Annotated in this window: 52 protein-coding genes, 1 tRNA gene, 1 other RNA gene and 1 pseudogene; 45 read left to right on the top strand and 10 right to left on the bottom strand. The window is 43.8% G+C overall.

Features of this window, described 5'->3' with window-relative positions; all coding sequences use genetic code 11:
• Positions 1-126 precede the first annotated feature (126 nt).
• The 12 genes from KDK67_RS05550 to mtrH all read left to right on the top strand — a co-directional run bounded on the left by KDK67_RS05550 (position 127) and on the right by mtrH (position 6,659).
• Positions 127-324, top strand: coding sequence for a hypothetical protein (locus KDK67_RS05550; RefSeq protein ID WP_250867840.1), 198 nt, complete (start codon positions 127-129; stop codon positions 322-324).
• A gap of 2 nt (positions 325-326) precedes the next feature.
• Positions 327-1,169 (top strand): peptidase U32 family protein, encoded by an 843-nt coding sequence (locus tag KDK67_RS05545; protein ID WP_250867845.1) that lies wholly within the window; start codon positions 327-329, stop codon positions 1,167-1,169.
• On the top strand, positions 1,166-1,435 hold the full coding sequence (locus KDK67_RS05540) for a DUF5402 family protein (RefSeq protein ID WP_250867839.1): 270 nt from the start codon (positions 1,166-1,168) through the stop codon (positions 1,433-1,435). Before KDK67_RS05545 ends, KDK67_RS05540 begins: the two co-directional genes overlap by 4 nt.
• Entirely contained in the window at positions 1,323-1,553 is a 231-nt protein-coding gene (locus tag KDK67_RS05535) for a DUF5402 family protein (protein WP_250867838.1), read from the top strand. Before KDK67_RS05540 ends, KDK67_RS05535 begins: the two co-directional genes overlap by 113 nt.
• A gap of 186 nt (positions 1,554-1,739) precedes the next feature.
• Entirely contained in the window at positions 1,740-2,645 is a 906-nt protein-coding gene (gene mtrE, locus KDK67_RS05530) for a tetrahydromethanopterin S-methyltransferase subunit E (RefSeq protein WP_250867837.1), read from the top strand.
• Complete coding sequence (gene mtrD / locus KDK67_RS05525; RefSeq protein WP_250867836.1) at positions 2,642-3,361, top strand: tetrahydromethanopterin S-methyltransferase subunit D; 720 nt, start codon at positions 2,642-2,644, stop codon at positions 3,359-3,361. Before mtrE ends, mtrD begins: the two co-directional genes overlap by 4 nt.
• Before the next feature lies 1 nt (position 3,362).
• A complete protein-coding gene (gene mtrC, locus KDK67_RS05520) occupies positions 3,363-4,172 on the top strand; it encodes a tetrahydromethanopterin S-methyltransferase subunit MtrC (protein WP_250867835.1) in 810 nt (269 codons plus the stop codon).
• Complete coding sequence (locus tag KDK67_RS05515; RefSeq protein ID WP_250867834.1) at positions 4,169-4,492, top strand: tetrahydromethanopterin S-methyltransferase subunit B; 324 nt, start codon at positions 4,169-4,171, stop codon at positions 4,490-4,492. Before mtrC ends, KDK67_RS05515 begins: the two co-directional genes overlap by 4 nt.
• Position 4,493: 1 nt before the next feature.
• A complete protein-coding gene (gene mtrA / locus KDK67_RS05510; protein ID WP_250867833.1) occupies positions 4,494-5,219 on the top strand; it encodes a tetrahydromethanopterin S-methyltransferase subunit A in 726 nt (241 codons plus the stop codon).
• A 5-nt stretch (positions 5,220-5,224) separates the two neighbouring features.
• On the top strand, positions 5,225-5,464 hold the full coding sequence (locus KDK67_RS05505) for a tetrahydromethanopterin S-methyltransferase subunit F (protein WP_172362725.1): 240 nt from the start codon (positions 5,225-5,227) through the stop codon (positions 5,462-5,464).
• Complete coding sequence (mtrG, locus tag KDK67_RS05500) at positions 5,461-5,688, top strand: tetrahydromethanopterin S-methyltransferase subunit MtrG (RefSeq protein ID WP_250867832.1); 228 nt, start codon at positions 5,461-5,463, stop codon at positions 5,686-5,688. Before KDK67_RS05505 ends, mtrG begins: the two co-directional genes overlap by 4 nt.
• Positions 5,689-5,702: 14 nt before the next feature.
• Positions 5,703-6,659 carry a tetrahydromethanopterin S-methyltransferase subunit H gene (gene mtrH / locus KDK67_RS05495; RefSeq protein WP_250867831.1) on the top strand — a complete coding sequence of 319 codons (957 nt, stop codon included), beginning with the start codon at positions 5,703-5,705 and terminating at the stop codon, positions 6,657-6,659.
• A gap of 463 nt (positions 6,660-7,122) precedes the next feature.
• Here mtrH and hdrB read toward each other — a convergent pair whose 3' ends face one another.
• Entirely contained in the window at positions 7,123-8,013 is an 891-nt protein-coding gene (gene hdrB, locus KDK67_RS05490) for a CoB--CoM heterodisulfide reductase subunit B (RefSeq protein WP_250867844.1), read from the bottom strand.
• A 22-nt stretch (positions 8,014-8,035) separates the two neighbouring features.
• The gene (gene hdrC / locus KDK67_RS05485; RefSeq protein WP_250867830.1) at positions 8,036-8,530 is read right to left on the bottom strand and encodes a CoB--CoM heterodisulfide reductase subunit C; all 495 of its coding nucleotides are present in this window, start codon (positions 8,528-8,530) and stop codon (positions 8,036-8,038) included.
• A 185-nt stretch (positions 8,531-8,715) separates the two neighbouring features.
• On the opposite strand from hdrC, the gene xseA reads away from it, so the two are divergent.
• From xseA to KDK67_RS05470, 3 genes are all read left to right on the top strand, one after another.
• Positions 8,716-9,939 (top strand): exodeoxyribonuclease VII large subunit, encoded by a 1,224-nt coding sequence (gene xseA, locus KDK67_RS05480; RefSeq protein WP_250867829.1) that lies wholly within the window; start codon positions 8,716-8,718, stop codon positions 9,937-9,939.
• A 4-nt stretch (positions 9,940-9,943) separates the two neighbouring features.
• Positions 9,944-10,213 (top strand): exodeoxyribonuclease VII small subunit, encoded by a 270-nt coding sequence (locus KDK67_RS05475; protein WP_250867828.1) that lies wholly within the window; start codon positions 9,944-9,946, stop codon positions 10,211-10,213.
• Between the two features lie 102 nt (positions 10,214-10,315).
• Positions 10,316-11,695, top strand: a complete 1,380-nt coding sequence (locus KDK67_RS05470; protein ID WP_250867827.1) for an ATPase domain-containing protein — start codon at positions 10,316-10,318, stop codon at positions 11,693-11,695.
• A gap of 55 nt (positions 11,696-11,750) precedes the next feature.
• Here the strand turns inward: KDK67_RS05470 and KDK67_RS05465 are convergent, their stop codons facing one another.
• Positions 11,751-11,990, bottom strand: a complete 240-nt coding sequence (locus KDK67_RS05465) for a transcriptional regulator (protein WP_250867826.1) — start codon at positions 11,988-11,990, stop codon at positions 11,751-11,753.
• A 116-nt stretch (positions 11,991-12,106) separates the two neighbouring features.
• On the opposite strand from KDK67_RS05465, the gene ffs reads away from it, so the two are divergent.
• The 3 genes from ffs to KDK67_RS05450 all read left to right on the top strand — a co-directional run bounded on the left by ffs (position 12,107) and on the right by KDK67_RS05450 (position 12,899).
• Positions 12,107-12,421, top strand: an RNA gene (ffs, locus tag KDK67_RS05460) — signal recognition particle sRNA.
• A gap of 78 nt (positions 12,422-12,499) precedes the next feature.
• A tRNA-Ser gene (locus tag KDK67_RS05455) sits at positions 12,500-12,584 on the top strand.
• 72 nt (positions 12,585-12,656) lie between these two features.
• Complete coding sequence (locus tag KDK67_RS05450) at positions 12,657-12,899, top strand: hypothetical protein (RefSeq protein ID WP_250867825.1); 243 nt, start codon at positions 12,657-12,659, stop codon at positions 12,897-12,899.
• Positions 12,900-12,904: 5 nt separating this feature from the next.
• Here the strand turns inward: KDK67_RS05450 and KDK67_RS05445 are convergent, their stop codons facing one another.
• On the bottom strand, positions 12,905-13,225 hold the full coding sequence (locus KDK67_RS05445) for a ribonuclease P protein component 4 (RefSeq protein WP_250867824.1): 321 nt from the start codon (positions 13,223-13,225) through the stop codon (positions 12,905-12,907).
• 35 nt (positions 13,226-13,260) lie between these two features.
• Positions 13,261-13,917 carry an MBL fold metallo-hydrolase gene (locus tag KDK67_RS05440; protein WP_250867823.1) on the bottom strand — a complete coding sequence of 219 codons (657 nt, stop codon included), beginning with the start codon at positions 13,915-13,917 and terminating at the stop codon, positions 13,261-13,263.
• A 257-nt stretch (positions 13,918-14,174) separates the two neighbouring features.
• On the opposite strand from KDK67_RS05440, the gene KDK67_RS05435 reads away from it, so the two are divergent.
• Positions 14,175-14,570 (top strand): DUF1699 family protein, encoded by a 396-nt coding sequence (locus KDK67_RS05435; RefSeq protein ID WP_250867822.1) that lies wholly within the window; start codon positions 14,175-14,177, stop codon positions 14,568-14,570.
• A 246-nt stretch (positions 14,571-14,816) separates the two neighbouring features.
• Here KDK67_RS05435 and KDK67_RS05430 read toward each other — a convergent pair whose 3' ends face one another.
• On the bottom strand, positions 14,817-14,996 hold the full coding sequence (locus tag KDK67_RS05430; protein WP_250867821.1) for a hypothetical protein: 180 nt from the start codon (positions 14,994-14,996) through the stop codon (positions 14,817-14,819).
• A 102-nt stretch (positions 14,997-15,098) separates the two neighbouring features.
• On the opposite strand from KDK67_RS05430, the gene KDK67_RS05425 reads away from it, so the two are divergent.
• Entirely contained in the window at positions 15,099-15,599 is a 501-nt protein-coding gene (locus KDK67_RS05425) for a hypothetical protein (protein ID WP_250867820.1), read from the top strand.
• 20 nt (positions 15,600-15,619) lie between these two features.
• The gene (recJ, locus tag KDK67_RS05420; RefSeq protein WP_250867819.1) at positions 15,620-17,005 is read left to right on the top strand and encodes a RecJ family nuclease; all 1,386 of its coding nucleotides are present in this window, start codon (positions 15,620-15,622) and stop codon (positions 17,003-17,005) included.
• 3 nt (positions 17,006-17,008) lie between these two features.
• Here recJ and KDK67_RS05415 read toward each other — a convergent pair whose 3' ends face one another.
• Positions 17,009-17,767, bottom strand: coding sequence for a DUF128 domain-containing protein (locus KDK67_RS05415; RefSeq protein WP_250867818.1), 759 nt, complete (start codon positions 17,765-17,767; stop codon positions 17,009-17,011).
• A gap of 86 nt (positions 17,768-17,853) precedes the next feature.
• Positions 17,854-18,717, bottom strand: coding sequence for a glucose-6-phosphate isomerase family protein (locus KDK67_RS05410; RefSeq protein ID WP_420846921.1), 864 nt, complete (start codon positions 18,715-18,717; stop codon positions 17,854-17,856).
• A 185-nt stretch (positions 18,718-18,902) separates the two neighbouring features.
• On the opposite strand from KDK67_RS05410, the gene KDK67_RS05405 reads away from it, so the two are divergent.
• The 11 genes from KDK67_RS05405 (at position 18,903) to thiC (ending at position 34,315) form a co-directional block, all read left to right on the top strand.
• Positions 18,903-20,360 carry a metallophosphoesterase family protein gene (locus KDK67_RS05405; RefSeq protein ID WP_250867817.1) on the top strand — a complete coding sequence of 486 codons (1,458 nt, stop codon included), beginning with the start codon at positions 18,903-18,905 and terminating at the stop codon, positions 20,358-20,360.
• Positions 20,357-23,014 (top strand): AAA family ATPase, encoded by a 2,658-nt coding sequence (locus KDK67_RS05400; protein ID WP_250867816.1) that lies wholly within the window; start codon positions 20,357-20,359, stop codon positions 23,012-23,014. The genes KDK67_RS05405 and KDK67_RS05400 overlap by 4 nt, the downstream gene beginning before the upstream one ends.
• Before the next feature lie 746 nt (positions 23,015-23,760).
• Positions 23,761-24,072: a hypothetical protein gene (locus tag KDK67_RS05395; RefSeq protein ID WP_250867815.1), complete on the top strand. Its 312-nt coding sequence runs from the start codon at positions 23,761-23,763 to the stop codon at positions 24,070-24,072.
• Positions 24,073-24,450: a DUF2283 domain-containing protein gene (locus KDK67_RS05390; protein ID WP_250867814.1), complete on the top strand. Its 378-nt coding sequence runs from the start codon at positions 24,073-24,075 to the stop codon at positions 24,448-24,450.
• A 269-nt stretch (positions 24,451-24,719) separates the two neighbouring features.
• Positions 24,720-25,496 (top strand): hypothetical protein, encoded by a 777-nt coding sequence (locus KDK67_RS05385; RefSeq protein WP_250867813.1) that lies wholly within the window; start codon positions 24,720-24,722, stop codon positions 25,494-25,496.
• A 19-nt stretch (positions 25,497-25,515) separates the two neighbouring features.
• Positions 25,516-29,040 carry a chromosome segregation protein SMC gene (gene smc / locus KDK67_RS05380; RefSeq protein WP_250867812.1) on the top strand — a complete coding sequence of 1,175 codons (3,525 nt, stop codon included), beginning with the start codon at positions 25,516-25,518 and terminating at the stop codon, positions 29,038-29,040.
• Positions 29,037-29,879 (top strand): segregation and condensation protein A, encoded by an 843-nt coding sequence (locus KDK67_RS05375; protein ID WP_250867811.1) that lies wholly within the window; start codon positions 29,037-29,039, stop codon positions 29,877-29,879. The genes smc and KDK67_RS05375 overlap by 4 nt, the downstream gene beginning before the upstream one ends.
• A gap of 16 nt (positions 29,880-29,895) precedes the next feature.
• Entirely contained in the window at positions 29,896-30,999 is a 1,104-nt protein-coding gene (gene scpB / locus KDK67_RS05370; protein WP_250867810.1) for an SMC-Scp complex subunit ScpB, read from the top strand.
• Between the two features lie 106 nt (positions 31,000-31,105).
• Positions 31,106-31,657 carry a TATA-box-binding protein gene (locus KDK67_RS05365; protein WP_250867809.1) on the top strand — a complete coding sequence of 184 codons (552 nt, stop codon included), beginning with the start codon at positions 31,106-31,108 and terminating at the stop codon, positions 31,655-31,657.
• A complete protein-coding gene (gene aglJ, locus KDK67_RS05360; protein ID WP_250867808.1) occupies positions 31,658-32,584 on the top strand; it encodes an S-layer glycoprotein N-glycosyltransferase AglJ in 927 nt (308 codons plus the stop codon). It begins immediately after the preceding gene.
• Positions 32,585-33,031: 447 nt separating this feature from the next.
• On the top strand, positions 33,032-34,315 hold the full coding sequence (gene thiC / locus KDK67_RS05355; RefSeq protein ID WP_250867807.1) for a phosphomethylpyrimidine synthase ThiC: 1,284 nt from the start codon (positions 33,032-33,034) through the stop codon (positions 34,313-34,315).
• Positions 34,316-34,654: 339 nt separating this feature from the next.
• Here thiC and KDK67_RS05350 read toward each other — a convergent pair whose 3' ends face one another.
• Positions 34,655-34,915, bottom strand: coding sequence for a hypothetical protein (locus KDK67_RS05350; protein WP_250867806.1), 261 nt, complete (start codon positions 34,913-34,915; stop codon positions 34,655-34,657).
• A 357-nt stretch (positions 34,916-35,272) separates the two neighbouring features.
• Between KDK67_RS05350 and KDK67_RS05345 the strand changes: the two genes are divergently transcribed.
• The 5 genes from KDK67_RS05345 (at position 35,273) to KDK67_RS05325 (ending at position 38,757) form a co-directional block, all read left to right on the top strand.
• The gene (locus tag KDK67_RS05345) at positions 35,273-35,677 is read left to right on the top strand and encodes a type IV pilin domain-containing protein (protein ID WP_250867805.1); all 405 of its coding nucleotides are present in this window, start codon (positions 35,273-35,275) and stop codon (positions 35,675-35,677) included.
• A complete protein-coding gene (locus KDK67_RS05340) occupies positions 35,674-37,116 on the top strand; it encodes a hypothetical protein (protein WP_250867804.1) in 1,443 nt (480 codons plus the stop codon). The genes KDK67_RS05345 and KDK67_RS05340 overlap by 4 nt, the downstream gene beginning before the upstream one ends.
• A 92-nt stretch (positions 37,117-37,208) precedes the next feature.
• Complete coding sequence (locus tag KDK67_RS05335) at positions 37,209-37,634, top strand: peptidylprolyl isomerase (RefSeq protein WP_250867803.1); 426 nt, start codon at positions 37,209-37,211, stop codon at positions 37,632-37,634.
• Between the two features lie 151 nt (positions 37,635-37,785).
• Entirely contained in the window at positions 37,786-38,511 is a 726-nt protein-coding gene (locus KDK67_RS05330) for a hypothetical protein (protein WP_250867802.1), read from the top strand.
• 42 nt (positions 38,512-38,553) lie between these two features.
• Complete coding sequence (locus KDK67_RS05325; protein WP_250867801.1) at positions 38,554-38,757, top strand: DUF1059 domain-containing protein; 204 nt, start codon at positions 38,554-38,556, stop codon at positions 38,755-38,757.
• Between the two features lie 11 nt (positions 38,758-38,768).
• Here the strand turns inward: KDK67_RS05325 and KDK67_RS05320 are convergent, their stop codons facing one another.
• Positions 38,769-39,125 carry a winged helix-turn-helix transcriptional regulator gene (locus KDK67_RS05320; RefSeq protein WP_250867842.1) on the bottom strand — a complete coding sequence of 119 codons (357 nt, stop codon included), beginning with the start codon at positions 39,123-39,125 and terminating at the stop codon, positions 38,769-38,771.
• Positions 39,126-39,211: 86 nt separating this feature from the next.
• Between KDK67_RS05320 and KDK67_RS05315 the strand changes: the two genes are divergently transcribed.
• The 8 genes and pseudogenes from KDK67_RS05315 to KDK67_RS05280 form a co-directional block, all read left to right on the top strand.
• Entirely contained in the window at positions 39,212-39,871 is a 660-nt protein-coding gene (locus tag KDK67_RS05315; RefSeq protein WP_250867800.1) for a nitrite/sulfite reductase domain-containing protein, read from the top strand.
• Positions 39,872-39,983: 112 nt separating this feature from the next.
• The gene (locus KDK67_RS05310) at positions 39,984-40,736 is read left to right on the top strand and encodes a DUF166 domain-containing protein (RefSeq protein WP_250867799.1); all 753 of its coding nucleotides are present in this window, start codon (positions 39,984-39,986) and stop codon (positions 40,734-40,736) included.
• A gap of 25 nt (positions 40,737-40,761) precedes the next feature.
• Positions 40,762-41,103 (top strand): CGGC domain-containing protein, encoded by a 342-nt coding sequence (locus tag KDK67_RS05305; RefSeq protein ID WP_338101233.1) that lies wholly within the window; start codon positions 40,762-40,764, stop codon positions 41,101-41,103.
• Between the two features lie 14 nt (positions 41,104-41,117).
• A complete protein-coding gene (locus KDK67_RS05300) occupies positions 41,118-41,486 on the top strand; it encodes an ATP-binding protein (RefSeq protein WP_250867798.1) in 369 nt (122 codons plus the stop codon).
• 9 nt (positions 41,487-41,495) lie between these two features.
• Entirely contained in the window at positions 41,496-42,467 is a 972-nt protein-coding gene (locus KDK67_RS05295) for a formylmethanofuran dehydrogenase (RefSeq protein ID WP_250867797.1), read from the top strand.
• A 98-nt stretch (positions 42,468-42,565) separates the two neighbouring features.
• Positions 42,566-43,069 (top strand): metal-dependent transcriptional regulator, encoded by a 504-nt coding sequence (locus tag KDK67_RS05290; RefSeq protein ID WP_250867796.1) that lies wholly within the window; start codon positions 42,566-42,568, stop codon positions 43,067-43,069.
• A gap of 182 nt (positions 43,070-43,251) precedes the next feature.
• The gene (locus KDK67_RS05285) at positions 43,252-43,914 is read left to right on the top strand and encodes a FeoB small GTPase domain-containing protein (protein WP_250867795.1); all 663 of its coding nucleotides are present in this window, start codon (positions 43,252-43,254) and stop codon (positions 43,912-43,914) included.
• A 32-nt stretch (positions 43,915-43,946) separates the two neighbouring features.
• Positions 43,947-44,247 (top strand): annotated as a pseudogene (locus tag KDK67_RS05280) (IS1-like element ISMbu3 family transposase); the annotation flags it as partial.

The raw sequence follows: 44,247 nt of genomic DNA, 5'->3' as shown, positions 1-44,247 counted from the left end.
CATATGCGGGATTTAATACATGAGAAATTTATGGAGTGCTCATCAAAAATTAGCTTTGCAAAGAGATGGATTGAAAAGTTTCTTAGTGAAAAACAGAAGTCCAAAATGTTGGGTGTTTGACTATAAATGGTTTCAATGAAGCTGTATGTACCACATGTAGGTCATCTTGAAGGACTTGAAGACCTGCTTTCAGGATCTGATGACATCTATGCTGTCTATATGGCAGGGTCTCCCGATTATATTGGCACTGGCAGGACCAACCTGAGTGCGCCGAAGCTTGAGGAGATCGCTATACAGACAGAGTGCGCACATGATAAGGCGTGAAGATGGAGATAGTCCTTAACAGTTCCTGTATGGGTGGACAGCAACTTACGCCGGAAGGTTACCGAACCATCGATTGGTATTTCGATAAGTTGAACGGCATCGGGATAGATTCGATCACTGTTGCAGATCCCCTTTTTGTGGAAATGCTCGCAAAGGATTATGATATGGATGTGGTGGTCTCGGTACTCTCTTTTGTGGATTCTCCGCAGAAGGCCGAGTTCTATGAACAACTTGGAGCAACTACGATAGTCATCGATCCTGCAGTGAATCGGCAATTCGATAAACTGGAAGCGATACGGGACGCAGTATCATGCGATCTGAAGCTGCTTGTAAACGAGGCATGTTTGTATCAGTGCCCCTTCAGGTATGCTCACTTCAATTTCTTCTCACATGCCAATGGTCCGGGGCCAAAGCCGAATGTGCTTGATGATTATTACTACTTCAAGTGCCTGTCCTTGAGGATCAATGATCCGCAACAGCTCATAAAATCCCCCTGGATCAGGCCGGAGGACCTTAGGGAATATAGGCATATTACGGACACATTCAAGATCGGTGGCAGGACGCAGTTCGTCAACTGGATCCTTAATGCCGTAGATGCTTACGCTAATGAGAGCTATGAAGGCAATCTTATGGACCTTTTGGATAGCATAAAGGACCTGAAGGACCATTTCTTTATCCCGAACAGTGAGCTGAATGGGGCCATCGAGCAATGGAAAAGATGCGACAAGGTCTGCCACAAGTGTGGATATTGTAAGCGCCTTGCTGAGAAGGTCATTCGGGTATATTCCCAGGATGAGAATGGACGTTGTATGGTATCATTGGGATCATCAGGAGCTAGAACATGACTATGACACAAGATATGCTGAAAGCACGTGGAGCATTGGAGAATAAACTTCGGGAACTTTTGGGTATACCTGTCTTTCTGATCGAAATGGATGCCTTTGCCCTTCCCTGTGGATGCGGCGGTGTTACAATAAATACGCGGGGACTCCAACTGGATGATCTGGAGGTCTTCGAAGAGCATATCCTCAAATACTTTACTGAAACGGTCACATCCCTTGAGATCGACCCCCTCTTTCCTTTTTGTCCGCCTTATTCCTGGAACTGCTGAGATTGCATCTATCAATGCACGTATGCTTTGTAGCAATTGTTACATGGATTTTGGCAGAGGGAGCGGCAAGCAGCCACGTCCTGATATTTATATTCTAAGGTTCGACAGGCGAGAATGAGAATAATTCTTGCAGAACCCTTTTTTTCCAGAAAAGTTCCGAAAGGTTTATGAATGATTTTAGATAATGCTGACCATCTTACGTTAGTCTATGCCATATTTACGTAATATGTGGCTAAAATATCGAAGATAGTGTATATTATTCGCACTTATATTATTGATTTAGAACTACGAAGGAGGAAAATAAATGGAACCACTCATGGGCATGGGTGTTCTAGCACTTATGGGCGCTGCCGCAACTATTGCTGGCACAACTGAGGATCTCGAATCTGATGTCGGATCTCAGAGTAACCCAAATTCACAAGTACAGCTAGCTCCCCAGATGATGTATCCACATAGGATCTACAACAAAGCAATTTCTGGTGAACCACCATCGAATGCACTGATCTGTGCTATTGGCGGAACCGTGGCATCTGTATTGATGACCGCAAGTCTGTCTGTGATCTTTGCTATCGCTATTGGTGCACTTGTTGCTACCGCAGTACACGGAACATATTGTATTACGGCTTACATGGGCCGTACCGCAAGTCAGAAACGTTTCAGACAACCAATCTACCTTGATATTCTCAGATCACATACGCCAGTGATGATGGGATATGCATTCATTACAACATTCTGTATCCTTGTTGTATCATACATTATGGTGGCCGTTCTTGCACATCCTTTCCCACTTACGCTTCTTGCGTTCATTTGGGGAATCACTGTCGGAGCTATCGGTTCATCCACTGGTGATGTTCATTATGGTGCAGAGCGTGAATTCCAGAACGTTGAGTTCGGATCAGGTCTCAATGCTGCAAATTCCGGTAACATTGTAAGGAAAGCAGAATCTGGTCTTCGTAATGGTATCGACAATTCATGGTTCTGTGCAAAGTTCGGAGGCCCAGTAACCGGTCTTGCATTCGGTATGACCGTTTTCTTAAGCGGTTGGGTAACAGCTGTTTTTAACCCTGCTACCAGTCTCACAATGGGATGGCTTTCAGTTGCAGCAGGGGTAATTTTGGTGTTACTTATGATCATCTGGAACAGAAAGATCGAAGTAGCAGCACGTAAGGCATTTGGTCCTTACAAGGAAGAAGAGGAGGTCGCTGCATGATAGATGTAGCAGGAATTATCGCAGAGAACATTTTATACATCGCAATGGTAACCCTTGGCGGTATGCTTATTTCATGGAGTGTTCACTTCGTGCCTGTAGGTGGAGCACCTGCAGCTATGGCTCAGGCAACCGGTATTGGTACCGGTACTGTACAATTGGCTGCTGGAGCAGGTCTTACAGGGCTTGTGACCGCAGGAGCCGTTATGGCAGTATCTGATAGTCCCCTACTTGTCGTTGCATCCGGTGGAGTCGGTGCAATGATCATGATATCTGTAACAATGATCGTGGGGACATGGGTTTACGTATATGGTGTTGGTGTACCACCAGCATCCGCAAAAGTAGACTATGACCCTATCACAAAAGACAGGCAGGACATCTATGTTTCACAGGGTACTGAGGGACACGGACTTCCAACCGTCTCATACGTAAGTGGTGTTATTGGCGGAGCTCTTGGTGGGCTTGGCGGTTCAGTTATCTACTACTCACTCATGAGCACCAGCACTGGTCTCACCCAGAGTAACCTTGTAGCACTTGCCAGCATTTTCGCTGTAGGTATCTTTTTCGTGAACGCTGTTATTCCTTCATACAACATTGGAGGAACCATCGAAGGTTTCCACGACCCTAAGTTCAAGAAATGGCCAAAGGCAGTTCTTGCATCCTTTGTGGCAACATTGATGTGTGCTTTCGTTGGTATAATCACTATCGGAGGTCTCTGATATGTCCGCAGGAGGAGCTGGTGGAGAAGCCACAGGTGGCATTCCACAGAATAAGTTGATCGCTCTGGGAACTCTCGGAGGTCTCGCAGGAGCATACGGAGGTCATTTCCTTTCCGTTGCATCACCCGCATTCGCATTCATTGGTGCACTTGGCGCTATCTGTGCGATCGTTTGGGGAGGTGCAGCTGTCAGGCGTGTAGCAAGTTACGGTCTTGGTACCGGTGTTCCATCCATTGGTATGATGGCACTTGGTATGGGTGTTGTTGCATCCATGTTCGGACTTGCAGTAGGCGGCATTGCCGGACCTATCGTAGCATTTATTACAGCAGCAATTATCGGACTTGTCATTGGTGTACTCGCTAACAAGGTCCTTGGAATGGGCATTCCTATTATGGAACAGTCCATGACAGAGATCGCTGGTGCAGGTGCGCTTACCATCATCGGCCTTAGTGTCGCAATGACAGGTACCTTCATGTTCGATGCAGTACTGGAAACCGTTGTTGCAACCGGATACATTGCAGTTATCTTCATCGCTGGTGGTATGGCAATTCTCCATCCATTCAATGCGAACCTTGGCCCTGATGAAAAACAGGACAGGACATTGATGACCGGTGTTGAGAAAGGTGCGATCACAATGGTCGTTGCAGGTATCGTAGCAACCGTCGCAGATGGCGCATCCGCGATTCCATCTATACTGATCGGTGTTATCATCTGGTACATTGCATTCAGTAAGTATGTCAAACTCGTTAACAGAGACGCATATAAGGTTCTTGGAACCGGTCTTCTGCCTACTGAGGAGGAATTAGAATGAGCATGGTACACGTAGCACCAGAAGCACATCTTGTATTGGACCCACTTACATCAGTTCTGGCAGCAGAACGTGAGGACATCATCTGTTACTCAATGGACCCTGTCATGGAACAGGTAAATGAACTTGATAAGATCGCTGATGATCTGGTCAATTCACTTTCACCTGACATGAAGCTTTTGAACGCCTTCCCAGGAAGGGAAGAAACAGCATTAAAAGCAGGTTTCTACGGTAACACTTTCTATGGTGTTATAGTCGGTCTTATCTTCTCAGGTATGGTAGCATTGACACTATACATCCTCAGTTTGATTGGAGGTCTATAATATGGTAGATAAAAGAGAACCAGCAGTAGACTGGCCAACCCTAAAAGGTGAATACGAGGTAGGGGACGTAAAGAACTGCGTTGCTGTTATCACCTGTGGATCACACATACCTGGCGGCCCACAACTTGAAGCAGGAGCTGCAATTACAGGTCCATGTAAAACAGAGAACCTTGGTCTGGAGAAGGTCGTTGCACAGATCATTGGAAACCCTAACATCAGATTCGTGATCATTACCGGTTCCGAAGTCAAAGGACACATTACCGGTGAAGCGTTCATGATGGTCCACAAGAACGGTGTAAGTGATAACCGTATTGTGGGCGCGACAGGTGCTATTCCTTATGTTGAGAACCTCACTGATGAAGCGGTCGAAAGACTTCAGCAGCAGGTTGAAATGATCGACATGATCGGTACCGAAGATATGGGACAGATCGTTGCAAAGATCAAAGAATGTGTGGCAAAAGACCTTGGAGCACTTGATGTTGATCCTATGGTCCTCGAAGTCGGCGAAGCTGGCGGCGAAGGTGAGGAAGAGGCCGGCGGACTTAAGCCAATGGCAGCTGAGATCGCAACTATCAGGAACAGGATCCTTGATATTGACAGAGAAATGGTCATTGCCGGTAACTGGAACAAGTACCACGCAGGCGTACACGCAGGTAAGGTCGAAGGTATCATGATCGGTCTTGCAATTACGCTGTCACTACTTGGCCTATTGTTATTCGGGAGGTAATTGACATGGCAGAAGAAATAGAATCTGGACAGGGAGTCCCAATGGTAATCAGCCCACAGATGGGTGCCATTGAAAACGTTGTCGATAGAATTCGATACAGGGCTCAGCTTATCGCAAGGAACCAGAAGCTCGACTCCGGAGTTAATGCCACAGCTGCAACCGGCTTCATTGTCGGTTTTGGATTCGCAGTTCTGATGGTACTGATACTCCCATTGATCATCTGGCAGGTAGGTGGTGTAATATGAGCGACGCAAAGAACACAACACCAAGTGTTGTAACAGACCCTGCAGATTTCAATGAGGTTCTTGAGAAGCTCAATTTGATCGACGAGAAGATCGAATTCGTAAACAGTGAGATCGCACAGAGGATCGGAAAGAAATTAGGTAGGGATATAGGCATAATGTACGGAGCAATAGCTGGTATATTGATATTCTTGATCTACATTTCACTCTCTCCTATACTCATCTGATAAGAGGTAATAACATGTTTAAATTTGACAAGAAACAGGAAGTATTCGAGGTTGGCGGCGTCAAGTTCGGCGGTCAGCCCGGGCAGTACCCAACAATTCTGATCGGTTCAATGTTCTACAACAGACACAAGATCGTGACCGATGAAGATGAGGGAGTTTTCGACAAGGAAGCAGCAGACAATCTCTGGAACCACATGCTTGAGATGACCGATGTAACAGGTAATCCATGCGTTAACCAGATTGTCGGTGAAACACCACAGGCTATCAAGAAATACATCGATTGGTTCGTTGCAGAAGATGACAAGACACCTTTCCTTATCGACTCATCCGCAGGCGAAGTACGTGCTGCAGCAGCAGAATACGTTACAGAGATCGGTGTAGCTGACAGGGCTATCTACAACTCTATCAACGGCAGTATTCATGACGATGAGATCGAAGCTATCAGAAAGAGTGATATCAATGCTTCTATCGTCCTTGCGTTCAACGCAACAGACCCAACCGTAAAAGGTAAACTTGAGGTTCTTGAGACCGGTGGTCCAGGTCAGACCATGGGTATGCTCGACATCGCAAAGGACTGTGGCATCACAAAACCACTCATTGATGTAGCTGCAACTCCACTCGGAGCAGGCGCTGGTGCATCCATGAGGGCAGTAATCGCTGTAAAGGGTCACTTCGGTCTCCCTGTAGGTGGCGGATACCACAACCTTGCTTCTGCATGGGACTGGATGAAGGATTACAAGAAGGGCTTCGAAACAAAAGAGCAGCGTAAAGCAGTTTACATGCCAGCAGATATCGGAACGAACCTTGTTCCACAGACACTCGGTTCTAACTTCCAGCTGTTCGGTCCTATCGAGAACACTGACACAGTCTACCCTGCAACCGCAATGGTAGATATCATCCTTGCAGAGACCGCAAAAGAGCTTGGTCTTGAGATCATGGATGAGAACCACCCAATCAACAAGCTGGTCTAAACAACCAGCTTTTCATTTTCTTTTTTTTCATTAACTTATTTCTAACTTCCTGATCTGATTTTGGTTTCCTCTTCTGGTCATAAGAGTTGTAAAACTCCAAAAGTAATTATTCCTGCATATGATTTTCTTTAGAAAAATAGTGAATGAAGTGGCATTTTATTTATACGGTGGGTTCAAATTACGCCTTATGAATCACAAAAATTTTCCTACACTCATTTTTGCCATCATGATAGGTCTTGCAATTATACTGTTACTTGGCCTATTGTTATTCGGGAGATAATTGACATGGCAGAAAAATAAAATTCGGAACGAAGTCTCAATATTCATTAGCCTACAGACACCCGGTCTTGATATCATGGATGAGATCAACTCAATCAACAAGCTGATTTAAACAACCAGCTTCTCATTTTTTAAAACCCCACATGCTTTGTTCAAGAGCAGCATGCATGTAAAAAAGTGAGAATTAAGGTCGATCCTCGATCATCTCAAAAAAAGCTTTGTTCAATGTAGAATTGAGGTCAATGCCCAGTTCCTCTACGGTATATCCAAAAGCAAGGCCCAATAATTGTGTGTAATGTAGCACCGGTATTGAATGCTCTGTGCCATCTCTTTCATTAAGGTCAGTTTGTCCCACATCAAGTTGCATGTGGCAGAACGGGCATGCATTGACAATACAATCAACCCCTGCTTCTTCTATCATTGACAATTTATGCTCTGTGAGGGCAAGGGCCTCATCACTCAAAGCAGACCTGACCCCTCCGCCAGCACCGCAACATTCCATCTTATCAGGATAATCCACACTTACTGCGCCTGTGGCCTCAACAAGTTCATCAAAGAAAGAAGGCCTTTCCACACTCATGCCTACCCTTCCCTTTGAAGGTTTCAGCAGGTGACAGCCATAATGCACAGCAACCCTGATCTCCAGGGGGTTTGTGACAAGCTCACGTATATTTTCGGGCTCTATTTCCTGATACAAGAACTCCGTAATATGGCGAATATCCTGTGTACCTTTAAATTCCCTGTCTACGGCTGCAAGGTGGGAATTAACACTTTCCTTAAGGTCCTCGTCAGCTTTCAATTCATTATTTGCATCGGCAAGGGACCCATAACATCCATTACAGATAGTAAGCATGTCACGTCCAAGATCTTCGGTTAATGAAATATTCCTGCTGGACAGGGCAAGCCATGTGGTCTTATCGAACGACCGAAGAATTCCCGGTGCCGGACAACATGAAGCCCCTTCAAGATCGACACAATCGATATCCAATTTCTCAAGGCATAGCTTTGTGCTTTTTTCAATACCTGGGTATCGATTAGGGATCACACACCCGAGAAACAGCGACAATTTGTTCATTTCGTGTTCCTTCCTTGCAGATTCACTCATTTGACATCAACTCATCGAATTTACAGTTGGCAAGTAACTTCTTAACTTCACTCAATGCATTCGGGAAACTGTGTACTGTAGGTGGCAAAGCATCCATCCCAAGTGCTTCTCTCTTTGCTTTGTTCTCAGCATTTATGGGCACTGCATGTCCATGTTCGACCAGCAATTTACCCACGGTGCGATGTTCCTTAAGGATAATTCCTTCCTGTACTGCTATTGCACGTATCTCAAAAATAGCATCAACAATATCAATTCCCCTCGGGCAACGTTCCTGACAATTGTAACATGTTGTACACGTCCAAAGGGTCTCATCAGAAAGCACAGATTCACCTTTGCGAGCCTTCCTGAGCAAATTCCTTACATTCAGGCTCGTATGCCTTCCAGATGGACAACTGCCGGTACAAACACCACAATGCATGCATTTGAGAATATCAGTTCCCGTTTTATCCAGCCTGGATAGAAAAGTTGATCCATTTGTAGCAGACATTAAAATGATTTATCCTTTCATACCTAATAAAAGATGTCGTTGTATTCTTACAAGCTGGGACTTTATGTCAATGATGCCTATGAATAATTTATTTACGTATCCATACTTAAATTACTTTCAACCCGCTCGCTCTATATACTAATAGGAAAAAGACCTAATTGTACGTCATGATGGAGACTTGAACTATGCCCGCATATACTGTTACAGAACTGAACAACCTCATCAAGAACACCCTGGTGAACAATCCTAAACTTAATCAGATCTGGGTGCAGGGGGAGATCTCCAATCTTACAAAGCATAGTTCGGGTCATTATTATTTTACGGTCAAGGATGGAAAAAGTCAGATAAGTTGTGTCAGCTTCAAGTCTGTGAATAGGAATCTCCGGTTCGAGCTGGAATCGTCCATGAAGGTTCTGGTATTCGGTTCAGTGGATGTGTATGTGGTTCGTGGGCAGTATCAGCTTTATGTTCAGGACATTCGTCCCGATGGTGTGGGCGAGTTATACAAGGCTTATGAACAGCTTAAGAACAAGCTTGAGAAAGAAGGTCTCTTCAGTGATGTTCACAAAATACCAATACCTGAATATCCTCTGAGGATCGGGGTTGTAACTTCTCCCACAGGAGCTGCGGTACATGATATTCTGAATGTTATCGGTCGCAGGTATCCGGTCAATATCCTATTAAGCCCTACCATTGTTCAGGGTGAGAGGTCTGCGGAAAGTATTGTCAGGTCAATTGAACTGCTTAACCAGACGGATGTTGACGTTATCATTGTGGGAAGGGGTGGCGGTTCCCTTGAAGACCTGTGGGCTTTCAATGAAGAGGTGGTCGCAAGGGCTATTTTCAATTCCAAAAAACCGATAGTTTCCGCTGTGGGGCATGAAACGGATTTTACCATTGCTGATTTTACTGCTGACATGCGTGCTCCGACCCCCTCTGCTGCGGCAGAACTTGTAGTGCCGGATCAGAAAGAGGTAAAAAGGCATCTTGCAACATTGTCCTCCCGATTGGAAAAGGAGGTGGGGCATGTTATTTCAGAAGGGAAAGGTCGGCTGGAACATGCCCGGAAGAAACTGGAGCCGCAACATATCATGGACATGCTGATGCAGGATTCGCAGTATCTGGATGAGCTTACCATGAAACTTACCTCTTCCATGGGAAAGATCATAGAGAATAAAGCGTTCGAACTTAAATTCCATTCGTCCAGGCTCAATGCTGTAAGTCCCATGAACACGATCCTAAGGGGGTATAGTATAGCTTTAGACCCTGAAAAGAAGGTATCTATCTCAAGTGTTAGCGAGCTGAAGGAGAACGCGCAATTGGATGTTATTGTCAATGACGGGATATTTGAGTGTAAGGTTGAAAATATAATCCATGATAGGAAGAAATACCTGCATTATGAAGGGTGATAATATGGGAACTACAAAGAAGACCAAGTCTGAGAAAGAGGCGACAGAAAAAGAACAGACCTTCGAAGCATCTCTGGAGGAGTTAGAACATCTCGTGGATCTGCTTGAAAGAGGGCAGCTTACACTTGATGAAAGTATTGAGACCTTTGAGAAAGGTATGAAACTGGCACTGCTTTGTAATCAGAAGATCGAGGATTCCGAGAAGAAGGTCGAGGTTCTGATGGAAAGAAGCGGAAAGCTTGTAACAGGACCATTCAATGGGTCCGATCAGTGAGATGATCTTGCAATATATCGTGTTACTGGCAGTATTGGTGGTGGCATGGGTGTGCTGAATTCGAGAAAGTATAAGTAATCCTTATGCATATAGAAAATTATAATGCCCGAACTTCAGAATTTGCCGTGTTGTATTGAGGGACTTGATGAGATACTTGGTGGTTTTAGAACCCCCTCGACAATCCTTGTTGCCGGTACAGCCGGGGTCGGTAAGACCACAATGGCACTTCAGATGCTTTCAAATGCCGCAAAGAACGGAGAGAAAGTGCTGTACATACCGCTTACAACAGAGACATCTGAAAGATTCGAGAAATTACAGTCTGTTTTCCCGTTTCTCTTCGAGAATGTCAGTATCCATCCTTTAAGCAGACAGGCTGCTGAAAAGGATCCACTGAGCATGTTGATCGAAATGGGGAATGTTATCACCTCAGAAAATCCTGGCCGCATTGTCATTGATCCTATAACTCCTATGGGATTTGGTTTTGTTGAACAGGAAAGAAGGCGCTTTTTCTATACGCTTGACTCCATGCTCAAGGAATCGAATGCTCTTGTGATACTGACAGGTGAACTTCTGGAAGAACAGATACATGGGTCTGTGGTAAGTCACCTTACTGATGGTATCATTTACCTGTCAAGAGAGAATTCCGGTTATCATACTGCACATAAAATGAGAGTTCTTAAAATGCTGGGACTCGACCTCCAAAAGAGGGGGATAAGCACTGCCAGGGATTACAGTTATGATGTAAGCTCTGAAGGGTTCGTTGTCTATCCTCGTCTGGTAAGTTCGAAACGGGATGAGGTAGCTGAAATAAAGATAAGGTCTGGAATGGACAATTTCGATCTTATGCTCTACGGAGGCATAATTGCAGGGAGCAGTATGCTCGTTGCAGGTGAGCCTGGCTCGGGTAAGTCGATCTTCGCATGGAACTTCATTATGGAAGGGCTCAGTAATGGTGAAAATGGGGTGATAGTATCCTATGGTGAAAGGCCGGAACAGATCATCAGGGAAGCGGCAAAGTTCAACTGGGATATGCAAAAGTATGTCGATTCCGGGCAATTACGGTTCATTCATTCCAATCCTGAGGAAATTCATCCTGCGGAACATGCAATAAGACTAAAGGAACTCATAGATGAACTTGGTATTACGCGCATTGTTCTGGACGGCCTTGTTAATCTGGAGATCACATTCCCCGATGATATCAAACTTCGTGGATATCTGCTTAGCCTTATAAATTATCTCAACAGTATGGGCGTATCCTCAGTTTTTACAACAGAACTGGACCCGCAGACGGGCAGGATCATGAGCAATGAAGCATCATTTATCATGGACACTGTGATAACCCTTACGCAGATACTCTGTTCCAATGAGTTCAAAAGGTATTTGAGGATACTGAAATCCAAAGGTTCTCGCCATGGTTTGATCATGCGGGAATACACGATCTCTGACACTGGTATCAAGCTTCAGTGTGATGTGTTGCCTTGAACGGCAGGATCAGTAAAAAAAGGATATAAAAGTAGCATAAATACTACTTTCATTCTTATATTGAAAGTACGGTCCTCGTAACCGTTGTGCCAAGTTCTGTGAGTTTGTAAAATCCACTTTCCTCAACGATAAGCTCTTTTGCGGCAAGTTCTTCGAGTATCTTATCCGCAGATATTTTTGCAATATGCATGTTCTTAGCGATGCGTGCTCCTTCCAACTGTCCTCTGGATTCGAGTAAGGCCAATAATTTCTGTCTGTTCTTGTTTCCGGTAACAAAACCCATTAATTCTTCCATTTTCTCACCATATACAGTTTACTACTACATCATATAACTATATTCGTACAGTCGTTCTTCCGTTGTTGCAATGTGCGATAGGAATACTTTTATTACCTGTAAAGCATATCTATGCGTGGCGGGCTAGTCTGGGTAGGCCGGCGTTACCTGTAACCCGAAATCGCCGATATGCGGGAGACGAAGCCAAAAGAAGTTGTTTTGATCAGATTCAAACCTGTGATTTCAACGTAGAAGCCCCGTCCTGCTTGGATGATGTTGGTAGGAGGACCAATTGGAGAATTGGTTCACCTATCTTTGCAGTGGGAACCAGTCGAGGCCCGGAAGGGAGCAGACCTACCATTGACATTTGTCGCTTGGAGGGCTGCGGGGTGGAGGAGAGGTCACAGATCATTTGGGTCGGTGATGTTCAGCAACTCGCGGTATGCCCGCCACTTTGCACTTTTAACGAAAAGCGTTAAATAATGCTATTGCCTTTATGGAATCGCATTGGCGTGACAATAACTCTTAATGACGAGATAGCCAAGCCCGGTATGGCGCAGGATTGCTAATCCTGTGGTGCCCGGCACCTCGGGGGTTCGAATCCCCCTCTCGTCGTCCTTTTATATCTTTTGTTGACTATGCCTTTTCTAATTATGATCGAACAATGAACTGTGGTAGGCTGAGATAATGGTCGATGGTAAACTGATAATCCCTGTGCTCAATGAAGTGCCTGTGAATAAAAAGGGCAGCAGCAAGTCTGATGGTTGTGGCGGTTGTTCAGGTGGCACCTGTGGTGCATTCGGAATACGTGCAGGTTCTGAAAAGAACGAAGTACTCAGGAACATCCTTATCTTCGCAATAATGGGAATTGGAATGGTCGTTGGAGTATATCTTATTGTTAAACTGCTGAATCTGGTTTCCGGGAACTGAACAGTTTATTCTTTTAGATGGTATGGTATCCTCACTTCTTGCCCGCACTTAAGGCATGTTATGGTCATATACCTTCCATGAAGTCTTACTCTTGAACTGCTTCCGGGAACAAGGTATGAGCTACATCCTCTGCACATTTTACGTTTCAGGGACGATGGGAATCGCAAGCGGTACTTCATACCGATACGCCTTGCCAGCTGGACGTATCTGTCGCTTCTTTCAGGGTTGGATCTGTATTCCTCGGCTGCCAGTTTGAACAGACGTTCGATCCTCTCAGTCGCCACATCTTTAATAATATTTTTTTGTTTCTTTTTCATTCGGGACATGTACCTATTACCTATTGTGTATACACATGATCATTTTAAAGAATTATCACGTCGATGTTAGGATCCTTTGCATTGATGAGCTCTTTGAACTTCAGTGGATCTGCATCAGTACCTTCAACAAGGCCATAATGCATGGGAATTGCAACCTTTGGTCCTATGGAGATTGCTGCTTCTGCAGCCTCTTCTTCACTCATTGTAAAATCAGCACTTATGGGCAGAAGAACAACATCTGCATGTATCTCGGCCATTTCGGGGATCAGGTCTGAATCTCCTGCATGATATATCCTTATGCCTTCAAGTTCGACTATATAACCTACACCTTCCCCTCGTGGATGGTTTGGTTTATTCAGATTGTAAGAAGGCACGACCTCTATATCTACTCCCTTTATTGCCAGATTACCCGTGAGTTCATCTCCTTCAATGATCCTGCGTGCATCGCCTTTGAATTGTAATGACATCTTTTCCGGGATCAGTGTCGTTGTCATGCTTCCACGGACCGTCCGTATGGAACTTGGATCGCAATGGTCGAAATGTTCGTGTGTCAAAAGGATGATGTCAGCTTCATCTTCAGGACCGATCTCATCTGGAATTGCATATGGGTCAATATATATCACTTTTTTCTGCCCGCGCAATATGAATCCGGCATGGCCTAGCCATTCTATTGATACATTACCAATTGTTGTGCTTTTCATGGTCTGGTTTCCTGAAATGTTCTGTCAAATATGCATCTTCTGAACTTATGCTGGCATTAATGGTACAATATATCTTAAAACTGCCGAATTCCCTGAATTATGAATCTTATTTCGATAGGGTAATTTTTTACAAATAACACTGATAATATTTATATAGAAGAGGTTGTGTATATACAAACAGATGTGTTGTATATGCAGATTTTTACGTAACACTCAAAATAATAACGGCACAATCGAAAAACAGGAAGGGTCAAATAATGAAGATTAGAGTCGTAAGTTCAAAAGAAGAGATTAAGACGTTAAGCGAAAACGAAGAGATCGTCCACCTTGCATTCAGACCGTCAAACACGGATATTTTCGAGCTTGTTAAAAAATGTCCAAGTGTCAAAGCACTTCACATTCCAAGTTCATACAAGAAGACAATATCCAAGTCTGCAAAGATGTATCTTGAAATGCAGGACATAAATCTTCTCGAAGGCGATGTATGGGGCCACAGAAAGGATATCAACGAATATTCCGAAGTCTCTCAGGGCGTCTATGATCGAATAAAGGAGTACCGCGACGAAGGTATCTCTGAAGAAGAGATCAATGAGAAGATGGTCAGAGAAACCAGGCTTAGCCCGGATTTCATTGAATTCCTGATGAAGCAGTAATTTACTGCGCTTGAAAAACGAAAAAACGAAACCCCAAGAAGAAGGTCGGTATTTATACCGACCTCTCCCCACACTTTTTACATTTATTATTTTTACTGATCATTCATCAAATATCTGAACTACCAGTTCACGTGACCTCGAACGGTGGCGAGTGCCTGTTTTATATCTAAAATAAGACCTGGTCCTATTCAATAGTTGAGATGGCTACTATTGAAACAACTGCGTGATCAGCTATTTTGAAATGTCTTACTCTATATTTGTCAATTTAATGCCTGCAAGGGATACTGTCAGTACGAATAGCACTAAAGCTCCTAAAAAACCATATCCCTGTGGCTCCATACCCGTTGCGTGGACCATTATAAGAAGCACTACGAATACAACGACCGAACCAATAGCCAGCAAGATTTCCATTGTCTTTTTGTTCATTGTACCTACATTATAAGCCTGATACATCAATGTAACGCCAGTGGAAGAAGGAATATAAGAGAGGACAACAATATCTAAACACAAAATTCATATGGTAAACACATGACAGAATTCGAGAGGGAACTTGTACTATCTTTCAATGCTTTTTTTGAAGATACTGATGTAAGGGGGATCGCACATAGGCTCAAACAGCACCGATTCACGCCGCAGTTCCTGGATGTACTGGTGGATTCCCTTAACCCCGATTACTATCTGGGCATAGAATGCAAGAGCATTTCGGTGGAAAAGGGTGCAAACGCACTTTATTTTACCCAGCATTTCACAGTTGATAAAAAGGGTGCTCATCAGATAGACCGCATATCTGACTTTCTGAGAAGGTCGGGGCGTACAGGCTATCTCGCGGTAGAATTAAGGATGGGGGCTGGAAAATCCAGAAAAGCACACATAATCCCCTGGGATGAGTTGAGGGAACGGTACCACGATGAAACATCGTTGAAATACACTGTTGAAGAGATACAGACCTATCCTGAGATGGAAAGGAAAAAAGGACATTATCTTATCGAACCTGCAAAATGGAGAGGCGGCATAAGAATTCTTGAGTAATGGTAAAAGGTGGCATATAAATGTTGGAAAGAATTCAGGAGATCAGATTAAAAGCTATGGAGTGTTCATCCATAATTAAAGATCAGGGTTCTGTATATGTGGTCTCACATATAGATGCGGATGGGTTGACCTCTGCAGGTATAATATGTAAAGCACTGGAGAGGGCAGGGATCGAACATTCCGTCCATTTTGTAAAACAGCTCGACGAGGTGGAGATCGAATCAATAGCGAACCTGAATCCGGAACTTGTCATTTTTACTGACCTTGGAAGCGGAATGATCGACTCTCTCAATGCTCACGGAATAAATGCAGTTATCGCTGATCACCATCAACCAAGGGGCGAACTGGAACATCACCTCAATCCTCATCTTTATGGATTCAATGGCTCATACGAGCTTAGCGGTTCTGGGATGACCTATATATTGGCAAATGCCCTCGGGGACAATAAAGATCTTGCAGACCTTGCTATAGTGGGCGCAGTAGGGGACCTTCAGCATCTTAAAAAAGGCCATCTTACCGGTCTAAATCGATATATTCTCGAAGAGGGTGCCCAGGCAGGTGTTCTCAGTTTTGAAAAGGACATAATGCTTTTTGGAAAACAGACCCGTCCGGTCTTCAAACTTCTCCAGTTCGCATCAGACCCATATCTGCCCGGACTTACCGGTAATGAAGATGCCTGTATAGGATTTCTTCACGACCTTGGGATACAGTTCGGTGGAGACGAACGATGGAGGCGCTGGATCGACATCGGGCAGATGGATAAACAGAAGATCGTATCAGCTCTTGTCCAGTACTGCCTCCGTGCAGGTCTTCCTCCCTACAAGATCGAGCGTCTGATAGGGGAGGTGTATCTGCTCACCAATGAAAAAGAAGGTACCGAAATGAGGGATGCTTCCGAATATTCCACCTTGCTGAATGCAACTGCACGATATGGTCACGCTGATATCGGATTGGCAGTGTGCATGGGTGACAGGGGTGAAGCATACGAATCTGCAAAGAAACTTCTGAGCGAGCACCGGCAGAACCTTGTCAATGGACTCATGTTTGTCAAAGAGCAAGGTGTGACCCAGCTCGATAATCTTCAGTATTTTGATGCCGGTTCGAGCATACTTGAGACCATCGTGGGCATTATTGCAGGCATGAGCACATCCGTTATCGGTAATCGGGATCTGCCCATAATCGCATTCGCAGACACAAAGGATGGCGTAAAAGTATCAGCACGCGGTACCCAGGACCTGATACGCAAAGGACTCAATCTCTCAGAAGCCATGTCAATGACCGCTGCAGAAGTCGATGGTGCAGGGGGCGGGCATGATATTGCAGCCGGAGCTACTATCCCTGAAAGTGCAAAAGAAGAGTTTATAATAAAGCTTGATGCCGTTATTGGCAAACAGCTAAAAAGATGAGGTTTAGATAATGTCCTCGATGTGCTTCATACTGTCAATGCCAATGAGCGCTGACATTGCACTGGTGCGGATCTCAAAGCCTTGTTCCTTTGCCATTGCCATGGGGTTGGTCCCTCCAATAACAACAACGCCTAAATGATCACGTTCGACAGGAACATCCAGAACGCGCGTATTTGGCTCCCCTACTTCCATTATTCCGCTAAGACCGGCTTCCATCAGGTCTGAAAGGATATGGTCGATATCATCCCTTGCCACCAGGGGAGCTTCCCTGAGATTTGCAAGGATCTTGCCGGAACCTGTTCTCAGCATCTTCGTGACCGATGTTATGTCCTGGGACATTAGGACCTCGAGGGGGTCAATGGTGGTACTGGCGTAAGTGACCACATCAGTAAAACGAACCGGTTGCCCGTCCTTTATCTGTACCACTCCTCCAAAGCGAGGATTTATCATAACGCCGCCCTTCAAAAGAACTCCATCGATGGTTATGCTGCAAACAGTAGCAATTCCAACATCCCCTTGTGCTATCTTCAGATCGCCGATGGTCTCTCCGCTTTTTATTATTTTCAAGAAAGGGCTGACCGATAATCCGCTTCTGATGACAAGGTTATATACCTCCAGAACGGCCTCGAGATCTTCTTCCTTTACAAGGGACAGGTTCACTATCAGTTCGCCAGTCATATTTACCGGATCAAAAGTGGTCCTGTACATAAGGTCTTCAATGCGGGAGGAAGTGAATTGTACGCGATTGGGTTGTTTGATCATAGGTAGCTCTCGTTTCTCTAAAATAAGGAAATTACTGTATTAGAGTTTTGTGTCTGGGCTACAATGAAAAAAAGAAAGTTGTATTATCAGACATTGATAATACTTTCAAACACACCTGCAAAATTCTGTGGGCTTTTAAGGAATTCAAGTTTTTCAGTATCATTCACAAGATCGTACATGTCCCTGCCGCAGAAAAGGCCAAACTCAGGAATATCTGTCGGAGTTATGTACCTTATTTCCGGAAGTTTCTCATAACGGTGGTTCTTTACGAATCCGGACTCTAGCAGATAATAAGCGCCTCCTTCCATATCTCTGAAAGGTGCATAACTGGAAGAAAAATCACAGCAGACCCAGTTTGCCATTTTAAGGATCTCATCGGACGCGTTGGCCGTCACATGTCCGTAATCAGGAGGAATAAGTACAATGTCGCCTTTTTTTGCTTTGATGACTACCGTATCCACAATGTCATCTCCCTCATGTTTTTGCAGAATATATGTCGCTTCGCCTTCAAGCACCTGGTATACCTCAGGGTATGATATCTCCTGTCCCGGTATATTTGGATGATAATGGCCGGCGGTCTTGATGAACTCACATCCTAACATATTCGGGGGGATCACTGTGATATCATAGCGAAGATGGGACCTGTTCATTATTTCCAGTTCCTTTTCAGATAATGAAAGATGCCTGAACATATAGTATAGTTCAATATCATCCACTGATCCGAACCATTCGTGGTCATAAACGACCTCTTTCATATCATGTAACATCCGTATGTTGGGCTGTCTTTCCACTCCCCCGAACTCAATTGTATATCCCATTATATCACCTTTCAAGTAACAGCTGCGGCCAGTCAAAAGCTGTACCTCAGTCACATTTCCCACATTCATATCATGCAACATCCCTATGTCCGGCTGCCTTTCCACTCCCTCAAATTCTATCTTATCTCCCATTATATCACCTTTTCAAGTAAAAGCTGCAGCCAGCCAAAAGCTGTGCAAAGACCACATTCCCTGCTTTCTACTGTTTCAATAGGTGTATACTACATTTTAAATTTAACTCCTGCTAAATAATAATCAAAAGGGCGCAATGGCACTAAAACAGCAACCTTAAGATACAAAAGAGCATACAATGAGGCATGGAGAGGGAGATCAGAATACTGCACACTGGTGACACTCATATCGGTTATCGTCAATATCATAGTGAGGTACGCAGGCAGGATTTCATCAATGCTTTTTCCAGTGTGATCGATGATGCCATTGATATGAAAGTGGATGCTGTTGTTCATGCAGGCGATCTTTTCGATTCAAGGAACCCTACACTGGAGGATATTCTTGATACTATCAAGATCCTTTCCAAATTAAAACAACAGAAAATTCCTTTTCTCTCCATCGTAGGTAATCACGAAAGCAAACAGCACACTCAATGGCTGGACCTTTTCGAGAGCATGGACATTGCATCAAGACTTGGCCCTACGCCATTTCTGATAGACGGTGTTGCTGTTTATGGTATCGATAATGTTCCACGATCTAAGATACCCCTTTATGATTATTCCGATTTCACTGCTGAGAATTGCGGGGAGTGGAACCTTCTCGTCATGCATCAGCTAATGGCGCCGTTCCCCTTTGGGGAATGGGATTGTGAGGATGTGATAAGCTCCCTTCCATTTGATCTTCATGCCATACTTCTGGGTGATTACCACAAGCATGAAAAAACAAAGGTAGGCAGTACATGGGCTACATATTGTGGAAGTACTGAACGCAATAGTGCATCCGAGAGCGATCCACGAACCTATAACATCATTACTATCAACGATGATGGTCTCGATATCAGTCGGCGTAATATAGTCACAAGGGATTTTCTTTTCATTCCTGTGGAGCTCAGGGAAAAAGATGCCGCTTACGAACTTATCATTAATACTATCAAAGGCTACGATGTTGCCGGGAAGGTCGTCTTCCTGGATATCTCCGGCAATTCCGATGTATCCATTTCTTATAATGAGATAGAGGACCTCCTTGCAAAAAAGGAAGCCCTTGTGACGCGCATACGGGATATGCGGCATGGCGAGGGAGTCTCTGAAGATATGGATGTCGAAGTCTCTTTCTCGGATCCTGACGAAGCTGTCAAAAGGGAAATAAAGAATATGACGCTTACCAGTGGCGGTATCATTATCGATGAGGTTGTAAGGGATAGCTCAGTTCCGAAAACAAAGGTCGATCTTGAAACAGAGTCTAAAATAGGCGGTTTGCTATCCACGATCGATTTTTCAGTTCCTGTTCTGAATGTCGGTCTTCGGGACAGCTCTCAAGTAGTAGGTGAGTACGAAAAGGCAGAACTTGATGTGGAAAAAGAAACTAACCATGGCGAAACAATAGCTGAATCGGTTGAAAAGTACGTCCCTGATAATATTTCCGAACAGATCCCGGAAGTTCAAGATACCAATATGATCACAGCAAGCACGATTGAAAGTGTTTCTGATGACGAAACGTCGAAAGACTCTGATGATGAAACCCTTCAAGACACTGAAAAGGAGCCCGTGGATAAGGGGAATGTGCATGCAAAACCACGTCAGTACAATCTGGGGGATTATCTGTGAAGCTTAAAAGAGTACGTGTTGAGAATATCAGGAGTTACATTGACCTTGATATCAGCTTCGATGATGGGGTTACTGTTGTATCTGGTGTGAACGGCAGTGGTAAATCCAGTTTGCTGGAAGCCTGTTTTACAGGGCTTTTCGGAAGTCGTGCTCTTTCAAAGGATTTCGTAATTTCGGATATTATTCGAAAAGGGGCTACAAAAGCATCAATTGTTGTGGATTTTGAGAATCAGGGAAATGATTACAGTATCGAGCAGGGGTACAAGGTCGATGCAAGGTCCGGGAAGGCATCGAACAACAGGTCTGTTTTTAAGGTCAATGATGAAGTGATGGTGGACCAGGCAAATCAGACATATGAAGCTGTAAAGGCACTTCTGAAAATGGATGAGGAGGCTTATACGAATTGTGTGTACATCAGGCAGGGGGAAATTGATGTACTCATCAACGCCAAGACAAAAGACCGGCAGCGTATGATCGATGATCTTCTTCAGATAGGCAAGCTCGAAGAATACAGGGAGCGCGCAAGCAGTGCAAGGGTCGGTGTTGGAAGGCACCAGAGGGAAGCCGATGCACGCCTTAAGGATAATATTGCTGACATTGAGGGACTTGAAGATTCAAAACCTTATCAGGTCCTCAACGGCCTCAGGACCGAAGTGAAAGGGATCGAAAAAGCGATTCTGGACCTCGGGTCAAAAAAAGAACGGGCTAAAGAGCTGATCGAATCTATCGGTGACCGTATCGGGAAGTATTCTGAGACTTTGGAACAGAAGAAAAAGGCAGATTCTGAGATCAAGGATTTCAAGACCAATATATCAAAGGAGCATGCCAACATCGAGAGTTCCAGGACTCAGGTGGACTCAGGGAACAAGGATATTTTGGCCCTTAATAGTTCCAATGTCTCCCTTTTCGGAGTGATAGAGGTCGCAGATGGTTCCGATATCGAGGGATGTGTTACTGATCTTGAAAAGCAGGAAATTTCTGCGCGGGATGGGCTTAGCGGTGTTGTCAAAAAAAGAGAGCTCGCATTGAACAATGAGGCGGCACAAAACAATTTCCTCCTGAATCTGAACAAACAACTGAAAAATTCGGTTGGTAGCATACGAACCCGGGAAGAGAAAATCGTATCTGTAAAAAACGATCTCAAAAAGTATCTGGAAGATGTCGAACAGATCGGATCGTTCATCCAAAATAAGTACGGTGATGCAAAAGAACTTGGATTTGTGGAAGATAAGCTGGATCAAATTGATGATATTTCCGGTTTCGTGAATGAAAAACAAACGAAGCTTCACGGTAAAGAAAAAGAAATATCTACCAAGGTTGCGGAACTTGAGAAAAAGATACAGAAGAGCAAAGACCTTCTTAGCAAGGGGCTTTGTCCTACCTGCGGGCAGGACCTTCAAGGTTCAAAAGTATGCGAAGAGACCGCTGGGGATGAAGATCGGAAAACCGAGCTTATCAATGAACTGGAGCTGATAAGGGCAGACCAGGACAAAATTAAGGTGAAAGTGGAACTTATCCGGAATGTGCGGGATATCATTAAAGCGATAGCTGAGGCTGAAAAGCAGTTACTGCTTAAGAAGAACGAGATCACTTCCATTGAGAAGGGCATAGAGGAGCATTTAAGTTCCATCAAGGAAGAAAATGATAAGGTAATAGATATTGAAAAACAGATTGATGAATGCAAGCGTTCGATAGCTGAGCTGAAAAATGGGATGGAGTCTCTTAAAAGTGAGGAGACCGCTGCACAGGAACTTCATGGGAAGTTATTGCATAAACTGGATGCGGCAAGGCAGATACGCTCCAATATTCTGAAGGTCAAAGATATACAAAATAACATCAACCGTCTTCAGGACGGGGTGAAAAACGGACTGGAAAAGATAGAACTGTTCGAGTCGCAGATAAATGAACGTAAGCAACGCATCCTTAAACTTGATGAGGCATTGGGGGACGTTGATCTGAAGAAGCTCCAGGCAGATAGATCTCAGTATGAAAGTGCATATAACGGGATCGTTTCTGAGATGGAGGTGCGGGATCAGCGTAAGAGTGAACTCCACAAGGAGATCGGGCGTATAGAAGGGGATATCCAGAGACTGAACGAGCTTAAGAAAAAGCAGAAGATGTTGGTGAACAAGAAGGATTTCCTTGCAGCAGTCTATCGGGATGCAGAGGAACTTGAAACGATGTATCTGCGTCTTCGTGTGGAGCTTCGTGCAAAGAACATTGATGCTCTTGACAGGTTACTGAACGAGATATTCTCTTTTATGTACACCAACAATGCCTATTCTCATATCAGCCTTGATCCGGAATACAATCTGACGATATACGAGAAGGATGGCACGCCTCTTGAACCCAAGTTGTTGAGCGGAGGGGAGCGGGCAATATTCAATCTGGTCCTTCGGTGTGCCATATATCGTTTGCTGGCACATGCGCCGGGAAGTGCAGAGCTGCCTCCACTGATACTTGATGAGCCTACTGTTTTCCTTGACCGTGGTCATGTCCATCAGTTGATCAAACTTATCGATATGATGAGGAATATCGGGGTTGGACAGATATTGATCGTATCACATGATGAGTCATTGATCGATTCAGCAGACCACGTTTTTGTCGTTGAGAAAGATCCTATCACAAATAGCTCTTCCATATCCAGTAAATGACATTTATCGAAAAGGGTAAGGCCTTGCTCAAATTGATCTGTGAAAATAGGAAGCCGAAAATTACTAGTGGTAATTTCTGAATCTGTCGAGAAATATCGTTTTAAGTATAACAATTGTATAATGATGCTGTAACACCTGAAAAATAAAAATTAAAGTGACTATTCAGCCCATACAAAACCACATCAATGAGCCTTGTTGGAGTTATTAATGGCGTACATGTTATGCACACATTCGGATTCACAATATGTCAAATCGTGGCGACTGATTGTTATTTTGACATGTCTTGTCCGATGGTGAGCGCGCATATGGGTTGCACAAAAATCAACATCGACCGATTGACTAGGGTAGGCTGAATAGTTACAAATTAAATTAAAATGGTGAAAACACGTACATCCGCACCCACTGCTCTCATTGTAAACAAGTCGATTACCACGACATTGCTGTAGACACACTGGCAAGCAAGACCGTATTCAGTGATCACAGCCAGATGATGCGATACTTGGTTGAGAGCATCGATGTGGATGAGACAGTCTCAGAAAAAGAGATGTCAAGATCTGTACTGCAAAGGGCTGCGTGGATATGTATATGATGGCATCACGACCTACGAGCTGTGTCGTGTGCTGAAGACATACTTTGGCGTAGTTGCTGTTTATTGTTGCGATTTGATCTAGAGAATGAAGATTGAACTGGGCATGTATTGTCCAGATAGACCGCATTTGTATTTTGTTAGCCAGTGAGGTAAGTAATTGAATATTAAAGAATTCCAAGAACTACTCTCATCGATTGAGATATATGATCTGATTTTTACAGATCATTTTAAAATGCGCGTGGAGGGACGAGAACTCAAACAATTTGCAGACATTGATCAATTACATGCCATTCTCACAACTGAAGTACCAAAGGGAATAGTAAACCAAGAAGACAACAAGTTTAAAATAATTTATGGGATAAATGATAAATATGATGCTATTCTCATCTGTGCAGTTAGAAGTGAAAGTCCGGTAAGAATCTCATTAATAACTTGTATTAAGCAAGAGGCAAACAGGCGGGTGAAGTAAATGTCTGGAAGAAAAGGTAACAGGGAATCTGGTGAACATGACTATGATTCTCTGAATGATACATTCTATACTTACATAAATGGTCGAAAATACAACTCGTCGTTAATTCTGGGTGACATCATTCTGGATTTGAACGAAGATAACGAGTTGGTCGGCTTCGAAATCCTCGACGCATCAAAAAGGTTCGGCATCAGTAAGCACGAGCTGTTGACACCTATTGAACTCGTTTATGATATTAGTATTTCTAATGGTAAACTGATAGTAAGCCTAAAACTCACTGTTATGAAAAGGAATCATCCTCTTGCAAGATCAATCTCGGTTACCGGTGCAAATGATATGAACTTGTCACCTTCTTCGAGCACATTCGCGTTAGCATAATAGCCACTACTCAACGTGGCTTGCTTTTCATAATGTTTTTGACCTTTCGGTTATTCTCAGCTACTACGATGAGCGATCACACCCGTTGTATATACTCAGAAGCTGAAATGGCAATTTGCTAAATTTTGTCGAACAAAGAATATAAAATATGATGGTGTAAAGCAGCTATGACTTTGAGTTTCAAAGCGTTAGTTATATTATAGTTTTTAGCCTATTAAAGCTAGGATAATGGTTTGACCATAAGGGATGGACGATTTGCGAGGGATCTAATGAGCGCCGAGAACAGAGACTTTGTAATAGAGAGGCTTGAGCGGAAGCTAGTTGAAAAGGAAGGCGATATGGAGGTTATGAACACTACTCTTCGTGATTCTATCATGAGGGAACTTCGTAATGACCTAAAGAACGACCTTGATATCAACAATCGGCTCAACAGGGTCGAGCAGGACTTAAAGGAACTTTCAAGCAATATAAGTGGAATGATGGATGAACTTCTCGACCAGAAATCTCAGTTGAGATCCCTTAGGAAAGATCTTCCAAGATCAGACCTCGGATTTGCAAAGTCTGTCACTGATATGGCCTTTGATGTTCCGGCACAAAAACCTCTGGAAGCGGTTCCTGAATCCAAAGTTCGTCTTACTGACTCTCTTTTTGGTCAGAGGTCAGTTCCAAAGCCCGCAGTTGAGGTGCCAGTTCCTGATCTAAAGGCTCAGGAAGCAAGATCGCCTGTGTCACAGACATCTTCAGGTTCGAACTGGGGCAACCTTATTAATTCTGGCGAAATCAATATGAAAATACGTGAAATAAAGGCAGAAGAGCCAGTGCAGAGTCAGCAGGATAGTATTCCTTCTGAATACATTGTTGCAAATGATATGAGGACCCCATTTGAAAGAAGTGCTCCTCCGACCCCAAAGAACGATGACTGTGAATATATTGTCGCTGAAGAAGGGGAGTCATTGCGCAGGCGTTCTGAGACCGAACTTGAGACTGTGGAAGATCGTGATGATGAAGATACGGTGATCACAACGACTCGCAGAAGATCTTTATAATCCCTTACCGAGGAATGTTGTGTATATTAAGGAACTTGAATTTATAAATTTCAAATCTTTTGGCAAAAAAGTTAAGATACCCTTCTTTGATGATTTTACTACCATTTCCGGTCCGAACGGAAGCGGGAAATCAAATATCATCGATGGTATCCTTTTCGTTCTTGGTCTTTCGAACTCACGAACATTAAGGGCTGAAAAACTTACTGATCTGATATACAATGGCGACAAGGCAAAAAGGCCGGATTTTGCACAGGTCACTATTAAATTCGATAATATTGACCGCGAGATGCCGGTGGATGCCGATGAGGTTGTCATAAGTCGAAAGATCAGGGAGACTGATAATGGTTATTATAGCTACTTCTATTTTAACGGCAAGGCTGTGAGCCTCACTGAGGTCCATAATTATCTTTCAAAGGCAAGAGTGACTCCGGAAGGTTACAATGTTGTCATGCAGGGCGATGTTACTCGCATCATTACAATGACCCCGAATGAGCGGCGTAAGATCATCGATGAGATCGCCGGTGTTGCTGAGTTCGATAACAAGAGGGACAGGGCACTAAATGAACTTGAGATCGTCAGGGAACGCGTTGAAAGGGCGGATATACTGATCGAGGAAGTGGAAAAACAGCTTGAGAAGCTCAAGGTGGAACGTGATCAGGCGGTCAAGTATCAGGCGCTCAAGCAGGAGAAGATGAAGTTCGAGGGTTTCGTACTTCTTTCCAAGCTCAAGGATGCAAAAGTTGAACTTGAGAATGTCGACAAGGATATTTCTTCCAAGAAAGAAGTGCAGGAAAAGCTGCAACTCTCGATCGAGGAGAGGAAGGAGAAGCTTGCAGGGATCGAGAAGGAGCTCACTGAGCTCACATCTGAGATCCAGAGGATGGGTGAGGACGAGCAGATACAGGTCAAAAGGGACATAGAGGAAATAAAGGGAGAAGTATCCCGATGTGTCAATAGTATCGAGCTTGCAGACAATGAGATCGAAGATATTGATTCCAGACGCAAGAAAGCTTTCCTTGATATCGAGGGAACAAAGAACAAGATAAACGATGTTGATTCTAAGCTTTCTGAAGAATCACTTCGTAAGGACAGTATTCTCTCTGAGATATCTGAAAGGAAGACCGAGAGAATGATCCTGCAAAGCAGGATCTCTGATGTGGATGAGAAGTTCGCACAGACGCGTGATGAGCTTTCAGTGTTCAAGTCCGAACTTGAGACCGTGAAGAACGATAAAAGTGAACTTATGCGTCAGGAAGACCGTTTGCTGGATTCGTTGAGGAGGAAGTCTGCTGAGGTAAGGGATATCGAGAATGAGATCACGGATGCCAAGGGTAAATCCGAGTCCTCTGACAGTGATACGAAGTCTGCACAGTATGATATAGAGAAGCTAACGGAGCAGATCAATTCCCATACCCGCGATCTTGATGATCTTGAAAGTAACCGTTTCCAGATAAAGAGCGTTGTTACTGATCTTGATGTCACATTACGCAAACATCAGCAGGACTATGCGTTGCTTGAGGCGCGCGTGCGTGCTGCGGAGGATACCAGTAATTATTCAAAAGCCGTTGACATGATCATTGCCGAGAAGAAGCATCATGGTCTTCCCGGAATATATGGTACGATAGCAGAGCTTGGAAGTGTCGATCAGAAATATGCAAATGCTCTCAGCGTTGCTGCCGGGGGACGTATGCAGGCAGTGGTCGTTGAGACCGATGAGGATGCATCAAGGGCCATCAATTTCCTTAAACAGCAGCGTGGAGGCCGTGCAACCTTCCTTCCGCTGAGCAAGATGGAATCAAGGAGGCCGTACAAGGACCTTTCTGACAGGAAGGGTGTGGTAGGCTATGCTATCGATCTTATCGGTTTTGGGTATAAGTTCGAAGCGGCATTCTGGTATGTCTTCAGAGATACGCTTATCGTGGATACGCTTGAGAACGCGCGTCGTCTCATTGGCGGCCTTCGTATGGTAACTCTCGAAGGAGAGGTCATTGAGAAAAGCGGTGCTATGACCGGTGGCTCGATGGGGCGAAATTCCGGTCTCTCATTTGCGGCTGCTGAGAAGGATAAATTGTTCAAGATCGCAGAACAGCTTACCGAATTTGAATCAAGGCGCAATACGGCGATCAAGAAACTGGATGCTGTCGAGGGGCATATTGCTGATATCAATCGTGAGATCCACGAATTTGAAAAAGAGATCTCTAAGAAGGAAATGATCTTTGAGGAGATCGGCGGCAGGGCTGAACGGCTTACACAGCTGATCGAAGCTAAGAACACCGAGCTTGGGCAGATCGAGGGTGAGAGGGCCAAGCTTCGTGAAGAGATGGAACAGGTCGCTTCAAGGAAGGCCGAAGTGGAAGGGCGTTCCAAAGAACTTGAAGCTGAGATCGCAGTCCTTGATGAGAAACTTTCCGATTCTGAAGTTCCTGAGCTTAACAAACAGGCTGATCATATCGATGAGGAATTGCGCAGGCTGGATGGGCGTATACGTGATATCGAGGCGGATATCAATGCTCTCAACCTCGATCACGAATATGCTTCCAAGAAGATCGAAGATGATCGTCAGCTTATAAAAGAGATGGAAGAGAAGAAATCCACGCATCGGGAACGTGTTGCTGGGTTCAAGACCAAGATCGCTGAACTTGAGTTCACTCTCCAGGAAAAGCAAAAGCGTGAACAGGAACTGACCGAAGAGCTCAGGGATATGCAGCAGAAGCGTGCTCTGAAGCAGACCGAATACAATCTGGCTGAGAAGGACTTTGCTTCTGTTCGATCAAGACTCGATGATGCGGATAAGGCGATGATGGTACTGGAAGCTACCCGCAATGCTCTTGTGGACCAGGCAAAGGACCTGAAGGAAGAACTTGTGAGGCGTGGTATCGAAGAGGTCGAGGATGTTCCTAATTATGAGACCGTTAGCACAAGGATCGCATCTATAGAGAAGGCCATGGAACGTCTCGAGCCTGTTAACATGAGAGCCATCGATGAATATGATGAGGTCGATGGAAGGGTCGTGGACCTTAAGACCAGAAGGGCCATTCTCTTTAATGAACGGGAACAGATCCTTTCTCGTATCGATCAGTATGAGACGCTCAAGAAAGATGCTTTCATGGAAACTTTCCATGGTATCAACGAACCTTTCAAGGAGATCTTCCACGAACTTTCTGATGGTTCCGGCGAACTTGTGCTTGATGATAATGACGAACCCTTCAATGGTGGACTGACCCTTCGGGCACAGCCAAAGGAGAAGACCCTGCAGCGCCTGGAAGCGATGTCCGGTGGGGAGAAGAGTCTTACTGCACTGGCATTTGTCTTTGCTATCCAGCAGTATCGCCCTGCACCTTTCTACGCATTCGATGAGATCGATATGTTCCTTGATGGTGCGAACGCTGACCGTGTGGCGCAGCGTGTTAAAAAGGCAAAGGGTAAGGCACAGTTTATCGTCGTGTCCCTGCGTAAGCCGATGATAGAGGCGGCGGAGCGTACTATTGGTGTGGCCATGCAGGAGAACAACATCACAAGCATTACGGGTGTGAAATTACGTTGAACGATATTCCAGAGGAGCCTGAAGGAATCGATGCAAGTATGGATGAAGTAGGCGCTGGCATCGAGGAGATCGTCAAAATATCCAGTAGTTCCATTGACCCCGAGTTTCTTGAGACCCTTCGTTCACTCGGTGTCGATGAATCGCAGATCGAGATATCCGATGATGTTCTCTGTGAACCTGTGGAGATATTCGTCACCCTTGCGAAGAACGGGGATATTAATCCCTGGGATATTGATATTGTCGAAGTTACGGATAAGTTTCTGGCATACATAGAAGATCTTAAGATAATGGACCTGAGGATCTCGGGAAGGACCCTTCTATATGCATCTATTCTTCTCAGGATGAAATCAACAGGTCTTGTTCAGGAAGATGTGGAATTGGATGATGATCTCCTTGACGATGACATGGATTTTTATGACATCGAGGAATATCCAGTGCCAAAGCTTCCTATACGCCGTACTGCAACCCGGCCGGTCACTCTTCAAGAGCTTATCAATGAGCTTAAGAAGGCGGAAAAGGTCGAGACCAGAAGGAAAGACCGCCGCCTGCGTCGTCGCATTGAAGTGTTTGACAGGGTCACTACAGATGATGTGCTCGGGATAGCACATGAGGAGGATATACGCGGCAGGGTGGATATTCTTCATACTTCTCTGGAAGAGTTGTTTCGAACCAGGGATGAAGTTATGTTCTCGGACCTTGTAGACTGGTCCGGAAGTCGCTCGGAAAGATTGATGACGTATATCTCACTGCTGTTCCTTGCTTCTGAGAAAAAGGTATTGTTGGCACAGGAAGAACTTTTCGGGGAATTATTTGTGCATCCCCCATCTGTCATTGAATGATTTGAAGAGGAAATAAATGAGCGAGAGAGAGATCATAGAAGCCATACTTTTTGCAGCAGGGGAAGCTGTTGACACACAGACGCTTGCGAAGATCATCAATAGGTCAGCAAAGAATGTCACACCTGTGATCCAGTCACTGATGGAAGAGTATTCGACACGCGAGTCCGGAATGGAGATCATAGACCTTGGCGGACGTTATGTCATGCAGGTCAAACCAAAATATACTGATCTTATAAGTCCCATCGCACCAAAGGAATTGAAAGCACCGATACTTCGTACGCTTTCCATGGTTGCTTATCATCAGCCCGTTGTCCAGTCGGAGCTCGTTGATATGAGGGGTAATTCCGTTTATGATCATATTCGGGAACTTAAGGACAGGGGCTTCATTGAAGCAGTGCCTCATGGGAGGACCAAGCTTCTTCAAACGACTCCGCTATTTGCGGATTATTTCGGTCTTGACAGGAATGAACCGGAATGTATCAAGAAAAAGATCGTTGAACTTTCACGCCAGCAAAGCGGTAAGGAAGGCCTTGATAGATGGCTGGGACGTAAGTTCATTGGTTTTACTCCGATGTACAGGTCCCTTGTGGACCTTTGTGGTATAAAGGACTACAGGACGATCAATGCTTATGATCCTACTGAAGAAGAACTGGATGAGCTTGCTGATGTTTATAAACTTGTAATAACAAAAGGTTACGCCGAAAAAGTAACAGAACATTATGACGGTGAGATAATCGAGGTAAGGTCTACCACTTTCGAGGATGTCATCGATGCCATAAAGGTACTTGAGAACGTGGCTGATCCGGAAAGGGTAAAAGAGAGCATCGAACTCATTACCGAACTGAGGGAGAGGTATGTGTCAAAAGCACTTGTGATCAGTAAAAAGGTCAGGCCAGCAACGGACATGATCGCCCGGATCGTTAGTGATCTGCGCCTTGGTATTTCAACAGAAGGGGTAGTTATAGCACCTGACTACGGTACATCAAGCGAAGGTATGGACGTTACCGAAGGGGCTGATATTCTGGTCCCTACCCATTCATCTATCGAGGGCGATCTCATTGAGAGGGTGTGCAAAAAATATGATGCTATCATCGATGGATTGAAGAAGCTCGAAGACTGACTTTTCATTGATATAGTTTTTAAATCGATATATAAAGGAAAGGGTATAAGTATATATACTGTATTTGCGAATATACCTATCCTTATAATACTGAAGGTCAAAGAACATGTCGGAATATAATATCAAAATAGAAAACGTGGTCGCATCAACTAAACTTGCAGAAGAGTTCGACCTCATAAAGATCGAAGCGGAATTCGAGGGTGCGGAATACAACAAGCAGAAATTCCCTGGGCTTGTCTATCGTGTTACTGACCCAAAGGCCGCATTCCTTGTATTCACATCCGGTAAGGTCGTATGTACCGGTGCTAAGAACGTTGCTGATGTGCACATAGTCATTGGCAATATGGCAAAGAAGCTCAACGGTATCGGCATGGAGACTATTGTAGACCCTGAGATCACTGTACAGAACATTGTTGCTTCAGCTGACCTTCATGCTACCCTCAATCTCAACGCAATTGCTATAGGACTCGGTCTCGAGAATATCGAGTATGAGCCTGAGCAGTTCCCAGGACTCGTTTACAGGATTGCTGATCCAAAAGTAGTAGTACTCATTTTCAGCTCCGGTAAACTTGTGGTCACAGGCGGTAAATCACCTCAGCACTGTGAGCAAGGAGTTGAGGTTGTAAGGCAGCAGCTTGACAACATGGGACTTCTGTAAATGAATATTCAAACCTCACTGGACAAAAACGATGTTTGCATCCTCATTCCTACATTGAATGAGGAAGCTACCATTGTACAGCTTATCAAGGATTTCCGATCGGAAGGTTTTGAGAACATTCTTGTTATAGATGGCCATAGTTCCGACAATACTCGTCAGCTTGCTGAAGAGAACGGTGCAAAGGTCATTGTTCAGGAAGGTAAGGGTAAAGGGCAGGCTGTTCAGGAAGCATTTCAGCTGATCGAAGAGCCTTACACCGTCATGATAGATGGCGACGGTACTTATCTTGCCAGTGATGTTCATGCTGTGCTCCAGCCTATACTCGATGGCCGCGCTGATCATACCCTCGGGAACAGGATGGCCAATTTTGAATCCGGCGCTTTTACAAGATTGAATCTGGCAGGGAATAGGGCACTTAACAAACTTTTCGGGTTTGCATACGGTATCTGGCTGGAGGATATACTGACAGGATATCGCGGGTTCACACGCCATGTGATAAAGAACCTTTCTCTGACCGAAATGGGTTTTGAGATCGAGACCGAGATAACGGTCGAGAGTGTTAAGCACGAGATGAAGGTCGAAGTTGTTCCTATCACTTATGTCGCAAGGCATTCCTCTGCGGATACAAAGCTCAATCCGTTAAGAGATGGGTTGAAGATCGGTAAGACCATAATCAGAATGGCAAGATTGCATAATCCGATGTTCTACTTTGGAATATTAGGTACCGGATTAACACTTTCAGGTATTGCTGTTGGTCTTTATGTGGTAAACGAGTGGATGAACGGGGTAACTCGCATTCCGATGACCGTTTTAACGGCATTACTTATACTTTCTGGAATTCAGATGTTCATTTTCGGAATGTTGAGCGATCTTATAGTTTCTCTCCACAGGGAAACAATGCGCATGCTCAGAAAAAGAGATGAGTGAAACCGATTCACTTATTTTTTATGTTACTATAATATAATGGTCTAGTATCCTTTGGTCGTACCTCTATTGTTTTTTTGTTCTTCTTCTATTATCTCTATCATGCTTTGGCAATGTTCGGTCTATGTGCTACGATCTCCACTGGTGTTATCTATATGAAAATTTTATCAAACTCAAGTAATCTTTCTTTATAAATATTCAACAAAACTTGAGTTTTTGGGTTTTATGGACTTGTAATAATATTGCTGTGGTTATGATCTTATATTTCAAACGTTATGTAAAGACGCTTTTATTTTTTAGATACTTGGATCTTTGGATTTAGATGTCTTAGTATAATTGAGATCTATTATTGGAAATTCAATTTTACTTGATTGGCTCTCAAGTTCATTTTGTGACAATACTTAAATAAAATACCTTCTTTTTTGGGATAACTAATCACGAGGTTTAATTATGTCAATTGTAACTGAAGCCAAAGCTGGTAAAATTACGGAAGCTATGAAAGTAGTCGCAAAGGTCGAAGGCTTAGAGCCTGAGTTCATTATGCGTGGAATCGCTGCAGGTAGGATCGTAATCCCAACCTCCCCATACAGGGACGTTAAGTTCTGTGGTATCGGCGAAGGTCTGACAACAAAGGTAAATGCATCCATTGGTGCATCCTCAGATATCATTGATGAAGATATGGAAGTTGCAAAAGCAAAGGCTGCAGAAGCAGCAGGTGCTGACACCCTTATGGAGCTTGGAACAGGTGGAGATTTCCTTAGCATCAGAAAGAAGGTATGTGACGCAACATCACTTTCCGTTGGTTCAGTCCCACTCTATCAGGCGTTCATTGGCGCTGCAAAGAGAGATGGTTCTATCATCCACATGACAGAAGATGACCTCTGGAACGCAACTGAACAGCAGGCAAAGCTCGGTACCAACTTCATGGCTATCCACACCGGTATCAACAACATCGTTCTCGACAGGCTCAAAGCACACGGTCGCTATGGTGGTATCTGTTCACGTGGCGGTGCTTTCATGACCACATGGATGCTCCATAACGAGAAGGAAAACCCACTTTACGCTGACTTCGACTACCTCTGTGAGATCCTTAAAGAGCACGACGTTGTTCTCTCCACAGGTAACGGAATGCGCGCAGGTGCTATTCACGACGCTACCGACAGGGCACAGATCCAGGAGCTTATCATCAACTCTGAGTGCGCACAGAAAGCACACGACAAATACGATCTTCAGGTAATTGTAGAAGGTCCAGGTCACGTACCACTCGATGAAGTTGAGATGAACGTTAAACTCATGAAGTCCATGAGCGGACACAAGCCATTCTACATGCTCGGTCCACTTGTAACAGATATCTCTCCAGGAAGAGACCACATCGTAACTGCTATCGGTGCAGCAACATCAGCATCACACGGCTGTGACTTCCTCTGCTACGTAACCCCTGCAGAGCACCTTGCACTTCCAAACATCGATGATGTTGTTGAGGGTGTCCAGACATCCAAGATCGCAGCACACGTTGGTGACATGGTCAAACTCGGAAAGAGGGACCAGGACCTTGCAATGGGCAGGGCACGCAGAGACCTTGACTGGAATAAGATGTTCAGTCTTGCACTCGACCCAGAACTCGCAAGAAAGGTAAGGACCGAGAGATCTTCAGCAGATGAAGATGCATGCACAATGTGCGGTGACTTCTGTGCTGTGAAGATCGTCAACCAGAACTACAATCTCGCAAAGTAATGCCATTGGCATTACTTTTAACTTCTTTTTTTGAATTCTTTTTTGTCCTGTGATTTTTTATATTGTTTTTAGAATTAAAACCCATTATCTCTGATAGTAGTTAAATATAGCATCAGCTAGTAGGAGAGTTGACGGCTAGTGGGGTGGTTATAGCCAGTAGGATTGAGTGCCTACTAGTAGGACGGGGCAAAATTCAGTAGAATAGGGGGTAGTTAGTAGACACAGCAACAGCTAGTAAGGTCCTGTCTAATCAATCATAAAAATAAGATATTATTCACCATTCTGGTGTAGAATGGTGCAATAAATATTTTCAATTATCTTTTGTCTCACTCTAATAGATCAGTATGGTGTCTTTGTTACGTACGAAAGGTCAAGTTTTGATACATTCGCCTTCTGAACTACAAGGATCGATGACCCATAGTCAGGATTTTCATATTTGATGATCAACCAAGTAACATCGTCTTCTTCCACTTGGCTGCAATCTGTAATGTTATCATACCAAATGATAGAGGATGATGCACCGTCAAGCAAATAGATATAACCTGACAGTTCCTGTCCCTCTGGAACATTCTTTATCATTTCAAGAATTGAATTAATCATTTTAGTAACACCCATTTTAACACTCCTTACACATATAAAATGATTTTGGTAAACATCTATATTGAATACGGCATTGGACTTAAGTTTTTTCCAATTATCAAACTATTATAAATAAAACCGCAAAATAATGAAATTATGTCAACATCTCTATTCTCTTCAAAACTGAAACTTTTGATATATATGCATTGTTATGGGTGTGATTACATAATCAAGCTTATACAATTGCTTGTTGATGCATTTCGAAAAAAGTATAGCAGACATAGCATTTTATAAATGGGCATGCATATATAGAATAAAATATATTTATTTTGCAGTATCATGTTTAGAAATTTCTGAAGGGGTATTATGTTCGGGAGAATGAAGTCGGGAAAGGTTGATAGGCAATATTCAAAGAACTCTATTTGTAACGATCGACGTGGTGTTTCAGATGTTGTTGGAACTATCATGATGGTGGCAATAACAATGATCATGAGCGCAATAATAGCTTCTGCTATTTTCAGCTTAAGCCCGCCACCAGATGTCCCGCATACAGATATTGAGGTCCGTCTAAACGGTTCGACCATCGATATTTACCATATGGGGGGAGAACCCATTAAGGTAAAGGACATGAAGTTCATGGCAGAAGGTCAGGAAGTTTCTATCAATTCATCTTCACCTGTTAATGAAACAGAGGAATGGAATATCGGGACGCTGATCATTCTTGACACGAACAATACTGGCTTGAAAATAGTTCATCTCCCATCACAGGAGTTGTTAATATGAAGCTATTTTTAAAAGATGAGAATGCAGTATCTGTTGTTGTTGGTGCTATACTTTTGCTGGCAATAATGATCACTTTTTTATCGGTAGTAACTTCTACCTGGGTCCCTATCTATGAAGGCGATGCAGAAGCTGAGCATAGCAAACAGATGTCAGAAAACTTCCGAAATCTAAAATTCCAGAGCGAATTGACCGATTCTTTCCCAAGATCACTGATAATCGATCTTGGAACCGAAGATGTACCTCTGGTTGCCAATTCCCGATCAATTGGTTATCTGGAGTTGAACGAAACCGAAGGGGATCTTATAATTTCTACAAATGTTACGAATATTATGGAAGCGGATGATCCGTATCAATTTGGGGTACTTGTAAAGGATATGGCGGATACACCAGATCCTATTACCGCATTTGAATTCGAGTTCTTGCAAAAAGAAACCTTAACGACCAAATCACCAGGACTGGATGATCCTTTTGATGTCCAGCTCAGGACAACGACCCATAATAGATGGATCCATTTCTTTGCAGGGGAAACCAGTGGGAAAGACCTTGCAATTAATATGCGTTGTGGAAATCCTGCTGAGGTATGGGAAAACAATGCAGTAAGGGTTTATAGTCCCTCAGACGATCCGAAGGTATACGTTTCTGATGAAGACCTCGTTCATATCGATCTACTTACAAATGCTACATTCCTTGCACTGAAGAGTGATAATCCAGTGACAATAAATGGGACTACATACAGTAACGGAGAGGTTGCACCTCTGTATGATCTTGTTCAGCATTACATGAGCATCGGTGAGACATACATCTTTGATTACGTGAACTACAATCACGTTATAGACTCATCGCAGAGATTCGAATATGTTACAAACGATCATGTTACAAATCTCACCTACTCGAACACAGGGGATGCATGTTTTTTTGATGATTCCTGTATTGGTAGAGGTACTTTCAAGATACATTCTGACTACAATTTTATGGTGGATCAAAGCTACATCTATGAGAGTGGTGCTGTCATCCTCAAACAGGACGATGGTGCGGTTTTTAAGGTCCAGCCGCCAATTTCCGTGTCAGGAACGAACGGAAGTCTTGAATTGGGAATTTGGGGGGTTGTGCTTGAAGGGGATTTCCAGAAATTCGGAAACGATATCGAAAAGATGTACATAACTGCCGACACGGAGACTATTGTGGAGGGGGATACGGGGACTGTGTCAATTACCAAAAACTTGTATCCTGAAACAAAAGATATCTGGATCTCATTCTTTGAGAAGATGAAACGCGAGATAGTAACATTGAATGAAACAGGAAATGGTACAATTAATGTAACAATGAACGTTTCCCTAAATTCAACACCACAGTTTGTCAAAATGAATGTCATCGACACGAATTCTACGATCCATATGAAAATCAAGACGCACGACCTGAAAATTACAGACAGACCATGAAATTGAGCAACATGGTCAATTTCTATTTTTTCAATAAGTAATACGGAAACCCTTAAATTATCGATTGCCATAATTCCGGGAGGAGACCAATAATGAAAAAAGCAATAATTGAGACAAATAAAGGAACTATAGTACTCGAACTTTTTGAAAAGGATGCACCCAAAACGGTTGCTAACTTTGAGAAACTTATTAAACAGGGCTTTTACAACGGTCTGACTTTCCACAGGGTGATCTCTAACTTCATGATCCAGGCAGGATGTCCAAAAGGCAATGGTACCGGTGGGCCAGGCTACTCTATCAAATGTGAGATAAATCCAAAGAGACATACAAAGGGCGCTCTTTCAATGGCACATGCTGGAAAGAACACTGGTGGAAGTCAGTTCTTCATCACTCACTCTCCTCAGCCACATCTTGATGGTGTACACACTGTATTCGGAAAGGTCATCGAAGGCATGGATGTTGTCAATGCTATCAAACAGAGTGACGTCATGACCAAATTAACAGTAGAAGAAGATTGATACTATAGTATCCATTCTTTCTTTTTGAAGAATAACGTGGGGCAATACAAGGATATTTTCAAGTTATTGGATATTCATATCCTTTATAGAAAATTTACCTTGGTATTGTTCCTTTTTTTATATTACTACGTAGCTAAATATAAGGTGTAACATGGATCGAAAGACGTTCAATCGTGTAAGGTTAGCAAGTATTGTGCTCAATGAGATCGAAGATCTTCCTGCTAAAATGTATCCATTCCTCGAATTTGAAAAGAACGAGAATGAGGCGGAAGGAAAATACAGGATACTCCCACTCGTGGGCGAAGCTAAAGAGTCACAAGCAATCTTTTCTGTGGAATATCAGAAATGGTCTGAAGAAGTTCTGGACCTGTTACAGAGATTTTATCCTCAGAAAGTGGATGAATTTACCGATGCATACCGCTCAGCTCTTCCTTATGTAACCCTTGAACTAAAACCAAAGACGGCAAACAGCCATAAGCTGAAGTTCACATTCATAAAGTATCTGACAGAACAGAGGACCATTCTTTCACACCTGTTCGCAAAAATGTCATCTATGGAAATAACAGATGATGAATGTGATATGAATAGGGACGTAGAATGTGGTTTTACAGATAATTGCCTGAGGGTTTTCAGAGCTGCTGTTCAACCGGTATTGGAAGATGAAATAGATACGTTCAGGGCGAACCTGTCCGAAAGAGACGGTGACTTCAAGGACATTCTTGATATGGCAGATCAGATCAATGATGCCGCTACAAATGATGTCAGCAAATTGATCAATAAATGTAACGGTCTTAGAAAGCTGTGCGCGGAAAACGTTGAGTGCGAGGATGCCATCAGGCCCTTGATACCCGTATTTGATATTATTGGCAGGATGTAATCCCTGCCTATTTTTAATTCAACTATCCATGGGGGACAAAAAGTGAAGATAATTAAATGCAGGGACCTTGGGTTTAATTGTGACTTCATTGCAATCGGCAGCGCAGCTGAAGCTGACAGTGTTATACAGAAAATGCTGGTGCATATCAAAGAGGCCCATGAGGGTCTTTCGGATGAGGACCTTGCTGATATCAAAGCACGTATGTCCGTTCTTTTGAGCAGGGGCTGTGGTTGCGGAGCCCTTTGATGTGGTTCCGTTCACAATTTACAGTTCTTGCATTTTGAAAGCTCGCATGCTTTATTCTCGAATTTCCATTCAAGACCCCATTTTTTGATAGACTGGATGATCTCTATGAACTCCGCTCCACTTTCTGATAGGGAGTAAGTGTATACCATGGGGTCAGTGGTCTCATCAAGAGTCCTTTTAACAAGACCGTCTTCTCCAAGTTCCTTTAGCCTTGTGGAAAGGGTCTTCGGAGTAATACCTGCAACTCTTTTCTTAAGTTCGTTGAATCGTTTTTCACTGTTATTTCCTTTGTACAGCTCAAGAAGTATGCACAAAGTCCACCTCTTGCCAATGATATCGATCGTTTTGTAGATGGTACAGTCCTTCATAGTATCCATCAAGAAACTGCCATTATATATAGAAGTATCTCAAATATACTTGATAACAAAAAGATATCAATTGGAGTGATTAAAAAATGTCAAAAGATATACTTGAAAAGGGAGCTATTGTTCAGAGAGACAAGGAAACATTCGCTATCGCACCACATATTCCTGGCGGTATTGCAACCCCTGATCTTCTCAGAAAGATCGCAGATGTCTCTGAAAAATACGGAGCTGCTGCAATTAAGGTCACATCAGCACAGAGACTTGCCATCGTTGGACTCAAGGAAGATGATCTGGACAATGCCTGGGATGACCTTGGGATTAAACCAGGGGCAGCAATAGGGCTTTGTGTAAGAAGTGTGAAGATCTGTCCGGGAACCACATTCTGTAAGAGGGGACAACAGGACGCTGTAGGGCTTGGACTCAAACTGGATGAGAAATACCATGGAATGGAGCTTCCATCAAAGCTCAAGATGGGTGTTTCCGGTTGTATGAACTCATGTGCAGAAAGTGCCATAAAAGATATTGGAATAATGGGTACTCCTAAGGGATTCACTGTAATGGTCGGAGGTAGTGCAGGTCTTAAACCACGCCTTGCAGATACTATCGCTGAAGAACTTGATGAGGACGAGGTTCTTTCACTTGTTGACACTATCATTTCATTCTATAAGTCACATGCAAAGAAACAGCGTATTGGAAAGATCATCGAAGAGATCGGACTTGACACCTTCAAGAAGGAAGTCGGGCTTTAAGCTGTTAGGATCTTTCATAAATTGAGGGCTTCAAATAGCCCTTTTTTCTTCTTTGTTTGGTTCATCTCGTTTTTAGAGCAACCCAATTCCTGATGGCTTAAGGGAGTTAACAATGAGGATAAGTTTCTATTATAATGGTGAGTTCGGTAAAAAGGTCATAGGCAATATCGTCAACTCAAGCACTTTCTGTACCTCGTGTGGGGATCTGTGTGACCACTGCCGTGAACTTAAAAGATCGCATGCTGATAGCATTGTTGATATCTATGAGTTCCCTGACGATCTTCCTGAGTTCATAGATGATCCTTTCGATCACATCCCGAAAAATGTGGGTGAATGTGACATCCTCATAGCCATGGACCTGCATCCCGATATCTTTTCAGTACTTCCTGAAATAGCAGCCAATGCTAAAGCAAAGGCAGTTATAGCACCTGTGGAAGTGCCAAAACTTGCACCTGCAGGACTTGTGCAGCAGGTTAAGGAAAAGCTGGAATCCGCTGGAATTGACTGTGAGTTCCCCAAGCCCTTCTGTTCACTGACAAAAACAGGCAAGACCCTTATCGATGAATTTGTTGATATGGGATTTGGAAGGCCCCTGCTGAGGATCGGGATCGATCCTGACCGGAGGATATTTTCCCATGTGCAGGTGCTCAGGGATGCACCCTGTGGCTCTACCTGGTATGTTGCAAAAAAATTAAGGTGGACGGATATTGAAGATTACAAAGAGATCGTGTCGGGGGCACATCATGCATACCCTTGTACTGCCAGCATGGATAAGGACACCCAACTGAAAGATACGATATTGCATGAAGCAGGTTACATCATAAGGGGAAGTGTGGAAGAAGCTTCGGGTTTCAAAAAGGAGTGAAGAGCACACTTGAAAATGAGGTGATATCATTACTGAAGAAATACCCAAAAAAATAGCAGTACTTCGATGCGATATTGTTTCCGAGGCATGTCCTGGAGTTGGGTGTTTAAAGGCGTTCAATGCCAGGAAAGTAAAGTTTGCAGAGTACGATGATGATACTGAGATGATCGCATTCTTCACATGCGGGGGCTGTTCAGGAAGAAGGGTCTTCCGACTGGTGCGTTCCCTGAAAAAACACGATATCGACGTCATACACCTGAGCTCATGCATGATCATGAAGAACTATCCGGAATGCCCGCACATTGATTCGATCAAGAATACCATCACTGATGCAGGTATCGAAATTGTTGAAGGAACACATCACTAAAGGAGATATAGAGAATGGTTAAAAGAATGATCGTTAAGATAGATGAGGATAAATGTACTGGCTGCGGACAATGTGTTTCACCTTGTGCCGAAGGGGCTATACAGATAATTGACGGAAAGGCAAAGGTAGTTTCTGAAGATCTTTGTGATGGTATGGGATTCTGCATAGGTGTCTGCCCTGAAGGTGCTATCACAATAGAGGAAAGGCAGACTGTGGAGTTCAATCTTGAAAAGGCAGAGGCTCAACCCAAGAGCACGGATATATCCATCTCCTGTTTCAGTTGCGGTGCCGGGGAAAACGAAAGATACCTCCTGCCCATGAGGCACAATATGGAAAGCCTCTGGGTCTGCACACGCTGTCTGCCTCAACTTATCCATGGGTGAGAGCGGTAAATGGAACTTGAACTGACATCTGTACCTGACAACGTATGTGATTATACGTTCAATTTCTACTGGTATGGGAAAGAGATGGAGCCATCTGCGACCATACCGGACCAGAATGGTACGAAATATACCTATCAGCAACTTGTGGACGAGCTTAAGAAAGGAAATGACGTTCACATCAAAGGGAGTGTAGGTGGTCGTTTTGCCTACTCTCTGGGAGTTGACCTTGCCCATTTCGGAGGTAGCGGCAAGACCGAAGCTGCCGGTAACATCTTCGTTGAAGGGAATGTGGGGCCGGAAGCAGGGATGGGGATGTCCGCAGGCTCGCTTTACATTACAGGCGATATTGAACAGCCCTTTGGCAACATCATCGAGGTCGTGTCCGATGTTGAAGGATACCGAAAGTTCATTTCCATCACTGAACTTCTGTGTGTCAATGGTGTTGAAGAGCTTTGTGAGAACGAGTTCGATGTGGTAAATGGTAAACTTATCCTCGATGATGGTATCCTGCGGGGAACTCTGGCCTCAAGATGTGATTGTGATGCAGAAATTATCGTAAAAGGTGATGTTTACAACGGAACAGGGCTTCTTATGGAAAGGGGTATTGTCAATGTGCAGGGGAATGCTGGTCTTAACACCGGTGCTCATCTGAATGGTGGCTCTGTTGTGATAGAAGGTACGGTGGGGGAATTCTCCGGTGCTTATATGAAAGCTGGAACTCTCATTTTCAATGATGCTAAGGGGTATGTAGGTGCCGGTATGCTCGGTGGCACGATATATTCAAAAAAGAAAGTGACACCTGCTCCTCCTGCTGAAAAAGTGCGGGTGGGTGGTCAGGACATCTCTATCGTTCGAAAGTTGACCGGCGCAGGGCGAGTGGAGTCCATGCTGTATAACAAATATGAGGTCGGTGAAGAAAAAGAACAATACGTCAAGGTAAAAATGAGGGATGGGTCCATATTCATGCGTAAATTGGACTGATCTTCAAGTTCATCCTCTATTTTTTCTTACATAATCTATTTAAATAACAAACATTGTATCTTCATTATATTTGTTATACCTAAAAAGGTTGGATATACTTGACTACGGAGAGAACTGAAGACTACCTTAAGGCTATTGATACCATTATTGAGAAAAAGGGCTATTCTCAGGTAAAAGATATCGCACGATTCCTTGATGTAAGTCCGTCCAGTGTCACGGGAATGTTCAAAAAGCTGACAAGGGAAGGATTCATCAATTACGAGAAGTATGGCGGTGTTACTCTCACCGCTGAGGGAAGAAAGCTTGCGAGAAGCACGAAGGAAAAGTTCAGTGTGTTGCATGAGTTCCTCGTCCTCCTTGGTGTGGATGAAGATACCGCAGACGATGATGCCTGCAAGATGGAGCATGTCATAACTCCTGAGACCCTTGAAAGGCTGACAAAGTTCAGCGATTTTGTTAACTGCAGAGAAGAAATGCCAAAATTCTTCCTCAATTTTAAGGAATTTTGTGAAAAAGGCGAGATCCCAAACTGCAGAAAGAAAAACAACATCTCTTCTTCCTTTGGCAAAGATCTCAAAAAAGGGTGCAAGGATCGATCTTGAGACTTCCTGAACGCTAAGACTTCAGAACCTATCCTTTTTTGATCTTGGACTTTATTGGTCCCATTTCTATTTCTTATAATTTAAACCATGCTCAATATGTTAGGCACGCCAAAATTTATATGCCATGGTTAACTAGTCACCACTATATTAGGATAGCCTAAATTTTGGAGGCTCGTGAACAAATGTTGTCTATACTAAAAAAGAAACGCTGCTGCGGTCAGGAAGATGAGACCCAGAGCGACCTTGAACGGATAATCCTTGTGGGGAATCCGAATGTGGGTAAGAGTGTCATCTTCAATCACTTTTCGGACAGTTATGCTATAGTTTCCAATTATCCGGGAACAACTGTGTCCATAAGTAAGGGAAAAGGGCGGATCGACGGGAAGGAATACGAGATAATCGATACGCCGGGGATGTACTCATTACTACCTATAACTGAGGAGGAACGCGTATCACAGAGCTATCTGTTCGACAACGATCCTTTTGTTTATGTGCATGTGGTGGATGCGAAGAACATCCAGCGTATGCTTCCCCTTACGCTTCAGCTTATCGAAGCGGAAGTTCCCCTTATACTTGTATTGAACATGATGGATGAAGCAACCGAGCGAGGCATTGAGATCAATGCTTCCCGGCTTGAGCAGGAACTTGGGGTTCTGGTCATCTGCACGACCTCAATAAAAGGAGAGGGTCTGGACAAGCTTGAAGAAGCGATATCTAAATACAGCTTCCGGCATGTCGATAGTAAGGTAGTGTATAGCAGAGGGATCGAGTATGCGATCGAAAGTATCTCATCATTGATACAGGATGAATACGGCATCTCGAAAAGGGCATTGGTATTTAAGTAGAGTTTTTATGTTACTAGGACCTATATTTATGCATGAACTGTCCCAGGTGCAAGAGCTCCAATCATAAAAAGAACGGTAAAATCGATGGACGTCAACGCTACAAATGCCATGATTGTGGGTATAACTATTCAGTGGAGATTAAATCAACTGCTAGCCCCATGTCTGTTAAACGGCAGGCTTTACAACTCTATCTCGAAGGATTAGGATTTCGTTCAATTGGACGTTTTTTAGGAGTTAGCCACGTTTCGGTCCAAAAATGGATAAAGAAGTTTGGTCGTGAATTAGAGGATCTAAAGAGCGAAAATGAAATATCGATTGTTGAATTAGACGAAA

This window comes from Methanococcoides seepicolus (genome assembly GCF_023684405.1).
GTDB lineage: Archaea > Halobacteriota > Methanosarcinia > Methanosarcinales > Methanosarcinaceae > Methanococcoides > Methanococcoides seepicolus.
The sequence above is the reverse complement of the archived record's forward strand: the minus strand, read 5'-3'. Positions and strand labels throughout refer to the sequence as shown.

Coding starts and splice junctions, on each gene's coding strand:
- KDK67_RS05550 (WP_250867840.1), top strand. CDS start 127: ATGGTTTCAATGAAGCTGTATGTACCACATGTAGGTCATCTTGAAGGA.
- KDK67_RS05545 (WP_250867845.1), top strand. CDS start 327: ATGGAGATAGTCCTTAACAGTTCCTGTATGGGTGGACAGCAACTTACG.
- KDK67_RS05540 (WP_250867839.1), top strand. CDS start 1,166: ATGACTATGACACAAGATATGCTGAAAGCACGTGGAGCATTGGAGAAT.
- KDK67_RS05535 (WP_250867838.1), top strand. CDS start 1,323: ATGATCTGGAGGTCTTCGAAGAGCATATCCTCAAATACTTTACTGAAA.
- mtrE (WP_250867837.1), top strand. CDS start 1,740: ATGGAACCACTCATGGGCATGGGTGTTCTAGCACTTATGGGCGCTGCC.
- mtrD (WP_250867836.1), top strand. CDS start 2,642: ATGATAGATGTAGCAGGAATTATCGCAGAGAACATTTTATACATCGCA.
- mtrC (WP_250867835.1), top strand. CDS start 3,363: ATGTCCGCAGGAGGAGCTGGTGGAGAAGCCACAGGTGGCATTCCACAG.
- KDK67_RS05515 (WP_250867834.1), top strand. CDS start 4,169: ATGAGCATGGTACACGTAGCACCAGAAGCACATCTTGTATTGGACCCA.
- mtrA (WP_250867833.1), top strand. CDS start 4,494: ATGGTAGATAAAAGAGAACCAGCAGTAGACTGGCCAACCCTAAAAGGT.
- KDK67_RS05505 (WP_172362725.1), top strand. CDS start 5,225: ATGGCAGAAGAAATAGAATCTGGACAGGGAGTCCCAATGGTAATCAGC.
- mtrG (WP_250867832.1), top strand. CDS start 5,461: ATGAGCGACGCAAAGAACACAACACCAAGTGTTGTAACAGACCCTGCA.
- mtrH (WP_250867831.1), top strand. CDS start 5,703: ATGTTTAAATTTGACAAGAAACAGGAAGTATTCGAGGTTGGCGGCGTC.
- hdrB (WP_250867844.1), bottom strand. CDS start 8,013: ATGAACAAATTGTCGCTGTTTCTCGGGTGTGTGATCCCTAATCGATAC.
- hdrC (WP_250867830.1), bottom strand. CDS start 8,530: ATGTCTGCTACAAATGGATCAACTTTTCTATCCAGGCTGGATAAAACG.
- xseA (WP_250867829.1), top strand. CDS start 8,716: ATGCCCGCATATACTGTTACAGAACTGAACAACCTCATCAAGAACACC.
- KDK67_RS05475 (WP_250867828.1), top strand. CDS start 9,944: ATGGGAACTACAAAGAAGACCAAGTCTGAGAAAGAGGCGACAGAAAAA.
- KDK67_RS05470 (WP_250867827.1), top strand. CDS start 10,316: ATGCCCGAACTTCAGAATTTGCCGTGTTGTATTGAGGGACTTGATGAG.
- KDK67_RS05465 (WP_250867826.1), bottom strand. CDS start 11,990: ATGGAAGAATTAATGGGTTTTGTTACCGGAAACAAGAACAGACAGAAA.
- KDK67_RS05450 (WP_250867825.1), top strand. CDS start 12,657: ATGGTCGATGGTAAACTGATAATCCCTGTGCTCAATGAAGTGCCTGTG.
- KDK67_RS05445 (WP_250867824.1), bottom strand. CDS start 13,225: ATGTCCCGAATGAAAAAGAAACAAAAAAATATTATTAAAGATGTGGCG.
- KDK67_RS05440 (WP_250867823.1), bottom strand. CDS start 13,917: ATGAAAAGCACAACAATTGGTAATGTATCAATAGAATGGCTAGGCCAT.
- KDK67_RS05435 (WP_250867822.1), top strand. CDS start 14,175: ATGAAGATTAGAGTCGTAAGTTCAAAAGAAGAGATTAAGACGTTAAGC.
- KDK67_RS05430 (WP_250867821.1), bottom strand. CDS start 14,996: ATGAACAAAAAGACAATGGAAATCTTGCTGGCTATTGGTTCGGTCGTT.
- KDK67_RS05425 (WP_250867820.1), top strand. CDS start 15,099: ATGACAGAATTCGAGAGGGAACTTGTACTATCTTTCAATGCTTTTTTT.
- recJ (WP_250867819.1), top strand. CDS start 15,620: ATGTTGGAAAGAATTCAGGAGATCAGATTAAAAGCTATGGAGTGTTCA.
- KDK67_RS05415 (WP_250867818.1), bottom strand. CDS start 17,767: ATGATCAAACAACCCAATCGCGTACAATTCACTTCCTCCCGCATTGAA.
- KDK67_RS05410 (WP_420846921.1), bottom strand. CDS start 18,717: ATGGGAGATAAGATAGAATTTGAGGGAGTGGAAAGGCAGCCGGACATA.
- KDK67_RS05405 (WP_250867817.1), top strand. CDS start 18,903: ATGGAGAGGGAGATCAGAATACTGCACACTGGTGACACTCATATCGGT.
- KDK67_RS05390 (WP_250867814.1), top strand. CDS start 24,073: ATGTCTGGAAGAAAAGGTAACAGGGAATCTGGTGAACATGACTATGAT.
- KDK67_RS05385 (WP_250867813.1), top strand. CDS start 24,720: ATGAGCGCCGAGAACAGAGACTTTGTAATAGAGAGGCTTGAGCGGAAG.
- scpB (WP_250867810.1), top strand. CDS start 29,896: ATGAGCGAGAGAGAGATCATAGAAGCCATACTTTTTGCAGCAGGGGAA.
- KDK67_RS05365 (WP_250867809.1), top strand. CDS start 31,106: ATGTCGGAATATAATATCAAAATAGAAAACGTGGTCGCATCAACTAAA.
- aglJ (WP_250867808.1), top strand. CDS start 31,658: ATGAATATTCAAACCTCACTGGACAAAAACGATGTTTGCATCCTCATT.
- thiC (WP_250867807.1), top strand. CDS start 33,032: ATGTCAATTGTAACTGAAGCCAAAGCTGGTAAAATTACGGAAGCTATG.
- KDK67_RS05350 (WP_250867806.1), bottom strand. CDS start 34,915: ATGATTAATTCAATTCTTGAAATGATAAAGAATGTTCCAGAGGGACAG.
- KDK67_RS05345 (WP_250867805.1), top strand. CDS start 35,273: ATGAAGTCGGGAAAGGTTGATAGGCAATATTCAAAGAACTCTATTTGT.
- KDK67_RS05340 (WP_250867804.1), top strand. CDS start 35,674: ATGAAGCTATTTTTAAAAGATGAGAATGCAGTATCTGTTGTTGTTGGT.
- KDK67_RS05335 (WP_250867803.1), top strand. CDS start 37,209: ATGAAAAAAGCAATAATTGAGACAAATAAAGGAACTATAGTACTCGAA.
- KDK67_RS05330 (WP_250867802.1), top strand. CDS start 37,786: ATGGATCGAAAGACGTTCAATCGTGTAAGGTTAGCAAGTATTGTGCTC.
- KDK67_RS05320 (WP_250867842.1), bottom strand. CDS start 39,125: ATGAAGGACTGTACCATCTACAAAACGATCGATATCATTGGCAAGAGG.
- KDK67_RS05315 (WP_250867800.1), top strand. CDS start 39,212: ATGTCAAAAGATATACTTGAAAAGGGAGCTATTGTTCAGAGAGACAAG.
- KDK67_RS05310 (WP_250867799.1), top strand. CDS start 39,984: ATGAGGATAAGTTTCTATTATAATGGTGAGTTCGGTAAAAAGGTCATA.
- KDK67_RS05300 (WP_250867798.1), top strand. CDS start 41,118: ATGGTTAAAAGAATGATCGTTAAGATAGATGAGGATAAATGTACTGGC.
- KDK67_RS05295 (WP_250867797.1), top strand. CDS start 41,496: ATGGAACTTGAACTGACATCTGTACCTGACAACGTATGTGATTATACG.
- KDK67_RS05285 (WP_250867795.1), top strand. CDS start 43,252: ATGTTGTCTATACTAAAAAAGAAACGCTGCTGCGGTCAGGAAGATGAG.